This window comes from Micromonospora sp. NPDC049201 (assembly GCF_055586805.1).
Genome location: NZ_JBVJHM010000005.1, coordinates 399,305 through 454,068, shown reverse-complemented (window position 1 = coordinate 454,068; position 54,764 = coordinate 399,305). Strand labels below are relative to the sequence as shown.

58 protein-coding genes, 1 tRNA gene, 1 pseudogene and 2 riboswitches (2 of these 62 running past the window's edge) are annotated in these 54,764 nt (G+C 73.3%); of the genes and pseudogenes, 38 read left to right on the top strand and 22 right to left on the bottom strand.

The features are described from left to right. From ACZ6O5_RS14090 to ACZ6O5_RS14080, 3 genes are all read left to right on the top strand, one after another. On the top strand, window positions 1-884 hold the 3' portion of the coding sequence (locus ACZ6O5_RS14090; RefSeq protein WP_465977194.1) for a DUF3626 domain-containing protein. Its footprint begins 202 nt before the window's first position; 884 of the gene's 1,086 nt are visible here — the last part of the coding sequence; its start codon lies off the left edge, out of view; its stop codon occupies window positions 882-884. A 182-nt stretch (window positions 885-1,066) separates the two neighbouring features. Continuing rightward, window positions 1,067-1,792, top strand: coding sequence for a hypothetical protein (locus ACZ6O5_RS14085; RefSeq protein ID WP_465977192.1), 726 nt, complete (start codon window positions 1,067-1,069; stop codon window positions 1,790-1,792). Between the two features lie 439 nt (window positions 1,793-2,231). Next, window positions 2,232-2,789: a hypothetical protein gene (locus ACZ6O5_RS14080; RefSeq protein WP_465977190.1), complete on the top strand. Its 558-nt coding sequence runs from the start codon at window positions 2,232-2,234 to the stop codon at window positions 2,787-2,789. 87 nt (window positions 2,790-2,876) lie between these two features. Here ACZ6O5_RS14080 and ACZ6O5_RS14075 read toward each other — a convergent pair whose 3' ends face one another. Both ACZ6O5_RS14075 and ACZ6O5_RS14070 read right to left on the bottom strand, forming a co-directional pair. Beyond that, window positions 2,877-4,334 (bottom strand): MFS transporter, encoded by a 1,458-nt coding sequence (locus ACZ6O5_RS14075; RefSeq protein ID WP_465977188.1) that lies wholly within the window; start codon window positions 4,332-4,334, stop codon window positions 2,877-2,879. A 71-nt stretch (window positions 4,335-4,405) separates the two neighbouring features. Next, on the bottom strand, window positions 4,406-4,642 hold the full coding sequence (locus ACZ6O5_RS14070) for a hypothetical protein (RefSeq protein WP_465977186.1): 237 nt from the start codon (window positions 4,640-4,642) through the stop codon (window positions 4,406-4,408). A gap of 137 nt (window positions 4,643-4,779) precedes the next feature. Between ACZ6O5_RS14070 and ACZ6O5_RS14065 the strand changes: the two genes are divergently transcribed. After that, window positions 4,780-5,916, top strand: a complete 1,137-nt coding sequence (locus tag ACZ6O5_RS14065) for a geranylgeranyl reductase family protein (protein ID WP_465977184.1) — start codon at window positions 4,780-4,782, stop codon at window positions 5,914-5,916. On the opposite strand, the gene ACZ6O5_RS14060 is transcribed toward ACZ6O5_RS14065, so the two are convergent. Next, entirely contained in the window at window positions 5,903-6,937 is a 1,035-nt protein-coding gene (locus ACZ6O5_RS14060; protein WP_465977182.1) for an NAD(P)-dependent alcohol dehydrogenase, read from the bottom strand. The genes ACZ6O5_RS14065 and ACZ6O5_RS14060 overlap by 14 nt on opposite strands. A gap of 99 nt (window positions 6,938-7,036) precedes the next feature. On the opposite strand from ACZ6O5_RS14060, the gene ACZ6O5_RS14055 reads away from it, so the two are divergent. Continuing rightward, the gene (locus ACZ6O5_RS14055) at window positions 7,037-7,222 is read left to right on the top strand and encodes a hypothetical protein (RefSeq protein WP_465977180.1); all 186 of its coding nucleotides are present in this window, start codon (window positions 7,037-7,039) and stop codon (window positions 7,220-7,222) included. A gap of 31 nt (window positions 7,223-7,253) precedes the next feature. On the opposite strand, the gene ACZ6O5_RS14050 is transcribed toward ACZ6O5_RS14055, so the two are convergent. The 3 genes from ACZ6O5_RS14050 to ACZ6O5_RS14040 form a co-directional block, all read right to left on the bottom strand. Further along, the gene (locus tag ACZ6O5_RS14050) at window positions 7,254-9,044 is read right to left on the bottom strand and encodes a bifunctional metallophosphatase/5'-nucleotidase (RefSeq protein ID WP_465977178.1); all 1,791 of its coding nucleotides are present in this window, start codon (window positions 9,042-9,044) and stop codon (window positions 7,254-7,256) included. Window positions 9,045-9,432: 388 nt separating this feature from the next. Next, window positions 9,433-10,083 (bottom strand): nucleotidyl transferase AbiEii/AbiGii toxin family protein, encoded by a 651-nt coding sequence (locus ACZ6O5_RS14045; RefSeq protein WP_465977176.1) that lies wholly within the window; start codon window positions 10,081-10,083, stop codon window positions 9,433-9,435. Beyond that, window positions 10,080-10,406, bottom strand: coding sequence for a hypothetical protein (locus tag ACZ6O5_RS14040; protein WP_281941358.1), 327 nt, complete (start codon window positions 10,404-10,406; stop codon window positions 10,080-10,082). The genes ACZ6O5_RS14045 and ACZ6O5_RS14040 overlap by 4 nt, the downstream gene beginning before the upstream one ends. A gap of 332 nt (window positions 10,407-10,738) precedes the next feature. Between ACZ6O5_RS14040 and fdh the strand changes: the two genes are divergently transcribed. The 9 genes from fdh to ACZ6O5_RS13995 all read left to right on the top strand — a co-directional run bounded on the left by fdh (window position 10,739) and on the right by ACZ6O5_RS13995 (window position 20,818). After that, window positions 10,739-14,065, top strand: coding sequence for a formate dehydrogenase (fdh, locus tag ACZ6O5_RS14035; protein WP_465977174.1), 3,327 nt, complete (start codon window positions 10,739-10,741; stop codon window positions 14,063-14,065). Continuing rightward, window positions 14,058-15,104 (top strand): 4Fe-4S dicluster domain-containing protein, encoded by a 1,047-nt coding sequence (locus ACZ6O5_RS14030; protein WP_465977172.1) that lies wholly within the window; start codon window positions 14,058-14,060, stop codon window positions 15,102-15,104. The genes fdh and ACZ6O5_RS14030 overlap by 8 nt, the downstream gene beginning before the upstream one ends. Further along, entirely contained in the window at window positions 15,101-16,219 is a 1,119-nt protein-coding gene (gene nrfD, locus ACZ6O5_RS14025; protein WP_465977170.1) for an NrfD/PsrC family molybdoenzyme membrane anchor subunit, read from the top strand. Before ACZ6O5_RS14030 ends, nrfD begins: the two co-directional genes overlap by 4 nt. A 45-nt stretch (window positions 16,220-16,264) precedes the next feature. Beyond that, window positions 16,265-16,360, top strand: a tRNA-Sec gene (locus ACZ6O5_RS14020). Between the two features lie 23 nt (window positions 16,361-16,383). After that, window positions 16,384-17,676 carry an L-seryl-tRNA(Sec) selenium transferase gene (gene selA / locus ACZ6O5_RS14015; RefSeq protein WP_465977168.1) on the top strand — a complete coding sequence of 431 codons (1,293 nt, stop codon included), beginning with the start codon at window positions 16,384-16,386 and terminating at the stop codon, window positions 17,674-17,676. A 4-nt stretch (window positions 17,677-17,680) separates the two neighbouring features. Beyond that, a complete protein-coding gene (gene selB, locus ACZ6O5_RS14010; RefSeq protein WP_465977166.1) occupies window positions 17,681-19,444 on the top strand; it encodes a selenocysteine-specific translation elongation factor in 1,764 nt (587 codons plus the stop codon). 30 nt (window positions 19,445-19,474) lie between these two features. After that, complete coding sequence (locus ACZ6O5_RS14005) at window positions 19,475-20,323, top strand: serine/threonine-protein kinase (RefSeq protein WP_465977164.1); 849 nt, start codon at window positions 19,475-19,477, stop codon at window positions 20,321-20,323. A 45-nt stretch (window positions 20,324-20,368) separates the two neighbouring features. Further along, complete coding sequence (locus tag ACZ6O5_RS14000; RefSeq protein WP_107157830.1) at window positions 20,369-20,566, top strand: hypothetical protein; 198 nt, start codon at window positions 20,369-20,371, stop codon at window positions 20,564-20,566. 66 nt (window positions 20,567-20,632) lie between these two features. Continuing rightward, window positions 20,633-20,818, top strand: a complete 186-nt coding sequence (locus ACZ6O5_RS13995; protein ID WP_405089497.1) for a hypothetical protein — start codon at window positions 20,633-20,635, stop codon at window positions 20,816-20,818. 9 nt (window positions 20,819-20,827) lie between these two features. On the opposite strand, the gene ACZ6O5_RS13990 is transcribed toward ACZ6O5_RS13995, so the two are convergent. After that, the gene (locus ACZ6O5_RS13990; protein WP_281941341.1) at window positions 20,828-21,484 is read right to left on the bottom strand and encodes a hypothetical protein; all 657 of its coding nucleotides are present in this window, start codon (window positions 21,482-21,484) and stop codon (window positions 20,828-20,830) included. A gap of 129 nt (window positions 21,485-21,613) precedes the next feature. Here ACZ6O5_RS13990 and ACZ6O5_RS13985 point away from each other — a divergent pair, with 129 nt between their 5' ends. Further along, window positions 21,614-21,820: a hypothetical protein gene (locus tag ACZ6O5_RS13985; RefSeq protein ID WP_465977161.1), complete on the top strand. Its 207-nt coding sequence runs from the start codon at window positions 21,614-21,616 to the stop codon at window positions 21,818-21,820. Here ACZ6O5_RS13985 and ACZ6O5_RS13980 read toward each other — a convergent pair. The 3 genes from ACZ6O5_RS13980 to ACZ6O5_RS13970 all read right to left on the bottom strand — a co-directional run bounded on the left by ACZ6O5_RS13980 (window position 21,817) and on the right by ACZ6O5_RS13970 (window position 23,480). After that, complete coding sequence (locus ACZ6O5_RS13980; protein WP_465977159.1) at window positions 21,817-22,290, bottom strand: hypothetical protein; 474 nt, start codon at window positions 22,288-22,290, stop codon at window positions 21,817-21,819. The two genes, ACZ6O5_RS13985 and ACZ6O5_RS13980, sit on opposite strands and share 4 nt — an antisense overlap. After that, entirely contained in the window at window positions 22,287-22,496 is a 210-nt protein-coding gene (locus tag ACZ6O5_RS13975) for a phosphatidylethanolamine-binding protein (RefSeq protein WP_091056824.1), read from the bottom strand. The genes ACZ6O5_RS13980 and ACZ6O5_RS13975 overlap by 4 nt, the downstream gene beginning before the upstream one ends. 102 nt (window positions 22,497-22,598) lie before the next feature. Next, window positions 22,599-23,480 (bottom strand): universal stress protein, encoded by an 882-nt coding sequence (locus tag ACZ6O5_RS13970; RefSeq protein WP_465977157.1) that lies wholly within the window; start codon window positions 23,478-23,480, stop codon window positions 22,599-22,601. Window positions 23,481-23,617: 137 nt separating this feature from the next. Between ACZ6O5_RS13970 and ACZ6O5_RS13965 the strand changes: the two genes are divergently transcribed. The 15 genes from ACZ6O5_RS13965 (at window position 23,618) to ACZ6O5_RS13895 (ending at window position 35,091) form a co-directional block, all read left to right on the top strand. Further along, window positions 23,618-24,148 carry an SAM-dependent methyltransferase gene (locus ACZ6O5_RS13965; protein WP_465977155.1) on the top strand — a complete coding sequence of 177 codons (531 nt, stop codon included), beginning with the start codon at window positions 23,618-23,620 and terminating at the stop codon, window positions 24,146-24,148. An 87-nt stretch (window positions 24,149-24,235) separates the two neighbouring features. Further along, window positions 24,236-25,423, top strand: coding sequence for a PP2C family protein-serine/threonine phosphatase (locus ACZ6O5_RS13960; protein ID WP_465977153.1), 1,188 nt, complete (start codon window positions 24,236-24,238; stop codon window positions 25,421-25,423). 48 nt (window positions 25,424-25,471) lie between these two features. After that, a complete protein-coding gene (locus ACZ6O5_RS13955) occupies window positions 25,472-25,942 on the top strand; it encodes a MarR family transcriptional regulator (protein ID WP_281941327.1) in 471 nt (156 codons plus the stop codon). A gap of 298 nt (window positions 25,943-26,240) precedes the next feature. Beyond that, window positions 26,241-26,876 carry a CDP-alcohol phosphatidyltransferase family protein gene (locus ACZ6O5_RS13950; RefSeq protein ID WP_405089491.1) on the top strand — a complete coding sequence of 212 codons (636 nt, stop codon included), beginning with the start codon at window positions 26,241-26,243 and terminating at the stop codon, window positions 26,874-26,876. Beyond that, a complete protein-coding gene (locus ACZ6O5_RS13945; RefSeq protein ID WP_465977150.1) occupies window positions 26,873-27,823 on the top strand; it encodes a DUF881 domain-containing protein in 951 nt (316 codons plus the stop codon). The genes ACZ6O5_RS13950 and ACZ6O5_RS13945 overlap by 4 nt, the downstream gene beginning before the upstream one ends. Continuing rightward, entirely contained in the window at window positions 27,820-28,152 is a 333-nt protein-coding gene (locus tag ACZ6O5_RS13940; protein ID WP_007071104.1) for a small basic family protein, read from the top strand. Before ACZ6O5_RS13945 ends, ACZ6O5_RS13940 begins: the two co-directional genes overlap by 4 nt. 10 nt (window positions 28,153-28,162) lie before the next feature. After that, on the top strand, window positions 28,163-29,092 hold the full coding sequence (locus ACZ6O5_RS13935) for a DUF881 domain-containing protein (protein WP_465977148.1): 930 nt from the start codon (window positions 28,163-28,165) through the stop codon (window positions 29,090-29,092). A 55-nt stretch (window positions 29,093-29,147) separates the two neighbouring features. Continuing rightward, window positions 29,148-29,528 carry a glycine cleavage system protein GcvH gene (gcvH, locus tag ACZ6O5_RS13930; protein ID WP_107157839.1) on the top strand — a complete coding sequence of 127 codons (381 nt, stop codon included), beginning with the start codon at window positions 29,148-29,150 and terminating at the stop codon, window positions 29,526-29,528. Window positions 29,529-29,746: 218 nt separating this feature from the next. Further along, complete coding sequence (odhI, locus tag ACZ6O5_RS13925; RefSeq protein WP_007071101.1) at window positions 29,747-30,199, top strand: oxoglutarate dehydrogenase inhibitor Odhl; 453 nt, start codon at window positions 29,747-29,749, stop codon at window positions 30,197-30,199. A 50-nt stretch (window positions 30,200-30,249) separates the two neighbouring features. Next, window positions 30,250-30,954 carry a transcriptional regulator FtsR gene (ftsR, locus tag ACZ6O5_RS13920; protein WP_405089488.1) on the top strand — a complete coding sequence of 235 codons (705 nt, stop codon included), beginning with the start codon at window positions 30,250-30,252 and terminating at the stop codon, window positions 30,952-30,954. A gap of 215 nt (window positions 30,955-31,169) precedes the next feature. Beyond that, entirely contained in the window at window positions 31,170-31,634 is a 465-nt protein-coding gene (locus tag ACZ6O5_RS13915) for a bifunctional nuclease family protein (RefSeq protein ID WP_343447212.1), read from the top strand. A gap of 210 nt (window positions 31,635-31,844) precedes the next feature. Further along, entirely contained in the window at window positions 31,845-32,435 is a 591-nt protein-coding gene (locus ACZ6O5_RS13910) for a MerR family transcriptional regulator (RefSeq protein ID WP_465977145.1), read from the top strand. Window positions 32,436-32,814: 379 nt separating this feature from the next. Continuing rightward, window positions 32,815-33,204: a group I truncated hemoglobin gene (locus ACZ6O5_RS13905; RefSeq protein ID WP_465977143.1), complete on the top strand. Its 390-nt coding sequence runs from the start codon at window positions 32,815-32,817 to the stop codon at window positions 33,202-33,204. A 2-nt stretch (window positions 33,205-33,206) separates the two neighbouring features. Further along, window positions 33,207-34,376, top strand: a complete 1,170-nt coding sequence (locus tag ACZ6O5_RS13900; protein WP_465977141.1) for a globin domain-containing protein — start codon at window positions 33,207-33,209, stop codon at window positions 34,374-34,376. 55 nt (window positions 34,377-34,431) lie between these two features. Then, window positions 34,432-35,091 carry a DivIVA domain-containing protein gene (locus ACZ6O5_RS13895; protein WP_465977139.1) on the top strand — a complete coding sequence of 220 codons (660 nt, stop codon included), beginning with the start codon at window positions 34,432-34,434 and terminating at the stop codon, window positions 35,089-35,091. Between the two features lie 69 nt (window positions 35,092-35,160). Here ACZ6O5_RS13895 and ACZ6O5_RS13890 read toward each other — a convergent pair whose 3' ends face one another. Then, window positions 35,161-35,817, bottom strand: a complete 657-nt coding sequence (locus tag ACZ6O5_RS13890; protein ID WP_465977137.1) for an NAD(P)H-binding protein — start codon at window positions 35,815-35,817, stop codon at window positions 35,161-35,163. A gap of 90 nt (window positions 35,818-35,907) precedes the next feature. Between ACZ6O5_RS13890 and ACZ6O5_RS13885 the strand changes: the two genes are divergently transcribed. Then, window positions 35,908-36,801: an NAD-dependent protein deacetylase gene (locus ACZ6O5_RS13885; RefSeq protein ID WP_465977135.1), complete on the top strand. Its 894-nt coding sequence runs from the start codon at window positions 35,908-35,910 to the stop codon at window positions 36,799-36,801. A 57-nt stretch (window positions 36,802-36,858) separates the two neighbouring features. Next, a riboswitch (glycine riboswitch) is annotated at window positions 36,859-36,949 on the top strand. A gap of 73 nt (window positions 36,950-37,022) precedes the next feature. After that, window positions 37,023-39,845, top strand: a complete 2,823-nt coding sequence (gcvP, locus tag ACZ6O5_RS13880) for an aminomethyl-transferring glycine dehydrogenase (RefSeq protein WP_465977133.1) — start codon at window positions 37,023-37,025, stop codon at window positions 39,843-39,845. A 94-nt stretch (window positions 39,846-39,939) separates the two neighbouring features. On the opposite strand, the gene ACZ6O5_RS13875 is transcribed toward gcvP, so the two are convergent. Continuing rightward, a complete protein-coding gene (locus ACZ6O5_RS13875) occupies window positions 39,940-40,140 on the bottom strand; it encodes a DUF5999 family protein (protein ID WP_107157847.1) in 201 nt (66 codons plus the stop codon). A gap of 123 nt (window positions 40,141-40,263) precedes the next feature. On the opposite strand from ACZ6O5_RS13875, the gene ACZ6O5_RS13870 reads away from it, so the two are divergent. Beyond that, window positions 40,264-41,451, top strand: coding sequence for a chorismate-binding protein (locus ACZ6O5_RS13870; RefSeq protein ID WP_465977131.1), 1,188 nt, complete (start codon window positions 40,264-40,266; stop codon window positions 41,449-41,451). Between the two features lie 20 nt (window positions 41,452-41,471). On the opposite strand, the gene pip is transcribed toward ACZ6O5_RS13870, so the two are convergent. Next, entirely contained in the window at window positions 41,472-42,419 is a 948-nt protein-coding gene (gene pip, locus ACZ6O5_RS13865) for a prolyl aminopeptidase (protein WP_465977130.1), read from the bottom strand. Between the two features lie 51 nt (window positions 42,420-42,470). Between pip and ACZ6O5_RS13860 the strand changes: the two genes are divergently transcribed. After that, window positions 42,471-42,980: a MarR family winged helix-turn-helix transcriptional regulator gene (locus ACZ6O5_RS13860; RefSeq protein WP_465977128.1), complete on the top strand. Its 510-nt coding sequence runs from the start codon at window positions 42,471-42,473 to the stop codon at window positions 42,978-42,980. Window positions 42,981-42,990: 10 nt separating this feature from the next. After that, entirely contained in the window at window positions 42,991-43,500 is a 510-nt protein-coding gene (def, locus tag ACZ6O5_RS13855; protein WP_465977126.1) for a peptide deformylase, read from the top strand. Between the two features lie 15 nt (window positions 43,501-43,515). Here the strand turns inward: def and ACZ6O5_RS13850 are convergent, their stop codons facing one another. After that, complete coding sequence (locus ACZ6O5_RS13850; protein ID WP_465977124.1) at window positions 43,516-44,292, bottom strand: GNAT family N-acetyltransferase; 777 nt, start codon at window positions 44,290-44,292, stop codon at window positions 43,516-43,518. Further along, window positions 44,292-45,068 (bottom strand): sulfite exporter TauE/SafE family protein, encoded by a 777-nt coding sequence (locus tag ACZ6O5_RS13845; RefSeq protein WP_465977123.1) that lies wholly within the window; start codon window positions 45,066-45,068, stop codon window positions 44,292-44,294. Before ACZ6O5_RS13845 ends, ACZ6O5_RS13850 begins: the two co-directional genes overlap by 1 nt. A 174-nt stretch (window positions 45,069-45,242) precedes the next feature. Here ACZ6O5_RS13845 and ACZ6O5_RS13840 point away from each other — a divergent pair, with 174 nt between their 5' ends. Beyond that, a complete protein-coding gene (locus ACZ6O5_RS13840) occupies window positions 45,243-46,022 on the top strand; it encodes an endonuclease/exonuclease/phosphatase family protein (protein WP_465977121.1) in 780 nt (259 codons plus the stop codon). A gap of 3 nt (window positions 46,023-46,025) precedes the next feature. On the opposite strand, the pseudogene ACZ6O5_RS13835 reads toward ACZ6O5_RS13840, so the two are convergent. Further along, window positions 46,026-46,917: pseudogene (locus ACZ6O5_RS13835) on the bottom strand (bifunctional 5,10-methylenetetrahydrofolate dehydrogenase/5,10-methenyltetrahydrofolate cyclohydrolase). A gap of 13 nt (window positions 46,918-46,930) precedes the next feature. Continuing rightward, window positions 46,931-47,012, bottom strand: a riboswitch (ZMP/ZTP riboswitch). After that, entirely contained in the window at window positions 46,977-48,035 is a 1,059-nt protein-coding gene (locus ACZ6O5_RS13830; RefSeq protein WP_465977119.1) for a hypothetical protein, read from the bottom strand. Its footprint overlaps the riboswitch before it by 36 nt. Before the next feature lie 118 nt (window positions 48,036-48,153). Here ACZ6O5_RS13830 and ACZ6O5_RS13825 point away from each other — a divergent pair, with 118 nt between their 5' ends. Further along, the gene (locus tag ACZ6O5_RS13825) at window positions 48,154-49,176 is read left to right on the top strand and encodes a beta family protein (RefSeq protein ID WP_465977118.1); all 1,023 of its coding nucleotides are present in this window, start codon (window positions 48,154-48,156) and stop codon (window positions 49,174-49,176) included. Here the strand turns inward: ACZ6O5_RS13825 and ACZ6O5_RS13820 are convergent. Next, window positions 49,173-50,165 carry a tyrosine-type recombinase/integrase gene (locus tag ACZ6O5_RS13820; RefSeq protein ID WP_357301934.1) on the bottom strand — a complete coding sequence of 331 codons (993 nt, stop codon included), beginning with the start codon at window positions 50,163-50,165 and terminating at the stop codon, window positions 49,173-49,175. The genes ACZ6O5_RS13825 and ACZ6O5_RS13820 overlap by 4 nt on opposite strands. A 97-nt stretch (window positions 50,166-50,262) precedes the next feature. Between ACZ6O5_RS13820 and ACZ6O5_RS13815 the strand changes: the two genes are divergently transcribed. After that, window positions 50,263-51,126: an aminoglycoside phosphotransferase family protein gene (locus tag ACZ6O5_RS13815; protein WP_465977116.1), complete on the top strand. Its 864-nt coding sequence runs from the start codon at window positions 50,263-50,265 to the stop codon at window positions 51,124-51,126. 105 nt (window positions 51,127-51,231) lie between these two features. On the opposite strand, the gene ACZ6O5_RS13810 is transcribed toward ACZ6O5_RS13815, so the two are convergent. From ACZ6O5_RS13810 to pdxY, 4 genes are all read right to left on the bottom strand, one after another. After that, a complete protein-coding gene (locus tag ACZ6O5_RS13810) occupies window positions 51,232-53,592 on the bottom strand; it encodes an excinuclease ABC subunit UvrA (RefSeq protein WP_465977114.1) in 2,361 nt (786 codons plus the stop codon). Window positions 53,593-53,679: 87 nt separating this feature from the next. Further along, complete coding sequence (locus tag ACZ6O5_RS13805) at window positions 53,680-54,093, bottom strand: VOC family protein (RefSeq protein WP_465977112.1); 414 nt, start codon at window positions 54,091-54,093, stop codon at window positions 53,680-53,682. 19 nt (window positions 54,094-54,112) lie between these two features. Next, window positions 54,113-54,574, bottom strand: coding sequence for a helix-turn-helix transcriptional regulator (locus tag ACZ6O5_RS13800; RefSeq protein WP_465977110.1), 462 nt, complete (start codon window positions 54,572-54,574; stop codon window positions 54,113-54,115). Between the two features lie 32 nt (window positions 54,575-54,606). Beyond that, window positions 54,607-54,764 carry the 3' end of a pyridoxal kinase PdxY gene (gene pdxY, locus ACZ6O5_RS13795; RefSeq protein ID WP_465977108.1) on the bottom strand. 694 nt of this gene lie beyond the right edge of the window, so only the last 158 of its 852 coding nucleotides appear in the window; the start codon falls outside the window, past its right edge; it ends in the stop codon at window positions 54,607-54,609.

The window sequence follows — 54,764 nt, the reverse complement described above, 5'->3', positions numbered from 1 at the left end:
TGCGCGACGGCCGTACGGTGGTCGAGGCGCTCGACGACGAGGGCGTGTACCGCAGCCAGTTCGAGACCGGCATCGGCAACGGCGGGCTCACCGCGTTCCCCGGTGGTGACCGGGACCGCTGGGAGGAGGCGATGTTCGGCGGCGCGTACCAGCGTCCGGGCGTACCCGCCGCGGAGCGCCCGAAGTACGGCGGCCTCAACCTGCTCGACCATCCCGACGGCGCCTGCCCCCGGTTCGGCTCCTGCCACCTGCGGCTGCGTCCGGAGGTGGTGGCCCGGACCACGTTCACCTTCGGGGACAGTCATCTCGGGCCGACCGAGGTCGGCACCGCCACCGTCTTCGAGTCGGTCCTCGCCGCGCTGCTGGTCGCCACCGCCGGCACCGGCGTCAGCCTCGGCGTATCCGGGATGGACACCGGCACGCTGCTGCGGACGCTGCTGTCCCGCCGGGAACGGGCCTCCGAGCGGGCCGGTCGCGCGCTCGACGACTACATCGAGGCCCAGGTGCACGGCGAGCTGAGCCTCGCCCGCGACGTCGAGGCTCTCGTGGCCGACCCGTCGTTCCGCGACACCGGAACCGGCCGTCGCCTCGCCGGGCTCGCCCGCCGGCACGGTGTCCCGCTGCGCTGGCACTGCGGCTTCCAGCTGCCCGTCGACGATGTCGACGCCGACTTCCGTGGCCCGGACATCCCGCCGCTTGCCGTCCGCGTGCACGCCGAGTTCGGCCGGCCGGGGGAACCGCTGCACGCCGCCCTGATCGGCCGGGCCGCCGCGTCGCTGGTACGCGAGCCGCACCGCTGGGCCGACCGCGGGCCGGCGGAGCTGACCTGGCAGCACCTCAAGCAGCTCTGGCACGTCCTGGTCCGTTTCGGCGGGCCGGCCTGATCGTCCCGTTTCCCCGTGTTCGTGGCGTGACCTGGACCGCAGCCCCCGCACCTATCCGACATCTCCGGAATGACCGACCGGCCGGCCTGGTTGTGCCCCGGTACGCCGGCACCCGACCGGTGCCGGACCCCCGAGGGGCGCTCACCCCGGAGCGCGTCGTAACGATCGAAAGGGCAACCATCGTGCAGCAGCACCTCACTCGATGGCTCCCCGCCATCGCGAAGACCGCCGTCGCGAGGACCACCGCCGTCGCCCAGAACCGTCGCGCCGCACTCGCCGTCGCGGGCGTGGCCGCCCTGAGTGGACTGGCCTTCGCGCCCACCGCCGTCGCCGCGCCGGTGACCAGCGGACCCCACGCCGGCGCCAAGGCCGCCATCGACCTGGCCACCGGCAAGAAGACCGCCACCGAGGCGGTCACGTCCGGCCTGACCACCGGTAGCGACAAGGTGCCCACCAAGGCCGACCGGACCGCGCGGGAGAAGCTCATGCCGCACGGCGTCGAGGGCGCGCAGTCGCGTATCCCCCTCGACGACACGCAGCTCGACAACGCCAAGGCCATCGTCCAGGCGGCCAAGGAGACAGGCGTGGGGGAGCGGGGCGCCGTGATCGGCGTCGCCACGTCCCTGCAGGAGTCCAAGCTGTACAACCTGGGTCACCTCGGCGCGTACAACGACCACGACTCGGAGGGCCTGTTCCAGCAGCGTCCGTCGTCCGGTTGGGGCACGTCCGAGCAGATCACCGACCCGGAGTACGCCAGCAAGGCGTTCTTCGGCGCGCTGAAGAACGTCGGCGGCTGGCAGAACCTGCCGCTGACCAGCGCGGCGCAGACCGTCCAGGTGTCCGCCTACCCGTACGCGTACGCGCAGTGGGAGGAGCAGGCGGCGGACATCGTCCAGCAGCTCTGGTGAGACGTCACCCGTGCCCGGCCGGCCCCGATTCGGGGCCGGCCGGTCCGTCTGTCCGACGGCCGGTCGACGCCCGCACGGTGCTCGGACGCCCGTGGTGTTCCCTTCGCGGCGTTCGGTGGAACGCTACGTGTGTGTCTCGGGCGCTCCGATGCGCCGGTGGTGCGCCTCCGAAGCGCGGTTTGTCCGGTTTCGGGGTGGTGGGCGGCACGCTGGCGGTGGAATGGGTCGGGGGGTCGCGGCGTTGTATCCCGGTGCACGGCCGAGGAAGGCAAGCGCCCCCGCGCCGCCCCCCGCCCGGGAATGACGGTGGACCCCCGGTCGTTGCACACGGTTCCGGCGCCGCGTCGAGGCCCCCGCCCCGCGAGCAGCCAAGGCTTTTCTTGTGCGCCTGACGGTGCCCGCACCCCCGGTGCGTTGACCCCTGAATGGAGCCCTCGCCATGAACACGATGCTGCGTAAGAGTGTGCTGGGTATTGCTGGTCTGGCTTTCACCGGTGGTGTGTTTGCCGGTCCGATCGCCGGTCACGTCGAGTCCGCGCACGCCGCCACCGCCAGCAAGCCGGTCACGGCCGTGGCGGGTGTGCAGGGTGAGCAGTCGACGATCAGCCTGAACGGCGAGCAGACGGCCAACGTGAAGGCGATCATCGCGGCGACGAAGAAGGCTGGGCTGCCGGAGCGGGCGGCGGTGGTCTCGATCGCGACGGCGTTGCAGGAGTCGAAGCTGGAGAACCTGGGCCACCTCGGCGACCGTAACGACCACGACTCGCTGGGTCTGTTCCAGCAGCGTCCGTCCTCGGGTTGGGGCACGCCGGAGCAGATCACCGACCCGGAGTACTCGACGCTTGCGTTCCTGAAGGGGTTGAAGCAGGTCGACGGCTGGCAGGACATGCCGGTGACCCAGGCCGCGCAGACGGTGCAGGTGTCGGCCTACCCGGACGCGTACGCCCAGTGGGAGAAGCAGGCCACCGACCTGGTCAACAAGCACTGGAACAGCTAAGACGCCGAAGGCCGGCACCCCGCCGAGGGTGCCGGCCTTCGTGTGCGCCGTGGGTGTCAGGCGGGGCGCGTTCCTCTACCGGAGGCGTTAACGGGGGGCCCCGCCTTTCACCCGGCGGCCGGCGACGATGTCGACCACGGCGGCGACCAGCGCCAGCACGATGATGCCGGCGGCGAGCAGCAGCGAGTGCCGGAACGCCACCGACCAGTCGCCCCGGTTGTCGGCCAGCGTGGAGAAGAACAGCGCGCCCACCGCCGCGATGCCGGCGGCCGAGCCGATCCGCTGTCCGGTCTGGAGCATGCCGGCGCCGCTGCCCGCCATCGGCACCGGCACCTCCGACAGCGTGAGCGTCTGGTTGGGCGCGATCACCAGGCCGCTGCCCAGCCCGGCGACGAGCAGCGGCAGCGCGGTACGCAGCGGCACGTGCTGGTGTGGTCCGCCGGTCAGCACCAGGTCGGTGGCGACCAGCCCGACCACCACGGCGAGCAGCCCGATCGCGACCAGCGGCCGGCCGTACCGGGTCACCACCCGCCCGCCCAGCGCGGAGGCGACCGCCGAACCGAGCGCGAACGGGGTGATGGCCAGGCCGGCCACAAGCGCGCTGTAGCCCAACCCGATCTGGAGGTACAGCGTGAAGATGAAGAAGATCGCGGTGAAGCCGGCGAAGTAGATCAGCCCGATCAGCGAACCCAGCGTGTACGAGCGCAGCCCGAACAGTCGCAGGTCGAACAGGGGTGTGGTGTGCCGGGCGTACCGGCGTTCCCAGAACGCGAAGCCGGCGAGCAGCAGCAGGCCGAGCGGGATGAGCAGCCACTTGGTCGACCCCCGCCACTGCTCCCGCTGCACCAGCGGCAGCAGGATCACGGTGACCCCGACGCCGAGCAGCAGCACGCCGACCGGGTCGAGCCGGTGCCGGTCGGGCTGCCCGGCGGGCCGGGCGGGCATCAGCCGCCAGCCGAGCACCATCGCGACGATGCCGACCGGGATGTTGACGAAGAACACCCACCGCCAGCCGTGCTCGGCGCCGCCGAGCTGGATGAGCAGCCCGCCCAGCAGCGGCCCGACCGCGGTGGAGATGCCGATGGTGGCGCCGAGCAGCCCGAACGCGCGTCCCCGGTCGGCGCCCCGGAAGAGCTGCTGGATCATGCCGCTGACCTGTGGGTTGACGATGCCGGCGGCGGCGCCCTGGACGAGCCGGGCGACGATCAGCCAGGTCGCCGACGTGGCCAGCCCGGCGAGCGCGCTGGTCAGCGTGAACAGTCCCACCCCGACCACGAACGCGGTCCGCCGGCCGCGCGCGTCGCCGAACCGCCCGGCCGGCACCAGCACCAGGCCGAACGTCAACGCGTACCCGGACAGCACCCACTGCAGGTCGCTCGGCGTGGCGTGCAGCGCCCGGTCGATCGACGGGACGGCGACGTTGACGATGCTGACGTCCAGCAGCGTCATGAACGCCGCGACCAGGCCGACGCTCAGTGCCCGCCAGCGACGCCGCTCGTCGTACCCGGTGTCCGCCGCCGGCGTCGACGGCCGGTCCCCACTCATCGTGCCCCCCACAGACCGTCGATCACGCATCCCCGATCGCTACCCGGACCCCGGTGGGGCAAACGAGGCGGTCAGGCCGTTTGGCGCGCGCACCAGCGGGGCCCGAAGTCCAGGCCCGTCATCGGTGAGTCCTCGCGGTGCAGCAGTCCCCGCTCGGTGAGCGTGTGCAGCGGCTCGCGCAGCTCCTCCTCGGTCATCTGGGTCTCCTCGGCGATCAGGTCCGGGTAGGGGACGTGTCCCCGCGCCTCCAGCGCGGACACCGCCTGGTACACCCGTTCCTCGACCGCGGACAACTGGACCTGAGGCATCGCTTCCCTCCTCGGCGTGGACCGTCCGACCGCCGGACGGTCGGCGACCGGCGCTTACCCGGGCGACCGGCGATGATGCCCACCCGATCGAGGGTCGTGTCGGGCCACCCGGCCCGCCGGTGCCCTAGGCTGCACCGGTGATCATCTGGGATCTCGTCGTGGTCGGTGGCGGGCCCGCCGGCCTCTCCGCCGCGCGTGCCGCGGCCCGGGCCGGCGTGCGGACGTTGGTGGTCGAGCGGGCCACCCACCCCCGGTACAAGACGTGCGGCGGCGGCCTGATCGGCACCTCGTTGGCCGAGGCCGGCGACGTGATCGAGGTGCCCGCGCAGGACCGGGTCGACCGGGTCACGTTCACCCGGGACGGGCGACGCGCGTTCACCCGCCGCCACGGCGCGCCGGTGATCACGATGATCCGCCGCGAGGAGTTCGACGACCGGCTGCGCGCCGCCGCGGTGTCCGCCGGCGCCGAGGTCCGCGAGGGCGTCGCGGTCCGCGCCGTGGAACAGGACCCCGACGAGGTACGCCTGCGGCTGGCCGACGGCGAGGTGGTGCGCGCCCGTGCGGTGGTCGGCGCGGACGGCTCCTCCGGGGTGACCGCCCGACACGTCGGGGTGCGCTTCCGTCAGGTCGATCTGGGGCTGGAGCTGGAGCTGCCGGTGCCCGCCGTCGAGCGGGACCGCTGGCGGGGCCGGGTGCTGCTCGACTGGGGCCGGGTCCCCGGCTCGTACGCCTGGGTCTTCCCGAAGGGCGACCGGCTCACCGTGGGTGTCATCTCCGCCCGCGGCGACGGCGAGCGGACCCGCGCCTACCTGCGCGACTTCGTGGCCCGGCTGGGGCTGTCCGGGATCGCGCCCGAGCACGACTCCGGTCACCTGACCCGCTGCCGCGCCGACGACTCCCCGCTGCGCCACGGCCGGGTGCTCGTCGTCGGTGACGCGGCCGGCCTGCTGGAGCCGTGGAGCCGGGAGGGCATCAGCTACGCGTTGCGGTCCGGCCGGCTGGCCGGCGCGGCGGTCGCCGGCGGTGACCTGGACGCGTACCCCCGGGAGGTGGCGCGGCTGCTGACGCCGGAGATGCGGGCCGGGCACCGGCTGCTGGACGCGTTCGAACGGCGACCGGACGTGTTCCACGCGATGCTGGCCAGCCCGCTCGGCTGGCGGATGTTCGTCCGGTTCTGTCAGGGGCGGATCGGCTTCGCCGAGGCGCTCGACCGGCGGCCGGTACGGGCCGGGCTGGCGCTGATCGACCGCCTGCCCCCGGTCAGGGGACGATGACCGCCCGCCCGTGGATGTCCCCCCGGCGCAGCGCCTCGTACGCCTCGGGCGCCTCGTCCAGCGGGAACGTCCGCACGTCGGCGTGCAGCCGGCCGTCCCGGGCCAGCGCGATGACCTCCTGGAGTTCGGCGCGGGTGCCCCAGAACGGCGCCACCACCGCGGTCTCCAGCGGCACCGGGGGCGGCGCGTCGGCGACCGGCCGGACCGGCAACGTGCCCCCGGCCAGGCCGACCAGCAGCAGTTGACCGCCGGTGGCGACGACCTGCCGGGCGGTGTCCAGGGTGGGCTGCGCGCCGACGAAGTCGAGCACCACGTCCGCGCCGTCCGGCGGCGGTCCGACCAGTTCGCGGATCTTCTCCACCGCGTCCGCGCCGGCCCGCACCACGTGGTGGGCGCCGAGCCGGTCGGCGAGGTCCAGCGCGGCGACGTTGGTGTCCACCGCGACGATCCGCACCGCGGTGGTGGCGACCAGGATCTGGAGCGCCATGTGCCCCAGCCCGCCGATGCCGATCACCACGCAGGTGGTGCCGGGGAGCAGCCGGGGCCGGGCCAGCTCCACCGCGTGGTACGGGGTCAGCCCGGCGTCGGTCAGCGGCGCGGCCTGGGTCAGGTCCATCTCGCCGACGTGCAGGAGCCGGGACGCCGGCACCACGACGTGCTCGGCCAGCCCGCCGTCGCGGCTGAGCCCGATGCCACCGACCGGGGTGACCCGGCAGCGGTTCTCCTCGCCGCGCAGGCAGGCCCGGCACCGGCCGCAGCCGATGATCCCGTAGACCGCCGCCCGGTCCCCGGGCGACCAGCCGTCCACGCCGGAACCGGCGGCCTCCACCGTGCCGGCGATCTCGTGGCCCAGGGTCATCGGGGTGGGGAACAGCCCCGCCTCGGCGTCGAGGATGTGCAGGTCGGAGTGGCAGGCGCCGACCGCGCCGACGCGCAGCAGCACCTCACCGGGGCCGGGCTCCGGGGTGGGCACCTCGGTCAGCTCCAGCACCCCCGGAGCGGTCATCCGTACCGCGCGCATCGTCGCCCTCCCGCCTTGTCGTCGACGACCGTCGCGGCGGCATACCCGCACCGTCTCGGTTGATACCGCCGCCGGTCGGGCGTGGCGCACAATGCGGGCATGAGCGAACCGGTCACGTCGTTCACCGACGACGAGTACGCGTTCCTGCGGCATGTCCGCTTCGGCGAGCTGCCCGCCCCGGTGCGTCCGGAGGAGCGAATGGAGTCCGCCGAGACCGAGGTCCCACCGGGCCGGCCCGACCCGGCCGGCGGCGAGTCGGAGTGGCACCTGAGAGCCGGCGGCTGACGGAGCGGACTCCGCCAGCCGCCGGGGCGACTCAGAAGACCGGCACGCCCTCGCGGACCAGCTTCCAGTTCGGCACGAAGAAGTCGGCCGGGTCGATGGTGCCCTTGGCCTGCGCCCAGTCAATCAACAGCTGGCGGATCTCCTGCTGCGCGTTGTAGACCTGCGTCTTCACGATGCCGGGGAAGTTGCCGCCGCCGCTGCGCCGGTAGTTGTTCACCGCCACCACGAACTGCGCGTCCGCCGCGACCGGCGTGTCGGTGCCGGCCAGCACCAGGCGGGTGATCCGCTGGCCGACCGGCTTGGAGATGTCGATGTCGTAGTCGACGCCGGAGAACACGTCGTAGTTGTAGTCCGGCACGGCCGGGTCGCTGATCGTCTCCGGGTCGACCGCGGCGCCCACCGGCACCGTGACGAAGTACTTCGCCGAGTACTCCAGGTACGCCTTCACCTCGGCGCCGGTCAGCACGACCGCCTCGAGCGTGTTGTCGTAGACGTAGAGGCCGGCCACGTCGCGGATCCGCACGTCGCCCTGCGGGAAGACCGCGGTGCGGCTGAACGGCGCGGCGATCGACAGCACCGGCAGGCCGGCGTACGCGCCGCCGGCCAGCGCCTCGGTGACCACCTCGGTCTGGACGTGGTTGATGAAGTCCAGGATCGGGGTGTCCTTGTAACGGGACTCGGCGGCGGACAGCTCCACGCTCGACCGCGCGACCACCCGGTTGACGTACTCGACCGTCTTGGCGTGCTGGCCGCGCACGGCCGCGAGCACCGCCGGGTCCTCGACCACGGTGTTGGTGTTCAGCGTGGTGGCCGACGAGTCGACGACCTTCCAGCAGCCCTTCTCCCGGGTCAGCGTGAAGTCCATCCGGGTGAGGCGCTGGCCCCACTTCGACGGCTCGGAGGTGAGCACCGCCTTGCCGGTCTTCAGGTTGGTGACGAACTTCTCCGGCACCTCGTTGTGGGCGTGACCGAAGAGGATCGCGTCGATGCCGGGCACCTGCTCGGCGATCAGCGCGGTCGGGTTCTCGTTCGGCAGCTCGGGGCCGTAGCTGGAGGTGCCGCTGTCCCCGCCGTGGGCGGAGATGATGACCACGTCGGCGCCGCGCCGGCGCATCACCGGCACCCACTTCGCCGCGGTGGCGACCATGTCGGCGAAGACCAGCCGGCCCTCGACGTTGGCCTTGTCCCAGATGGCCACGCCCGGGTTGGTCAGGCCGAGGATGCCGACGCGCAGCTTCGGCGCGCCGTGCCCGCCGAGCCGGACCTCCTTGATCACGTACGGCAGGAAGGCCGGCTTGCCGGTCTTCTCGTTGATCGCGTTCGCGGCGAGCGCCGGGAAGCCGAGCTGCTTGATCCAGGTGGCCAGCAGCGGCAGGCCGTAGTTGAACTCGTGGTTGCCGAGCGTGACGGCGTCGTACCGCAGCACGTTCATCGCGTTGGCCATCGGGTGCGTCTCACCGGTGCTGGTGATCGGCTCCTGCTTGGCGTAGTAGGTGGCCAGCGGCGTGCCCTGGATGGTGTCGCCGGCGTCCAGGACCAGCGTCGCCCTGCCCGTGCGCTCCGCCCGAATCTGGTTGACCAGGGTGGCCAGCTTCGCGACGCCGACGTCGTTGTGCTTGCTGTCGTCGAACTCGGCGTCCTTGTAGTAGTCCCAGTTGTAGACGTTGCCGTGGGTGTCCGAGGTGCCGAGGACGGTCAGGTCCCAGGTCTTCGGCTGCTTCGGCTTCGCCTCGGCGGGCGCGCCGGCGAGCAGCGGAGCGGTCGCCGCGGCGGCGGCGACGGCCAGCACCTGGCGGCGCGAGGCGCCGGAGGAGGAGGTCATGAGGTGCCTTTCCATGGGGGTGGGCGCCTCGTGGGCGCCGTTGCGCACCATAACCACCGCCTGTCACGTACGCCACCACACCCCCAAGTGTTTCCGATCCCGTCACCCACCGCTGTTTTTCGGGGACCCGCCGGGGTTGGGGCGCTGATATGACCGAGGACCAGTACACCCAGCAGGACCCCACCGGGCAGTACGGTCAGCAGCAGGGGCAGGCCGCGCAGCAGCAGTCCACCCCCGGCTCGACGCAGGAGATGGGCCCGAAGCCGGATCATGGCGCGGAGTCTTCTTCGCCTCCCAGGAGTCCAGCTACGTCACCGGCGAGATCCTCGGCGTCACCGGCGGCAAACCGACGAGGTGACCCGTCGGTGCGCCGTCCGGTCCCGCCGCGTCAGCGGGGCCAGACGGACAGCCGGCGGCGCACCTCGGCGATCCGGGCCGCGTCCAGGCCGTAGCGGCGGAACCGGCGGTCGGCCAGCCCGTCGAGGTAGCGGCCGGCCGCCCGGACGTCCACGTCCTCCAGCGCCGGATCCACCTGGCGGGCCAGCTCCAGCATCTCGGCCACCGGGTACCGGTCCAGCGCGGCGGCGACGTCGATGTAGTCGCGTACCTCCCGGCGGTTGACCAGCGCGGCGGTCTTGTTGGCCAGCAGGTCCCGCACGTCCATCACCGGGCCGAAGTCCATCACCACCGGGCTGCGGTGCCGGTCCAGCCGGGCCAGGCTGAGCCGGATCTGCCGCTCGCCGCGGCTCACCACGAAGTCCCGCAGGTCCCGGTCGAAGCCGTCGAACACCTCGCCCAGGCCGTCCGGATCCGCCTCGTCCACCCGGTAGCCGGCCCGTTCCAGCGCGGCGCGCACGTCGGCCGCCGCCGCGGCGGCGGCGCCCTCCACGTCGGCGAACAGGTCCACGTCTTCGGTCGGGCGGGTGACCAGGCCGTGCGCGGCCCAGGCCACCCCGCCGCCGAGCACGAACCGGTGCGGGCCGGCGGCGGCGAGCGCCACCCGGGCCACCTCCCGGTAGAAGTCGTGCGGATGTGTCACGCGGTACGCAGGCTCCGGTGCCGGCCCTCCCAGGCCAGGCGTACGCCGCGGGGCAGGTTGAGCAGCGGCCACACCCGGCGCAGCGTCGGAGCGTGGATCAGCTCCCGAAGGTCCGTCACCCGGGTGGTCTCGCGCAGCACGTTCTCGTACATCCAGAGCAGCTCGTCGGGGTCGGCGAGATCGAAGGCGCGTTCGCTGTTCCACATCAGGCGCACCGGCAGCTCGACGATGCCCCCGGTGGGGCCGGCCAGCTCGTCGAGCGTGCGCGGGACCACGGCGGGACGCCCGGGCCGGGCGAGGTACGCGCTGGCGGTGGCCGACATGCCATGAGGGTAACCCCTGACCGGCGTGTCGAGTGCCAAGGTCGGTGACCGGCGTCACGACGACCGGCGGAAGAACGGTCGCCCCGGTACCGTTGTGCAGAGCGTCGGTGTGACCAGTGTCCCCGGGCCTCACCTAAATTGCCTTCGCGGAATACCGTTCGGCTGGAGCCGCGTCGCGCCACTCGCCGAGAGGCGACCTGCACACCGACGCCCAGCGCCGCCCCGGCCCACCCGGCCGGGGCGGCGCTGTTTCCCGCTCGACTCGCGGGCGCCGGACGGCTGGCCTAGTGTGCAAAGGGTCAGCCGATCTTCGAACGGGGAGGGGCGCCCGGGTGGGTCTGAAGACGTTCATCCAGGGGTGGCCGGTCTACCGGCAACTCACCGGCACCGACCCGCTGGGGCGTGGCGCCGCCGCCCAGTCGGCGCGTTCCGCCGAGCTGACCGCCCGCACCGAGACCGCCGACGGCGTGGCCCGCTCGGTCTGCCCCTACTGCGCGGTGGGCTGCGGGCAGCGCGTCTTCCACTCCGAGGGCCGGGTCACCCAGATCGAGGGCGACCCGGACAGCCCGATCTCCCGGGGCCGGCTCTGCCCGAAGGGTTCCGCCAGCAAGAGCCTGGTGACCAGCCCGCTGCGCCAGACCAAGGTCCGCTACCGCCGGCCGTACGCGACCGACTGGGAGGATCTGGACCTCGACGTCGCGCTCGACATGATCGCCGACCGGATCCTCGCCGCCCGCGCGGAGACCTGGGAGGACGTGGACGACGAGGGGCGCCCGCTGAACCGGACGCTCGGCATCTCGAGCCTGGGCGGCGCGACGCTGGACAACGAGGAGAACTACCTCATCAAGAAGCTGTTCACGGCGATGGGGGCGCTCCAGATCGAGAACCAGGCGCGGATTTGACACTCCGCCACCGTCCCCGGTCTGGGGACCAGCTTCGGTCGCGGCGGCGCGACGGACTTCCAGCAGGACCTCGCCAACGCTGACGTCATCGTCATCCAGGGCTCGAACATGGCCGAGGCCCACCCGGTGGGCTTCCAGTGGGTGATGGAGGCGAAGAAGCGCGGCGCGAAGGTCTTCCACGTGGACCCGCGGTTCACCCGCACCAGTGCGCTCGCCGACACGTACCTGCCGATCCGGGCGGGCACCGACATCGCGCTGCTCGGCGGCGTGGTGCGGTACATCCTGGACAACGAGCTGGACTTCCGGGAGTACGTGCTGGCGTACACCAACGCGGCGACCATCGTCAGCGAGCAGTTCGCCGACACCGAGGACCTGGACGGGCTCTTCTCCGGCTACAACCCGGAGACCGGCTCCTACGACCACGCGAGCTGGCAGTACGAGGGGCACGAGGGCAGCACGAAGATCCGGGGCACCGGCAAGGAACGTGACTCGGCCTCCGGGCTGGAGCACGAGTCGCACGGCGAGCCGGTGTCGGCGCAGACCCGGCGGGACGAGACGTTGCGGCACCCGCGCTGCGTCTACCAGATCCTCAAGCGGCACTTCGCCCGCTACACGCCGGAGATGGTGGCCCGGGTCTGCGGCATTCCGGAGGAGAAGTTCCTGGAGCTGGCCCGCGCCTGGACGGAGAACTCCGGCCGGGAGCGCACCGGCGCCCTGGTCTACTCGGTCGGCTGGACGCAGCACAGCATCGGCGTGCAGTACATCCGCACCGGGTCGATCATCCAGACGCTGCTGGGCAACATGGGCCGGCCGGGCGGCGGCATCCTGGCGCTGCGCGGGCACGCCAGCATCCAGGGCTCCACCGACATCCCGACGTTGTTCAACCTGCTGCCCGGCTACCTGCCGATGCCGCACCACGCCGACCACCCGACGTTCGACAAGTGGGTGGACAGCATCCGGCACCCCGGCCAGAAGGGTTTCTGGGGCAACTCGGGCGCGTTCGCGGCCAGCCTGCTCAAGGCGTACTGGGGTGACGCGGCCACGCCGGAAAATGACTTCTGCTACGGCTACCTGCCCCGGATGACCGGCGACCACGGGACGTACCAGCAGGTCCTCAACATGATCGACGGGCACGTGAAGGGCTACTTCCTGCTCGGCCAGAACCCGGCGGTCGGCTCCGCGCACGGCCGGGCCCAGCGCCTCGGCATGGCCAACCTCGACTGGCTGGTGGTCCGCGACCTGTTCCTGATCGAGAGCGCCACGTTCTGGAAGAACAGCCCGGAGATCGCCACCGGGGAGATCGTGCCGGAGGAGTGCCGCACCGAGGTGTTCTTCCTGCCGGCGGCCTCGCACGTGGAGAAGGAGGGCACCTTCACCCAGACCCAGCGGCTGTTGCAGTGGCGGGAGAAGGCCGTCAACCCGCCCGGCGACGCCCGCTCCGAGCTGTGGTTCTTCTACCACCTCGGCCGGGTGCTGCGGGAGAAGCTGGCCGGCTCCACCACGCCCCGGGACCGCGCGCTGCTGGATCTGACCTGGGACTATCCGACGCACGGCGGGCACGCCGAGCCGAGCGCCGAGGCGGTGCTCAAGGAGATCAACGGCTACGACGTCGCGACCGGCCGTCCGCTGAACGCGTTCGCCGAGGCGAAGGACGACGGCTCCACCGCGATCGGCTGCTGGATCTACACCGGCGTCTACGCCGACGGGGTGAACCAGGCGGCCCGCCGCAGGTCCCGGCACGAGCAGGACTGGGTGGCCGCCGAGTGGGGCTGGGCCTGGCCGGCGAACCGGCGCACGCTCTACAACCGCGCGTCCGCCGACCCGGAGGGCCGGCCGTGGAGCGACCGCAAGAAGTACGTCTGGTGGGATCCGGACGCCGGCGAGTGGACCGGCTACGACGTGCCGGACTTCGAGAAGACCAAGCCGCCGTCGTACCGGCCGCCGGACGACGCCTCCGGCCCGGAGGCGCTCGCCGGTGACGACCCGTTCGTCATGCAGGGCGACGGCAAGGCCTGGCTGTACGCGCCGAGCGGCGTCCTCGACGGCCCGCTGCCGACGCACTACGAGCCGGCCGAGTCGCCGATGCGCAACCCGCTCTACGGGCAGCAGGCCAACCCGACCCGCAAGATCTACGAGCACCCGGTGAACCGGATCAACCCGAGCCCGCCGGAGCCGCACAGCGAGGTCTTCCCGTACGTGTTCACGGTCAGCCGGCTCACCGAGCACCACACGGCCGGCGGGATGAGCCGGACGGTGCCGCGCCTGGCCGAACTGCAACCGGAGATGTTCGTGGAGGTGTCCCCGGAGCTGGCCGCCGAGGTCGGGCTGACGCATCTCGGCTGGGCCCACCTGATCAGCGGGCGGGCCGCCATCGAGGCGCGGGTGCTGGTCACCGACCGGCTCACCCCGCTGCGGGTGGACGGGCGGATCATCCACCAGGTGTGGCTGCCCTACCACTTCGGCAGCGAGGGCCTGGTCACCGGCGACTCGGCGAACGACCTGTTCGGCATCACGCTGGACCCGAACGTGCTCATCCAGGAGAGCAAGATCGGCACGTGCGACATCCGGCCGGGCCGGCGGCCCACCGGGCCGGCGTTGCTCGACCTGGTCGGCGACTACCAGCGGCGGGCCGGGATGACCGCGGACCGGAAGGTGCCGATCGTGACCACCGACGTGTTGGGCGGCGAGAACGCGGCCGGCAGCACCGACGAGCAGACGCCCGAGGCCGCGGCGCGCGACGGAGAAGACCATGCCTGACGCCAACAGCCTGTACGGACCGCTCGACCCGGCCCCGGACGCCGGGTGGACGCAGGCGCCGCCCCGGATGGGCTTCTTCACCGACACCAGCGTCTGCATCGGCTGCAAGGCGTGCGAGGTCGCCTGCAAGGAGTGGAACGGCGTCCCGGACGGGGGCTTCGACCTGCTCGGCATGTCGTACGACAACACCGGCGCGTTGACCGCGAACTCGTGGCGGCACGTGGCGTTCATCGAGCAGCCCCGCCCGGCCGGGCACCGGACGCCGCCGTTCGCGGGCGACCCGACGGGCCCGACGACCGGCAGCCCGACGTCGGCGGCGGTGGGCGCCGGCACCGCCACCGACACCGGCACGAACCCGGGCCTGCCGGCGGGGCGCGGCGAGCCGGCGGCGCGGATGGCGGCCGGCCCGGAGTTCCTCGGCATGCCCGGCGCGCAGCCACCGGGGCGGGGCACCGGCGCGGAGAGCCGCACCGACTTCCGCTGGCTGATGATGTCCGACGTCTGCAAGCACTGCACGCACGCGGCCTGCCTGGACGTCTGCCCGACCGGTTCGCTGTTCCGCACCGAGTTCGGCACCGTCGTGGTGCAGGAGGACATCTGCAACGGCTGCGGGTACTGCATCTCCGCCTGCCCGTACGGCGTGATCGACCAGCGCAGGGACGACGGCCGGGCGTGGAAGTGCACGCTCTGCTACGACCGGCTGGGCGCCGGCATGACGCCGGCCTGCGCGCAGGCGTGCCCCACCGAGTCCATCCAGTACGGCCCGCTCGACGAGTTGCGGGACCGGGCCGCCCAGCGGGTCGCCACGCTGCACGAGCGCGGCGTGCCGGAGGCCCGGCTCTACGGCCACGACCCGACCGACGGGGTGGGCGGCGACGGCGCGTTCTTCCTGCTGCTCGACGAGCCCGAGGTGTACGGGCTGCCGCCGGACCCGGTGGTCACCACCCGGGACCTGCCGAAGATGTGGAAGCGTGCCGGCCTGGCCGCGTTGGCCATGGCGGCGGCCACCGTCGCCGCGTTCGTCGGAGGATCGTCGTGAGCCCGGACCGCCCGGTGGGTGCCCTGTTCCGCCGCTTCCGCGACCGCCTGGCCGCCGACCGGACCGCCGTGGGCCGCACCGACGCCGGCGCCCGCGACGCGGGGCTGACCCCGCCCCGCGACACCGCGCCCACCGCCCGTCGCCGAGGCGGCGGCAAGGGCGGCGGCCGGGGCGGCGAGCAGCTCACCGTGCCCCCGGCGGAGTTCACCTCCTACTACGGCCGGCCGGTGCTCAAACCGCCGGTGTGGCGGTGGGACATCGCCGCGTACCTCTTCACCGGTGGGCTCGCCGCCGGCTCCTCGATGCTGGCCGCCGGCGGGCAGCTCACCGGCCGGCCGGCGCTGCGTCGCGCCGGCCGGGTCACGTCGCTGGCGGCGGTGAGCGCCAGCGCGTACTTCCTCATCAACGACCTGGGCCGGCCCAGCCGCTTCCACCACATGCTGCGGGTGGCGAAGGTGACCTCGCCGATGTCGGTGGGCACCTGGATCCTCAGCGCGTTCGGCCCGGCCGCCGGGCTGGCCGCGATCGCCGAGGTCGCGCCCCGCCTGCCGGAGCGCGGGCTGCTCGGGCTGGGTCGTCGGCTGCTGCCCCCGACCGGGCACGCGGCCGGTCTGGTCGCCGCCGTCACCGCGCCGGCGCTGGCCACGTACACCGGGGTGCTGCTGGCCGACACGGCGGTGCCGTCGTGGCACGAGGCGTACCCGGAACTGCCGGTCATCTTCGCGGGCAGCGCGCTGGCCAGCGGCGCCGGCGTCGGGCTGCTGGCCGCGCCGCCCGGGCAGGCCGGCCCGGCGCGGCGGATGGCGGTCGCCGGCGCGGCGCTGGAGCTGTGGGGCGCGCACCGGGTGGAGAACCGGCTGGGCCTGCTCAGCGAGCCCTACGCCGACGGCACGCCCGGGAGGCTGCTGCGCGCCGGCCGCGCGCTCACCGCCGCCGGGGTGGCCGGCGCGCTGGTCGGCCGCCGCAGCCGGCTGCTCTCCGCCGCCTCCGGCGGCGCGTTGCTCGCCGCCGCCGTCTGCACCCGCTTCGGCATCTTCCACGGCGGCGTCGCCTCGGCGCGGGACCCGAAGTACACGGTGGTGCCGCAACGCGAGCGCGCCGACCGGCGGGCCTGACGCCTCCCCGGGCGGCCGGCGGGCCGCTGTGGTTGACTGCTGCGTGGAGGCGTTCAGGCGGCTGGTGCCCCTCCCGGTCTTCAAAACCGGTGTGGTCCGGGACCCGGGCCAGGCGGGTTCGATTCCCGTCCGTCTCCGCCACACCGTCCCCGGGGGAGCGTGCGATGCGTGAGGTGGACCCGCGTCGGCGGGTGCCGCGCACCGACGCGTTGCTCGCCGACCCGGCGCTGGCCGCCGCCGCCGGCACTATCGGCCGCGACCGGGTCAAGGCCGCGATCGTCGCCGCCCAGCACCGCGCCCGCCGCGGCGAGATCACCCCCGATCAGGTACGCGACGCCGCGCTGGCCGACCTGCCCGGGCGGACGCCCCGGCCGGTGCTGAACGCCACCGGCGTGGTGCTGCACACCAACCTGGGTCGGGCCCCGCTCGCCCCGGCCGCCGTGGACGCGCTGGTCGCCGCCGCCGGGCACACCGACGTGGAACTCGACCTGGCCACCGGCCGGCGGGCCCGGCGCGGCCGGGAGGCGCTGGACGCGCTCGCCGCCGCCGTGCCCGACGCCGCCGCCGTGCACGTGGTCAACAACGGCGCCGCCGCGCTGGTGCTGGCCGCCACCGCGCTCGCCGCCGACCGGGAGATCGTGGTCAGCCGCGGTGAGCTGGTCGAGATCGGCGACGGGTTCCGCCTGCCCGACCTGCTGGCCAGCACCGGGGCCAGGCTGCGCGAGGTGGGCACCACCAACCGCACCGGCCGGGCCGACTACGCCGCCGCGATCGGCCCGCGCACCGGCTTCGTGCTCAAGGTCCACCCGTCGAACTTCGTGGTCACCGGCTTCACCGCGGCGGTGCCGGTGGGGGAGCTGGCCACCCTCGGGGTGCCGGTGGTCGCCGACATCGGCTCCGGTCTGCTCCGGCCGGACCCGCTGCTGCCCGACGAGCCGGACGCCGCGACCACGCTGCGCGCCGGCGCGCACCTGGTCACCGCCAGCGGCGACAAGCTGCTCGGTGGGCCGCAGGCCGGCCTGCTGCTCGGCGCCGCGGATCTGGTGGAGCGGCTGCGCCGGCACCCCCTCGCCCGGGCGTTGCGGGTGGACAAGCTCACCCTCGCCGCGCTCGCCGCCACGCTGCACGCGCCGGCCACCCCCACCGGGGAGGCGCTGCACGCCGACGCGGGCCGGCTGCGTGCCCGCACCGAACGGCTGTGTGACCGGCTCGGCGCCGACGGGTGCAAGGCGGAGGTGGTGCCGGTCGCCGCGGTCGTCGGCGGGGGCGGCGCGCCCGGGGTGGAGCTGGACTCGTGGGCGCTGAGCCTGCCCGAGCGCTACGCCGTGCCGCTGCGCACCGGCGACCCGGCGGTCCTCGGCCGGGTGCTGCACGGCCGGCTCCTGCTGGACCTGCGCGCCGTGCCGGTCGGCGACGACGACCGCGTGCACGCCGCGATCCTGCGCGTGGCGGGCTGAGCACATGTGGGTGGTGGCCACCGCCGGTCACGTCGACCACGGCAAGTCCACGCTGGTGCGGGCGCTGACCGGGATGGAACCGGACCGCTGGGCGGAGGAACGCCGCCGGGGCATGACCATCGACCTCGGCTTCGCCTGGACCACCTTGCCCTCCGGCGGCACGCTGGCGTTCGTCGACGTGCCCGGGCACGAACGGTTCGTGCCGAACATGCTGGCCGGCGTCGGCCCGGTGCCGGCCGCGCTGATCGTGGTCGGCGCCGACGAGGGCTGGATGCCGCAGTCCGCCGAGCACCTGGCCGCGCTGGACGCGCTGGGTGTGTCGTACGGTCTGCTGGCGGTGACCCGCGCGGACCTGGCCGATCCGGGGCCGGCGACGGCGCGGGCGCTCGCGGAGATCGCCGCGACCTCGCTCGGCGAGGTGGAGGCGGTGGCCGTCTCGGCGGTCACCGGCGCGGGCCTGCCCGAGCTGCGCGCCGCGCTGGACCGGCTGGTCGCCCGGCTGCCCGACCCGGCCCACGACGCCCCGGTGCGGCTCTGGGTGGACCGGTCCTTCACGGTGCGCGGCAGCGGCACGGTGGTCACCGGCACGCTCGGCGGCGGTCGGCTGCGCGTCGGCGACGAACTCGAACTCGCCGCCACCGGCGAGCCGGTGCGGGTACGCGGCCTGCACTCGCTGGGTGTCGCGCGGTCGGACGTCGACGCGGTGGCGCGGGTGGCGGTGAATCTGCGCGGCCTGCCCCGGGAGCGGGTGGGGCGCGGCGACGCGCTGCTGCGTCCCGGCCGGTTCGGTCGCACCGACCTGCTCGACGTGCGGCTGGCCGGCGACCCGGCCGCCGACCTGCCGGCCACCCTCACGCTGCACGTCGGTTCCGCCGCGGTGCCCGCGCGGGTCCGGCCGCTGGGCCCGGACACGGTCCGGCTGCGCCTGGCCCGCCCGCTGCCGCTGCTGATCGGTGACCGGGCGCTGCTGCGCGACCCGGGCCGGCACCACGTGGCCGGCGGCGTGACGGTGCTGGACGTGGATCCGCCGCCGCTGCGTCGCCGGGGCGCGGCGGCGGCCCGCGCCGCCGTGCTGGCCGGGCTGGACGGGCGACCCGACCCGGTCGGTGAGCTGCGCCGGCGGCGGCTGGTCCGGGCCGGGCAGCTCACCCGGATGGGCGTGCCGCCGGCCGCCACGCCGGTGGCCGGCGACTGGCTGGCCGACCCCGACCACTGGCGCGACCTGGGCCGCCGGCTCACCGACGAGGTCGCCCGGTACGCCGCCGCGCACCCGCTCGCCGCCGGCGTGCCGCTCGACGCGCTGCGCCACCGCCTCGGCCTGCCCGACCGGGCGCTGGTGACCGCGCTGCTGCGCCCGCCGCTGCGGCTGCACGCCGGCCTGGTCACCGCCGCCCCGGCCGGGACGCTGCCCGACCCGGTCGCCCGCGCGGTGGCGACGGTCCGCGCCGAGTACGGTGACCGGCCGTTCCAGGCGCCCGAGGCGCACCAGCTCGCCGGCCTCGGCCTGGGCCCGAAGGAGATCGGCGCGGCCGTACGGGCCGGGGCGCTGGTGCGACTGGCCGAGAACGTGGTGCTGCTGCCCGGCGCGCCGGACGACGCGGCGCGGGTCCTGGCCGGCCTGCCGCAGCCGTTCACGCTCAGCGCGGCCCGGCGGGCGCTGGGCACCACCCGTCGGGTGGCGGTGCCGCTGCTGGAACTGCTGGACCGGCGCGGTCTCACCCGCCGGCTGCCCGACGACGCCCGCGAGGTGGTCCGCCCGCCGGGCTGAGCGGTTGCGCGTCGGTGGCAGGCTGGCCGCATGACCGACGTGCGTCGCGCCACGTGGGCCGACCGGGCGTGGCCGAACCGGGTGGTTCCGCCGGCGGTGCTGGTCTGCTGGCTGGTCTGGGCGGCGCTCGCCTGGTGGTCGGCCCCGCGCTCGGTCGACGCCGCTGAGCTGGAACGGGACCTCGCCGCCGGCCGGGTGCTGACGATCGCCCGCGCCGACGGGTGGGACGACTCCGGCCCGTGGGCCCGCCGCCCCGAGCCCCGGTACGCCCAGGGCGGCTCGACCGTGGTCTGGGCCCGTCCCGACGGCCAGTTCCGCTACACCTACGCGCCCGCGTCGGTCCCGGACGGCGGCTCCGTCGCGGACGACCCGGACGCCGGCCCGGCCACCGGCGCCGCCGATCCCGGCCCGGCCACCGGCGAATCAGGCCCCACGACCGGCGACGCCACCCCGGCGAGCGGCGACCCGACCGGCGAGGCCGGCGCCCGGTGGCCCGACCCGGGCCCCGACCCGCTCGCCGACCCGAGGGCCCGGGACGCCACCACCCACGGCGGCGACACCCGCGCCGACACGATCGCGAACACGGCCGCGCTGTTCGCCCTGGCGATCGGCGTCGGCTGGCTGCTCACGCTGGTCGCCGGGCCGCCACCGGTGCTCGGGACACGCTGGTACTGGTTCTGGATCGGGTTGCTGCCGTTCGGCCTCGGCGTGCTCGCCTGGGCGTACCGGGAACGGTGGCGCGCGGATGTGCCGGCCGCCCGGGCCCGCCGCACCGGCTGGGCCGGGCTGGGCTGGTGGCTGGTCGGCGGCATCGCGGTGTCGATCGCGGTGGCGGCGCTGCGCATGCCGCTCGGCGGATACGTGGTGCCGGGCGGGTGAGCCAACCGGCGACGACGGCCCGGCCCGGTCACCTACCGTGACGCCATGGACCCTTCCGCGGTCTGGCGGGACAAGAACCACAGGTGGCGGATCGAGGCGTACCGGGCCCCGGACCTGCGGTTCGCCATCTTCGCCACGAACGGCACCACCGAGTCGGCGCCGCTGTGGCTGTTCGGGATGGCCGCGTTGGCCCGCTGGCTGATGACCCACGCCGTCTCCCTCGACGACCTGGAGACGGACTGACCCGGAGGGGGGACAACCGGGGCGAACCGGCACTCCGTGCCGGTCGGCGTCCGTACCGTCCGGGACGTGAAGGACCGAGGCATGCGGACGTTCGTCGCCGTCCTCGCCGGGCTGGCCGTGATCTACTTCGGCGCCACCGGGCACCGCGCGAGCGGCGGGGAGGGCGGTGGCATCTCCGGCGGCGTGGTGCTGCTCGCCCTGCTCGCCTCGCTGCTGGCCTGGCACCTGACCCGGCCCGGCCCGGCCAAGTAGCCCGCCGGCTCAGCGGGCCGCCGCGGCGGAGCGGCTCACCTCACCGGCCGACTCCTCGCCGAGCGCCACCCGCACCAGCGCCGACGCCAGCCGCCCGAAGTCGGCCTCCCCGACCAACCCGACCAGGCTGCCCGGATTCGCCGGCAGACCCAGCCGCCGCGCCCCGGCCAGGGTGCGGCGGTCCGCGTACGGGCGCACGTCGGGCCAGACCGCCTGCGCCTCCCGCAGGAAGATGTCCGCCCCGGTCGGGCCGATGCCGGGGAACTCGGTGAGGAACCGGCGCAGCACCGTGCGGTCCGCGCCGGCCTCCCGGTGCAGCCGCCGCAGGTCACCGTGCCACCGGTCCAGGCACAGCCGGGCCCCGGTGCCGAGCATGGTCGCGGTCCGCTCGTCGTAGCGCCGGTAGTGTCCCCGGCCCAACGCGTCGACCCGGTCCTGCCAGCTCGCCGCCTCCATCGCCTGCGGGGTCCGCCAGCCGGCGGAGAACAGCTCCCGGGCCGCGGCGACCGCCACGCTCGCCCGGATCCGGGTGCTCAGCAGCGTGGTGAGCACCAGCAACTGGTAGAGCGGACCGGGCCGGTCCGCGAGCGTGATCCCGGCCTCTTCCGCGTACGTGCGGGACTGCCGGTCCAGCAGGGCCCGCGCCACGTTCCGATCGTCAGGCATTCGACCGGGTTACCCGCCCGGGGCCGGCCCAGACCCGTCGGCGGCATCGGAATGCGCCGGTCGGCGGCGGGTACCCGGACGACGTGCGTGGTCGACGGCCGCGCGCTCCCACCGGGAAGGGAGAGACCTGTGGTCAAGCCCCAGCAGGAGGAGCTGCGCCGGAACGATCTCGGCGCGACCAGCCAGGACAGCCGGAAGTCCGCCGTCACGGGCGGTGACCGCTCGCGGGGCGGGGGCACGTCGAACGCCGACGCCGGCCGGCGGGTGCCGAAGGGACAGGTGTCGCCGTACGGCCCGGCCGGCGAGCCGGTGGCCGAGGACGCCAGCGACCACTAACCGCGCGGCGACGACGGCCGCAGCCTCCGCCAGGTGGCTGCGGCCGCCAGCCCGTACGCCAGGTGCGGCACCAGGTCGGACACCCAGTCGACGCGCCGCCAGGTGCGCGGGTCGGTCACGCCGAGCAGCGTCATCGAGCTGTCGGAGGTGGCCATCACGCCGCCACCGAGCAGCGTCACGGCCACCGGCAGCGGCACCCGTCGGCGCGCGGCGAGCAGGCCGAACACCGCTCCGGCGGCGATGCCGGTGGCGTACCCGAGCACCGGCCCGAGGCCGGCGCGGCGGTTCGCCGCCTCCTCTGCGGGCCCGAGGTCGACGTGCGTCACGTCGGCGAGGCGGCCGGCGGTGGTCTCCGGCGTGGTGCTGGCCGGACGGGCCCGCAGCGTCATGTCGAGGTAGCTGACCACGTTGAGCACGGCGCTGCCGACGGCGCCCGCGATGGCGCCGTCGACCAGGGGCGCCGCTCTCACTTCGGGTCGCCCGGTTCGCGTTCGCCCTTGGGCCCGTAGGTGCGTTCGCCCCGCACGACGCCGCGCTGACCCCGGTCGTCCTGCAGGATCCGGTTGGCCACCTGGTTCGCCTCCTGGTCGGCGGCCCGCCCGGACTGCTCGACGCGGTCGCGCAACCGCGCCCGCTGCTTGTCGTACGCGTTGCTGCCCGGCCGTGGTCCTGGCATCGCTGCCTCCTCCGGTCGCTGTCGCTGTCGGCCCCGTCTACCCGCCCCGGCCGGCGCCAACCGTGGGCCGGACACCGCCGCGTCCGCCGCCTGGCCCGGCGCTCACTCCGGGGCGCGGACCACCGCCACCGGGCAGTCGGCGCGGTGCAGCAGGGCCTGGCTCACCGAGCCGAGCAGCAGTCCGGTCAGCTCGCCGCGGCCCCGCCGGCCCACCACCACCAGCTGGGCGTCGCGTGTGGCCGCGACCAGCGCCGCGACCGGCCGGGCGTGCGTCACCTCGCGGGTCACCGGCACGTCCGGCCAGCGTTCCGCGATGCCGGCCAGCGACTCGGTCAGCACCCGGTCCTCCTCGCCGCGGAGTTGGTCCTCGTCGTGCACCAGGGGCTGCATGTCGCCGGGCCCGGTCGAGGCCGGGTGGGTGTAGGCGTGCACCGCGTGCAGCCGGGCCCCGCGCGAGGACGCGGTGCCGGCGGCGAACTCGACGGCGGCGCGCGACAGCGTGGAGCCGTCCACGCCGACCACCACCGGGCCGGCGTCGCGGGCCGTCCCACGGGCGACCAGCACCGGGCAGTCGGCGTACGAGGCGACCTGCACCGCGACGGAGCCGACCACCAGCGCGGCGAAACCGCCGAGGCCCCGGTCGCCGAGCACCACCAGGGCGGCGCTGGGGGACTCACCGAGCAGCACGGCGGCCGCCTCGCCGTCGATGATCTCGCCGGTGATCCGCAGCCCGGGGCACTCCGCCTCGGCCGTCGCGACCGCGTCGCCGACCAGTTGTTCGGCCTGGTGGCGCAGGCCGGCGCCGGGTGGCGCCTGCGCGGGCGCCGACACCGGCACCCGCAGCAGCGGCCAGATGAAGCCGTGCACCACGCGCAGCGGACGGTTGCGGCGAGCGGCCTCCCGGGCGGCCAGCCGCACGGCCCGCGTCGCCGACTCGGAGCCGTCCACGCCGACCACCACCGCCGCGCCGTTCGCCGAGTTCACCGGTACCTCCTCGCTGCCGGCCGCCCCGCCGGCCCGCGCCGCCAGTATCGCGGCCGGCGTGGCCCCACCGGGGCGATACCGCGTGAGTCGGCCGCTCGGTACGCTGACGCCAGCGCGCACGGGAGGGAGCCCCGTCGATGGTCGAGCCGGACCTGCCCAGCACCGCCCGCATGATCGACAGCGTGCTCTACACCGACGCCGACCCGGAGACGGTCCGGCTCGGCCAACGCCTGCTGGCCGGCAGCGACCGGGCCGGCTACGGCCACGGTGACGCCACGGACATCGGTACGCTCGATCCGGCCCTGCTGAGTCGCTTCGTGCCGGGCTGGGGGAGCGGACCGGTCGGGGTGGTCTTCCTGGGCCTGGCCGCGTTCCTGGACGACGACACGCTCGCCCGGACGCTCGACGAGCTGTACCGGGCGGCGGCGCCGGGCAGTTGGCTGGCAATCGACTTCGACGGCACGGAACTCGCCGCCTACCCGGAGGCGCTGGCCATGATGGGGCCGGCGTTCCGGATGCGCGAACCCGGGCGGTTCCCGCCGCTGCTCGGCCGGTGGCGTCCGACGGCCGAGGGGGTGGTGCCGGTCGCGCGGTGGCGGCCGGTGGGCGAACCGGAGCCGGTGCCGGACGCGTTTCACGGCGCGCTGGCGTGGCGACCGGCCGACTGAGCCGCCGGTCGAGGTGGCGCGTCCGGTGTCGGTCCTCCTCCGTATGATGTTTGCCCTGTAGCAATAGTCGTCATCGGAGGATGAAGCATGCCGGAGGCGTCCGGATCGGTGTCGCGTGCCCTGCGCACGGCGCCCCCCGACCAGTTGGCGGAGACCGCGGACGCGGTGTTGCGCCACACGCTCGGCGCCGCGCGTGCGGAGGTGTTCGTCGCCGACTACCGGTCCAGCGGCCTGTGGCCGGTGCTGGACCCGGAGCGCCCCGACGGCGGCCCGCTCCGCTCCCACGGGGTGGCCCAGCGCTGCTTCAGCAGCCAGGAGCCGGTGCTGGACACCGCCGACGACGGCCGGTGCCGGGCCTACCTGCCGCTGTCGGTGTGGGGCGAACGGCTCGGGGTGCTGATGGTCGAGCTGCCGGCCGTTCCGGACGCGGCGACGGTGGCGGCGGCCCGGGACGCCGCCGGTGACCTGGCGGTGGCGATCCGCGCGGCCGACCGGGAGACCGACCGCTACCGCCGGGCGCGTCGCCGGGAGCGGCTCAGCATGGCCGCCGAGATGCAGTGGGACCTGTTGCCCGGGCGCAGCGTCCGGCACGGCGACGTGCTGCTGGCCGGGCAACTCGAGCCGGCGTACACGGTGGGGGGTGACCACTTCGACTGGTCCGTCGACGGGGACCGGCTCACCGTCACGGTGCTCAACGGCGCCGGCAACGGGTTGTCCGCGTCGCTGCTCACCGCCGTGACCGTCAACGCGATGCGGAACGCGCGCCGCTCCGGCGGCAGCCTGGTGGAGCAGGCGGAGCTGGCCTCCGACACGATCTTCTACCAGCACCGGGGGAGCCGGCACGTGGCCACGCTGCTGCTGGAGCTGGACGGCCGGCGGGGCGTGGTCCGGGCGGTGGACGCCGGTTCCCCGCACGTGCTGCGACTGCGCGGCGGCCGGGTCACCCCGGTCACACTGGACCAGCAGTTGCCGCTGGGCATGTTCGCCGAGTCCCGGTACGACGTGCAGGAGTTCGGTCTGGAGCCGGGTGACCGGCTCTTTGTGGTCAGTGACGGGGTGTACGCGGCGGAGCCGGACGAGCAGGAGCCCTACGGCGCGCGGGCGATGGCGCGGGCGATGCGGTCCACTCGGCTGCAGCCGGCCACCGAGGCAGTTGGTACGGTGATGCGCGAACTGCACGCGTACCATGCCGACGCGGATCTCCGCGACGACGCGGTCGTCGTCTGCCTGGACTGGCGCGGTTCCAGCCGGCCGGACGACGCCTCGCGGCGGTGACCGGGGCGGCGGGGCGAACACGAGCGGGACGATCGCAGGGGACAGCGAGTGGAGCGACCTCCGAATCTTGCCGCGGCCGTCGAGGCGGCTGCCGAGGCGCTCATCGGTGTGCTCGACTCGGCCACCTCACGGCACAACCTCAGCGTCTCGCCCACCCAGTTGCGGGTGCTGTCGCTGATCATGTCCCACCCGGATACCAACGTGAACCGCCTGGCCGAGCTGCTGGACGTGGTGCCGTCGTCGGCGAGCCGGCTCTGCGACCGGCTGGAGGCGGTCGGGTTGCTGCGCCGGGTGGCCGACCCGAGGGACCGGCGCGAGGTGCGGCTGCTGCCCACGAACGCGGCGGAGTCGCTGCTGCGCGAGTTGCAGGAGCGGCGGCACCGGGCGGTGCAGGCGGTGCTCGACCGGATGCCCAACCGGGTGCAGCACGAGTTGTTGCTGGCGTTGCTGGCGTTCGGTCAGGCGGCCACCATGACCGCGCCGCAGTCGGGTTCCGACTCCACGGCCCGCTCGGCGTGACCGTGGGTGCGCAGGAGGCAGCCGCTCCACTAGTATCCTAGGATGGCTCACACAATGTGACGCTGCCCACCGCCGCCACGCTGAGCAGCCACGCAGCACGACGACCGGAAGAACGCGGGAAGCCCGATATAGTGGCAGCGCAACTGGCCGGCCCGGGTCGCTGTGACCGCGGGCCGCATCGGGGAGGTCCCAGCCCGGGATCGCAGAGGCTGCCGGCGTCTGACCGGCCGACAACGCGCACGTTCCTCCGGCGGCCGTCGAACGGCCGCCGGACCGTGCTGCGGAGGGAGGGTGAGGGGTGTCGCGTCGGCCGGCTCCAGCGGAGCACCCGGGGGACACGGCGACGGTCGCGGCGGACCGCGTCCTCACACTGCCGAACCTGATCAGCTTCGTCCGGCTGCTGGGCGTGCCGCTGTTCCTCTACCTCTTCCTCGTGGTCCGCGCCGACGTGGTCGCCATCGTGGTGCTGGCGGTGGGCGGCACCAGCGACTGGGTGGACGGCTGGATCGCCCGGCGCCTGCAGCAGGTGAGCCGGTTGGGTGAGCTGCTGGACCCGCTTGCCGACCGGCTCTACATTCTCGCCACGCTGCTCGCGTTCACCGCCCGCGAGGTGGTTCCCTGGCAGTTCACCGCGGCGCTGTTGGCCCGGGAGCTGCTGCTGCTCGGCTCGCTGGGGGTGCTGCGCCGGTACGGCTACGGCCCGCCGCCGGTGCACTACGTGGGCAAGACCGCGACGTTCCTGCTGTTGGCGGCGTTCCCGATCCTGCTGCTGGCCGACGCCGCGCCGGGCGCGGCCACCGTCGCCGGGGCGATCGGCTGGGGGCTGGCCTGGTGGGGGCTGGTCCTCTACTGGGCCGCGGGGGCGATGTACGTGGTCCAGGCGCGCCGGCTGGTCCGGGCGATGCGGGCCCGGCGCGCGGGGGTGTCGGCGTGACGGCGGCACCGCCGCGGGACGGGGAACGCGACCCGTCGGCGCGGGTGTACGCGCCGGACTTCCTGACCGAGCTGTTCCGCAATCCGTTGGATCCGGGGTACGGGGACGCCGCGGCGCGGCGTGCGGTCGGTCCGGTGTCGCGGGTGCGGCAGGTGCTGGCCCGGCCGGTGAGTCTGGTGGTCCTGGCGGTGATCGGGTTCCTGTTCGCGGTGGCGTACCGGGAGACGATGGCGGAGGAGCCGAGCCGGGCGACGGCGCGGGCCGGGTTGATCGCGGAGATCAAGCAGCGGGAGGCGGAGACCGACCGGTTGACCCAGCGGGCGGAGCAGTTGCGCGTGGAGGTCGGTCGGCAGCGGGACGCGGCGTTGAGCGGCTCGCAGGCGTCCCGGTTGCGCAATCTTGAGGCGGGGACGGGCCTGGGGCGGGTGCGGGGCGACGGTGTGGTGGTGCGGTTGGTGGACGCGCCGCGGGACAAGGACGCGGTGACGGGTGCCGAGGCGGGTCCTTCGCAGGTGTTGTACTCGGACCTGCAGAAGGTCGCGAACGGTCTGTGGGCGGCGGGCGCGGAGGCGGTGTCGATCAACGGGCAGCGGCTGACGGCGACGTCGACGATCCGGCAGGCCGGGGAGGCGATCCTGGTGGACTACCGGCCGGTGACGAGTCCGTACGAGGTGCAGGCGATCGGGCCGGGGGCGATGCGGGACCGGTTCGACGACGGTCGGGCGGCGGCGTTGATGCGTGAGGTGGCGAAGACGACGGGGTTGTCGTTCGGGGTGAAGGAGGTCGACGACCTCACCCTGCCGGCGGCTCCTGAGCCACGGCTACGCTACGCCGAGTCGCCGGCGAGTCCGAGCCCGGTGCCGTCGGGCTCGGGTGTCGGGGGCTCGTCCAGTCCCGGGCCGTCCGGCTCGGGTGTTTCTCCCAGTCCCTCCGGAGGTGGCCGATGATCGCGGTGCTGGCGTTGCTCGCCGGGGTGGTGCTGGGGGTGTATCTGGATCCCACGGTGCCGGCGGCGTTGCAGCCGTATCTGCCGATCGCGGTGGTGGCCGCGTTGGACGCGGTGTTCGGTGGGGTGCGGGCGAAGCTGGACCGGATCTTCGACGACAAGCAGTTCGTGGTGTCGTTCATCTCGAACGTGCTGGTGGCGGGCCTGATCGTGTACCTGGGTGACCAGTTGGGGGTGGGCGGCCAGTTGTCCACCGGTGTGGTGGTCGTGCTCGGGGTGCGCATCTTCGGGAACGTGGCGGCGATCCGCCGGCACCTGTTCCGGGCGTAGGTTGGTGGGGATGAGCGAGGAACACAGGGAGACGGGTACGGGCTGGCCGTCGCCGGTGGGGCCGGGGCGGCCGTCGGGTCCGGCGGGTGAGCCGGATCCGCGTCCGGACGCGCCGGATCCGGATGAGTTGAGCCCGTTGGCTCCGGTGGAGCCCGTGGAGCCGGTATCGCCCGCGGCGCCGGTGGAGCGGGAGGACGTGCCGGCGCCGGCGGAGGAGCCGGGGGCCGTGGCGGCGCCGGTGTCGCGGCGGTTGACGTCGGCGGGCGCGATGATCGCGGTGTTGCTGGCGTTGTTGGGCTTCACGCTGGTGGTGCAGTTGAAGACGACGTCGACGGATCCGACGCTCGCGGCGACGCGGGAGGAGGACCTGGTGCGGATCTCGTCGGATCTGGATTCGCGGGAGCGGCGGCTGCGGCAGGACATCGAGGCGTTGGAGGAGAGCCAGCGTCAGTTGCGCTCCGGTGAGCTGGGTCGGCAGGCGGCGTTGGAGGAGGCGACGCGGCGGGCGGACGAGCTGGGCATTCTGGCGGGGACGCTGCCGGCGGTGGGGCCGGGTCTTGAGGTGCGGTTCTCGGGGCCGGAGAAGGCGATGTCGTCGACGCGGATCCTGGACGCGGTGCAGGAGTTGCGGGGTGCGGGCGCGGAGGCGATGCAGATCCAGGGCGCGGACGGCACCGCGGTGCGGATCATCGCGTCGACGTATTTCGTGGACGCGTCGGGTGGGGGTCTGGTGGTGGACGGGCGGCGGTTGAGTGGCCCGTACACGATCCTGGTGATCGGTGACCCGGCGACGATGCGTACGGCGTTGAACATTCCGGGCGGGGTGGTCTCATCGGTGCGGGACGCCGCCGGTAACGTGACGTCCGAGGATCGTGAGGTTGTGGAGGTTTCGCAGCTGCACGCGCCGATCAAGCTGGACCACGCCCGGCCGGTCTCCTGACCGGTCGCGGCCCGCGCCGGTTCGTCCGGTGCACCGATGACGAAGGACGCAGCTGGTGATTCCTGAGGATCTGCGGTACACCGCCGAGCACGAGTGGGTGGTCGGTGGTGACGGTGGTGTCGTCCGCGTCGGTATCACGCACTTCGCGCAGGATGCCCTGGGTGACATCGTGTTCGTGCAGCTGCCGGACTCCGGTGCGGTGGTGGCGGCCGGTGAGTCGCTGGGGGAGATCGAGTCGACGAAGAGCGTGTCGGAGATCTACGCGCCGTTGAGTGGCACGGTGTCGGCGCGCAACGAGGCGTTGACCGACACGCCGGAGGTGATCAACACGGATCCGTACGGTGCGGGTTGGTTGGTGGAGATCACTCCGGATGATCCGGCGGCGGTCGAGGGTCTGTTGACCGCTGACGCGTACCGCGAGCTCACCGAGAGCTGAGTTCGTGTCGTGCCGGGCGGGCGGGGTTGGTTCCGCGCGTCCGGTTGCCCTGCATTTCGGCGCTGGCTAGGCTCGCCCAGTCGACCGAGAATCAATTGTTTGAGCGTTGCGGAATGCGCCTTCCCGGGCATGGGGAGCCAGCCGCCGGGTGTGGGTTCGCCCGGCGGCCAGACCCGCCATTCCCCGACGCCGACCGAACAGATCCGTGAGGTGGTCCCATGACGCGGCCCGACGACGAGTTCCCCCCGCTCGACGTCACTTCGACGCTCAATCTCGGTTCGCTCGACGAAGTGCTGGAGGGGCCGGACACCGATGTGGTGCCGAGCCGCATGTCCGGTTCGTTGCCGCCGGGAATGGCGTTGCTGGTGGTTCGGCGGGGCCCGAATGCGGGTGCCCGGTTCCTGTTGGATCACGATGTGACGACGAGTGGTCGGCACCCGGACAGTGACATCTTCCTCGATGATGTGACGGTGTCGCGGCGGCACGCGGAGTTCCATCGGGACGGCGGCACGTTCACGGTGCGGGATGTGGGCAGCCTGAACGGCACGTATGTGAACCGTGAGCGGGTCGAGGCGGCGACGTTGAGCAATGGTGACGAGGTGCAGATCGGCAAGTTCCGGGTCGTGTTCATCGCTGGCCCGCGCCCGGAGGAGGAGGCCGGCCGGGGGTGAACGAGCCTGCGGCTTCGACGCCGTCCGGGGCGGGGCGGGCGCCTGCGCTGATGAGTATCGGCGAGGTGCTGGCGCAGTTGCGGGCGGAGTTTCCGGACGTGACGATCTCGAAGTTGCGGTTCCTGGAGGCCGAGGGCCTGGTGGAGCCGCAGCGGACGCCGGCGGGTTACCGGAAGTACGGCTGGGATGACGTGGCGCGGTTGCGGTTCGTGTTGTCCGCGCAGCGGGATCAGTATCTGCCGTTGCGGGTGATCCGGGATCAGTTGGCGCAGTGGGACGGCTCGGATGCGTCGCCGTCGGGGCGGGCGCGGCCGAATCTGGTGGCGGTCGGTCCGGGTGGTGTGGTGCCGGGTCGGGAGCCGCCGGAGCCGGTGGAGTCGCCGGAGGTGCGGCTGGGTCGGGCGGAGTTGATTGCCCGTAGCGGGGTCGACGAGTCGACGTTGGTCGAGTTGGAGCGGCTCGGTGTGCTGGTGTCGGATCCGCCGGGTTGGTACGACGGGGATGCGTTGATCATCGCGAGTGCGGTGGCGGGGTTGGCGGCGTACGGGTTCCAGCCGCGGCATCTGCGGGCGTACCGGTCGGCGGCGGATCGGGAGGTCGGTCTGTTCGCGCAGTTGGTGGCGCCGTTGGCGCGGCAGAGTGATCCGGCGGCGCGGGCGCGGGCGGCGGAGACGGCGCGGGAGTTGATGGCGTTGTCGCAGCAGTTGCACGCGGCGTTGGTGCGGGTGGGGCTGCGGTCGACGTTGGGTCGGTGAGGTTGTCGGTGGGGGTCGGGTGCCGGTGGGTGCCCGGCCCCTTTCGTCGTGGGTGGGCGCGGAAAGATCGCCCCGGATGGGCGTGTCGTAGGCTTGCCGGGGTAAGCCCGTCTGTCGAGGCGTGGTGCACGTAGCGCGTGGGACTCTCGTGTCCTGGTCCGTGTACCGTGCAGGGAAGGGCGCGGTGCGCAGGTGACGACGACACGGAGGCGGCGGTGCGCGAGCTGAGCGTGGTCGGAGTTCGGGTGGAGTTGCCGAGCAACCAGCCGATCGTCCTGCTGCGGGAGGTCGAGGGGGACCGCTATCTGCCGATCTGGATCGGTGCGGTCGAGGCGACGGCCATTGCTTACGAGCAGCAGGGGGTCAAGCCGGCGCGGCCGTTGACGCATGATCTTCTGCGGGATGTGTTGGCGGCGTTGCAGGCGCCGTTGCAGGCGGTGGAGATCACCGAGCTGAAGGAGAACGTCTTCTACGCGGATCTGCTGCTGGGTGACGGGGTGCGGGTGTCGGCGCGGCCGAGTGACTCCATCGCGTTGGCGTTGCGGGTGGGTGCGCCGATTCGTTGTGCGGAGCAGGTCCTGAGTGAGGCGGGGATCGTGATTCCGGACGAGCAGGAGGACGAGGTGGAGAAGTTCCGGGAGTTCCTGGAGCAGGTGCGGCCGGAGGATTTCGCGGGCTGAGTGGTGGCCGGCCGGGTGGTCGGGGTGCGCGGCGGTGGTTGTCACGGTGGTGGCGGCTGACCGCCGTGTGTGCTGTCGTGGGTTGGTGGCGCGGCGTGTCGGGGTTCTTCTGCCGGTGTTGTCGGCGCTCCGGCGTTAGGGTTGCCGTGTCGAGGGGTGCGCGTACGGGGAAGTCGACGTGGCGCCGCACGGGCGGGGAGGTTGGTCCGGATGCACGAGCCGCGGGATCCTGGTCCGAGTTCGGAGCAGCAGGCGGGTGTGGGGCCCGAGTCGTTCGGTGACGGCGAGGTGGGTTATCGGGGTGTGACCGCGTGTTCGGCGGTGGGCATCAGTTACCGGCAGTTGGACTACTGGGCGCGGACGTCGCTGGTGGTGCCGAGTGTTCGGGACGCGTCGGGTTCGGGGACGTCCCGGTTGTATTCGTTCCGCGATCTGGTGGTGTTGAAGGTCGTGAAGCGGTTGTTGGACGCGGGGGTGTCGTTGCAGAACATCCGTCGGGCGATCGAGGCGTTGCGGTCGCGTGGGGTGGAGGATCTGGCGGGCATCACGTTGATCTCCGATGGGACGACGGTGTACGAGTGCCGGTCGCCGGAGGAGGTGGTCGACCTGTTGCAGGGTGGCCAGGGCGTGTTCGGCATCGCGATCGGTGGGGCGTTCAAGGAGATCCAGGGTTCGTTGTCGCATCTGCCGGCGGAGCCTGCGGGTGGGTCGGGTCGGGAGGTTCCGGTGGAGCCGGAGCCGGAGGCGGGTTCGGTGGGGGACGAGTTGGCGGCGCGTCGTGCGCGGCGTCGTGCCGGGTGATTCGTCGGCGTTTCGGTTTTGGGATCGCGTCGTGGCTTTTCGGCCCGACGCGATCTTTTGTTTGGTGACGGTGGGTGAGTCGGTGGGGGTGGGTGGGGCGGGTTCGGTGGTGGGTGGGGTGTGCGCAGGTCGCGATGGGTAGCGGTGCGGTGTCCGAAAGAGACCGTGGGTTGCTCGGTGGGGTCCCGGGGGCGATTTGTTGACTGTCCGTGGTTGAGGGTTGTCGGGATGGGGTTGGGGCAGGCGTGAACGGTGGCGGCGGGCGCGCTATGGTCCGTCACTGTCGTCGACGCGTCGATGTCACGGTGCGTGTTGTCGCGTCGACTGGCGTTGTCCGTGCCGCGGCGTCGCCGCGGGCCCCTTGGTGGAAGGACCGAGCATGACGGTGACGAATGAGGCCACCCCGATCTCCCACTACGACCGCATCGGTGGTGCGGCGGCGGTGAAGGCGGCGGTGGAGCTGTTCTACGACCGGGTGTTGGCGGATCGGGAGTTGGTCGGCTACTTCGCCGACGTGGACATGGTGGCGCAGCGGCGGCATCTGGCGTTGATGTTGACGGTGGTGCTGGGTGGGCCGAACGAGTACGCGGGTCGGGGGTTGGCGGAGGCGCATCAGCCGTTGGGCATTCCGGGGGCGCACTACGCGAGGGTTGGTGAGCACCTGAGCGCGACGTTGGTGGAGTTGGGTGTGCCGGCGGAGGTGATCGCCGACGTGCAAGTGGTGTTGGGGCAGGTGCGGGATCAGATCGTGTCGGCGGGGAACGCCTGAGCGTGGACGTGGATCGGCTCAGGCAGAGCTGGTCGGTGGTCGCCGGGCACGGTGACCAGGTGCCGCTCTACTTCTATTCGACGTTGTTCCTGACGCATCCGGAGACCCGGCAGATGTTCCCGACGAACATGGCGGGGCAGCGGGACCGGTTGGTGTCGGCGTTGGGGCACATCGTGTCGCACGTGGACCAGGTGGATCGGCTGGTCGGTTTCCTGCGGCAGCTGGGCGCGGATCACCGTAAGTTCGCGGTGCGTGCCGAGCATTACCCGGCGGTCGGTGAGGCGCTGGTGGAGACGTTGCGGCATTTCTGCGGTGACGGGTGGTCCGAGGAGCTGGCGGCCGACTGGGTGGCGGCGTACGGGTTGGTGTCGCGGGTGATGACGGAGGCCGCGCAGGCCGCGGAGGCGCATTCGCCGCCGTGGTGGGTGGCGGAGGTGTTGACCCATGAGCAGCGCACGTTCGACGTGGCGGTGTTGACGGTGCGGCCGCAGTATCTGTTGCCGTTCGTGCCGGGGCAGTCGATCGGGGTGTCGCATCCGGCGGTGCGGTCGTGGCGGTACTACTCGCCGGCGAACGCGCCGCGCGCGGACGGCACGGTGGAGTTGCACGTGCGGGCGGCGCCGGGTGGCGCGGTGTCGTCGCGGCTGGTGTACGGGTGCGCGGTGGGTGATCAGATCCATCTGGCGGCGCCGGTGGGGGACGGGTTGACGTTGCGGTTGGCCGGGTCGTCGGATCTGCTGCTGTTGGCCGGTGGGACCGGCTGGGCGCCGGTGAAGGCGTTGGTGGAGCAGGTCGCGGCGGAGGGGTCGGGCCGGCGGGTGGATCTGTATGTGGGGGCGCGGTCGAGGTTGGAGTTCTACGACAGCGAGGCGATCGACAAGGTGGCCGCGTCGTGTCCGTGGTTGCGGGTGTCGTACGTGGCGGGGTCGGATCCGGTGCGGCCGGGTGAGCCGGCGCGGGTGGTGGACCGGGTGTTGGCCGACGGGGACTGGCGGTCGCGGCACGTGTACGTGTGCGGGTCCGACGAGATGGTGGGCCAGTCGGTGGCGGCGTTGACGGGGGCCGGTTACCGGTCGGGTCAGGTGCACCACGAGGGTTTCGGCAAGCAGTGGTACGGGCCGGCGTGGCGTGCCGCCACGGCCGCCGACGAGTCCACGGAGATGGTCCGGTGAGCGCGAGGAGTGAGCCGGTCCTGCGAGCCCCGCAGTCGCGAACGGAGATGGTCCGATGAGTGCGACCCCGATCAGTGGTTACGACGCGCAGCAGGTGTCCGGGTCGGTGCAGGTGCGGTTGACCTCGGACCGGGTGCGGCGGTGGGAGTTCGGGTCGGCGGCGTTCACCAGGCGTGGCTATGAGCAGGCCGATGTGGACCGGTTCCGGGTGCAGGTGGCCGACGAGTTGGATCTGCTGGCTGCCCAGGTGGCGAATCTGCGGGCGGAGAACGAGCGGCTCAACGACCATCTGGAGTTGCACCGGCACGGGGTGATTCCGAGCGCCGACACGCCGGTGCGGCCGGCGGCGAAGGAGGTGAATCTGCTGTCGGCGGCGCAGCGGGAGGCGGAGCAGATCATCGCGCAGGCGCACGACTATGCCCGTCGGGTCGCCGAGTACGCCCGGACGCAGTATGAGAGTTATCTGCGGGCGGCGGCGGAGGAGGCGAAGCAGGAGGCTGAGCGGGCGGTGATGGAGTACCGCCGGGCGGCCGGTGGTGACGTGGACGATTCGGTGGCGACGCGGGAGGCGTTGCGGATCTTCGGCGAGATGATGATGTCGCACATGCGGGCGGCGGCCCGGCATCTCGACGACGGCAGTGAGCAGTTGGCGCGGACGATGGAGCGTCTCACGCGGGAGGCGCCGCAGCCGGCGTTGCCGCGTCACCAGCGGTGAGCGCCGGTCCGGTCCGCCGTGTGGGTGGGCCGGATCGGCGAGGCCGGCCGTGGTGTGCGGGTGGTGGGTTCAGCGGGTGAGCGCGTCGACGGCGTCGGCGACGGGGGTGTCGCCGGCGACGAGTTCGACGGTGTGCCCGGCGGTGTTGGGGGTCTTCAGCAGCGCCAGGAGGACGCGGGCGACGTCGGCGCGGCTGATCGCGCCGGGTGGGACGTGTCGGGCGAGGGTGATCCGGCCGCCGGGGTCGTCGTCGGTGAGCCGGCCGGGCCGTAGCACGGTGACGTCGAGGTCGCGGCCGGTGACGTCGTCCTCGGCGGCTTTCTTGGCCCGCAGGTAGGCGGCCCACACGTCGTCGGTGTCGGGGGCGGGTGGGTCGTCGACGCCTATCGAGGAGACGAGCAGGTAGCGGCGGACGCCGGCGCGGACGGCGGCGTCGGCGAGCAGCACGGCGGCGCCGCGGTCGACGGTGTCCTTGCGGTCGGCGCCGCTGCCGGGGCCGGCGCCGGCGGCGAACACCACGGCGTCGGCGTCGGCGAGGTGCCGGGCGAGTGTGTCGGCGTCGGTGTGTTCCAGGTCGCAGACGACCGGTTCGGCGCCGGCGGCGCGTAGCGCGGCGGCGTGGTCGGGGTTGCGGATCAGCCCGACGGGGGTGTCGCCGCGTCCGGCGAGGTCTCGTTCGAGCAGCTTGGCGATCTTTCCGTGGCCTCCGGCGATGACGACGCGCATGTGCTCAACCTAGCCCGCCGGTGGTCGCGGTGCCGGGCGACCAGCGTCGTTGATCATGAGGTTGGCGCGCCGGATCGTGCCGCCGACCTCATGATCAGCCCGGGTGGGGTGGGCGGGTGGGGGTGCGCGAGGCAGCATGGTGGGGTGAGTGATGCGTTCGAGGGGTTGGCGCGGCTGCTGGCCGGCGGGGGTGTGGTGGTGCTCAGCGGCGCCGGCCTGTCCACCGAGTCGGGCATTCCGGACTATCGGGGGCCCAGCGGCGCGGCGCGGCGGCACACCCCGATGACCTACCAGGCGTTCACCCGTGACCCGCAGGCGCGGCGACGCTACTGGGCGCGCAGCCACCTCGGGTGGCGGACGATCGCGCGGGCGGCGCCCAACGACGGGCACCGGGCGGTGGCCCGGTTGCAGCGGGCGGGGCTGCTCGACGGCATCATCACGCAGAACGTCGACGGGTTGCACACCGCCGCCGGCGCGACCGGTGTGATCGAGTTGCACGGCCGGCTCGACGAGGTGACGTGCCTGGACTGCGGCAACCTGACCGGCCGTGACGAGTTGCACCGGCGGTTGACCGAGGCGAACCCGGGGTTCGACGCGCGGGTGGCGTACGTGAACCCCGACGGTGACGTGGAGCTGCCGGACGAGGCGGTGGCCGGGTTCCGGGTCGTCGACTGCGGGGTGTGCGGCGGGGGCATGCTGAAACCGGATGTGGTGTTCTTCGGCGAGACGGTGCCGGCGCCGCGGGTGGCGGACTGTTTCGCGCTGGTGGAGGGGGCCCGGGCGGTGCTGGTGCTGGGGTCGTCGTTGACGGTGATGTCGGGGCGGCGGTTCGTGTTGCGGGCGGCGAAGCGGGGCATTCCGGTGGCGATCGTCAACCAGGGTGTCACCCGCGGCGACGGATGTGCGGCGGTGCGGCTGGACGCGCCGTTGGGTGCCACGTTGACCGCGTTGGCCGCCGGGTTCGCCGAGCCGGCGCCGGTGTGATCACACCCTGGGACATGAGCCGGAAACACGGCCGCTGGTAGCGTGGGGGGTGCCGGTACCACCCACGTGGGAGAGACCGTCGACCCGACGGCGCCGAAGGGGCAGATTCTCCCCGGAACCTCTCAGGCAAAAGGACCACGTGGGCAGGCGCTGTGGAGCGCGTCAGCGTGACTCAGGGGGAGGCCGACCCGTCGACCTCGCCCCCGCAAGGAGCGCCGCGCATGACCGCTGAGCAGTTCGCCGACCGGCACATCGGCCCCGGCCCGGACGACGAGCGCCGCATGTTGGAGGCCGTCGGCTACGGCTCCGTGGATGAGCTGATGGACGCCGCGATTCCCGAGGTGATCCGCTGGCACGGGACGCTGGATTTGCCGGCGCCGGCCTCGGAGCGGGAGGCCCTGGCCGAGTTGCGGGCGCTCGCGGCCCGTAACACGGTGGCCGTGTCGATGATCGGTCTGGGTTACCACGGCACGCACACCCCGGCGGTGATCCGCCGTAACGTGCTGGAGAATCCGGCCTGGTACACCGCGTACACGCCGTATCAGCCGGAGATCAGCCAGGGTCGACTGGAGGCGTTGCTGAATTTCCAGACCATGGTCACCGATCTGACCGGGCTGGCCACCGCGAACGCGTCGATGCTCGACGAGGGCACCGCCGCGGCGGAGGCGATGACGCTCGCGCGCCGCGCGTCGAAGAGCAGGAGCCCGGTGTACGTGGTGGACGCCGACGCGTTGCCGCAGACCATCGCGGTGATCGCCAGTCGCGCCGAGCCGCTCGGTATCGAGGTGCGGGTCGTCGACGTGGACGTCGAGGAGTTGCCGGCGGAGTTCTTCGGCCTGCACCTGCAGTACCCGGGCGCCTCGGGGGCGGTCCGGGACCACGCCCCGCTGGTCGAGGCGGCGCACGCGGTGGGCGCGTTGGTGACCGTCGCGGCGGACCTGTTGGCGTTGATGGTGCTGCGCCCGCCGGGGGAGATCGGCGTGGACATCGCCGCCGGCACCACCCAGCGGTTCGGGGTGCCGATGGGGTTCGGTGGGCCGCACGCCGGCTACCTGGCGGTGCGCGCCGGTCTGGAGCGGATGTTGCCGGGCCGTCTCGTCGGGGTGTCGCGCGACGCCGACGGCAATGCCGCCTACCGGTTGGCGTTGCAGACCCGTGAGCAGCACATCCGGCGGGAGAAGGCGACCAGCAACATCTGTACCGCGCAGGTGCTGCTGGCGGTGATGGCCGGCATGTACGCGGTCTATCACGGCCCGGACGGGTTGCGGGCGATCGCCCGGCGTACTCGTGGGGCGGCGGCGCGGTTGGCGGCCGGGCTGCGCGCGGGCGGTGTCGACGTCGCGGACGTGGCGTTCTTCGACACCGTCACCGCGACGGTGCCGGGTCGGGCCGCGCAGGTGGTGGCCGCGGCGGCGGCGCGCAACGTGAACCTGCGGCTGGTGGACGCCGACCGGGTCGGGGTGTCCTGCGACGAGACGACCACCGACGCGCATCTGCGGGCGGTGTGGGCGGCGTTCGGCGTGGACGGTGTCGAGGGTGACGTGGAGGTGGCGTTGCCCGACGGGTTGGCCCGCTCCGGTGACGTGCTCACCCATCCGGTGTTCCGCAGTCACCACTCGGAGACGGCGATGCTGCGGTACCTGCGGCGGCTGGCTGATTTCGACTACGCCCTGGACCGGGGCATGATCCCGTTGGGGTCGTGCACGATGAAGCTCAACGCCACCACGGAGATGGAGCCGGTCACCTGGCCGGAGTTCGCGCACCTGCACCCGTTCGCGCCGGACGCGCAGACCGCCGGCTACCGGGAGTTGATCGCCCAGTTGGAGGGTTGGCTGGCGGAGGTGACCGGCTACGACGCGGTCAGCGTGCAGCCCAACGCCGGGTCGCAGGGGGAGCTGGCCGGGTTGCTGGCGATCCGCGCGTACCACCGGGACCGGGGTGAGGGGCATCGGGACGTGTGTCTGATCCCGTCGTCGGCGCACGGCACGAACGCGGCGTCGGCGGTGATGGCCGGCATGCGGGTGGTCGTGGTGGGCTGCGACGGCGACGGCAACGTCGACCTCGTGGACCTCGACGCGAAGATCGACAAGCATCGGGACGCCCTGGCGGCGATCATGGTGACGTACCCGTCGACGCACGGCGTGTACGAGACGGGCATCGCGCAGTTGTGCGCGAAGGTCCACGACGCCGGTGGTCAGGTGTACGTCGACGGGGCGAACCTCAACGCGCTTGTCGGGTTCGCGAAGCCGGGGCGCTTCGGCGCGGACGTGTCGCACCTGAACCTGCACAAGACGTTCTGCATTCCGCACGGTGGCGGCGGGCCGGGGGTGGGTCCGGTGGCGGTGCGGGCGCATCTGGCGCCGTTCCTGCCGGGTGATCCGGTGGGCGCGTCCGTCGACGGCCGGCCGGTGATCTCCGCGGCCCGGTACGGGTCGGCGGGGATCCTGCCGATCCCGTGGGCGTATCTGCGGATGATGGGCGCCGGCGGGTTGGCGCGGGCCACCGCGGTGGCGGTGCTCGCGGCGAACTACGTGGCGGTGCGGCTGCGGGAGCACTTCCCGGTGCTGTACGCCGGCAACAAGGGCCTGGTGGCGCACGAGTGCATCCTGGACCTGCGGCCGTTGACGAAGGCGACCGGGGTGAGCGTCGACGACGTCGCGAAGCGGCTGATCGACTACGGTTTCCACGCGCCGACGATGTCGTTCCCGGTGGCGGGCACGTTGATGGTGGAGCCGACGGAGAGTGAGGACCTGGCCGAGTTGGACCGGTTCTGCGACGCGATGATCGCCATCCGGGCCGAGATCGACCAGGTGGGGTCCGGGCAGTGGCCGGCGGGCGACAGTCCGCTGTCGAACGCGCCGCACACCGCGGCGATGGTTTCCGGCGACGAGTGGCCGCACCCGTACCCGCGGTCGGTGGGCGCCTATCCGGGGGCGGTGGACCGGGCGGGGAAGTACTGGCCGCCGGTGCGGCGCGTGGACGGCGCGTACGGGGACCGGAACCTGGTCTGCTCGTGTCCCGCGCCGGAGGCGTTCGAGGAGTGAGGGCGTGCACGCCGGGGCGGTGGTGGATCGCCGCCCCGGCCGGCGCGCCGACGGGCCTCGTCGGCGCGTACGCTCACTGACGCTGCGTGATTGCTCAGGCGACGAGGGCGTGGCGGGCCGGTCCCCGGTGCGGGGCGATGGTCCGCCCGTCGGGGAGCAGCTCACCGGTGTCCTCGAAGATGATGACGCCGTTGCAGAGCAGGCTCCAGCCCTGCTCAGGAAAGCAGGCGAGGACGCGGGCGGCCTCGCGGTCGGTCGCGTCGGCGGAGGGGCAGGTGGGCTGGTGCTGACACATCGGGTTCTCCGGACTGTGGGGGCACTGTGTCATGGTTCACATGACCAGTGACGCACAGTACCAAGCTCAACCGTGCAACACCGAGCAAGGTCGCGGCTTGTTCACCCAGAATCGGCTGAACGGATGAGGCGGAACGGTCCAGACGGCGTGGAAGCGCTCCCACACGTGCCGGTCGTGGTGCCCGGCGCGCCACCCGGCTGCCGGTCCCGGCTGGTCGAGACCGCCCGGTTGCAGTGGCGCCTCGGCGACGGCGGCGACCCCACCGACCTGGCGCAACGCTTCCTCACCGCGCACGGCGTCGACGTCGACGACCTGTCGCGGCCCGGCCGGCACACCGCCGACGGGCCGTGCGGGGCGGCACTGTTCCTGTCCGCCGCCGCCGGCGCGCACGCCGTCGGCGCGCCGACCGGCGCGCCCACCCCCGTGCCGGCGCTGCCCGACCTGGTCGTGGTCGTCTACCACCACGGCGACCGCCCGCACCGGCCACCGTCGCCGGCCGGCTGGCGGCTGGGGGACTGGCGCGACAGCTGGACCCCGGACGCGCACGCCGCCGCCGTCGAGTCGGTCCGCGCCGCCATCGCCCGCGGCGACGTCTACCAGGTCAACCTCGTCGGACACGCCGCCGCCGACTACACCGGCGACCCGCGCCCGGCGCTGCACCGCCTCGCCGCGCTGCCCGGCGCCCGCTACGGCGGCGCCCTGACCGGGCCCGGCTGGGCGCTGGGCTGCGCCTCCCCGGAGACGCTCGTCGCGACCGAACACGGCCGGCTGGTCACCCGCCCGATCAAGGGCACCCGCGCGGCCACCGCCGCCGGCCGCCGCGACCTGCTCGCCTCCGCCAAGGAACGCGCCGAACACATCATGATCGTCGACCTGGAACGCAACGACCTGGCCCGGGTGGCCCGCACCGGCTCCGTCCGGGTCGACGAGCTGTTCGCCGTACGCCGCTGGTGCGACCTGTGGCAGGCCGAGTCGACGGTCTCCGCGGCGCCCGCCGACGGCCTGGGCCTGGCCGACCTGCTGCGCGCGGTCTGCCCCGGCGGGTCGGTCACCGGCGCGCCGAAGCACGCCGCGCTCGCCCAGGTGGCGGCGCGGGAGCCGGTCGGGCGCGGCGCCGGCATGGGCGCGTTGGGCTGGGTCGGGCCGGACCGGCTCGACCTGGGCCTGACCATCCGCACCGCCGCCGCCGACGCCCACCGGCTGCACCTGTGGGCCGGCGGCGGCATCACCTGGGACAGCGACCCCGCCGCCGAGGTCGCCGAGGCCGCCGCGAAGGCCGCCCCGATCCGCGCGCTGCTGGCCGCCGGCTGACCGCCCGGCCCCAGGGCCTCTCAGGCCGCGGCGAACGCGTCCAGGGCGGCCACCACCCGCTCACCGACGCCGTGGCCGCGGCCGTGCCCGCCGGACTCGACGATCTCCATCCGGGCGTCCGGCCAGTCCCGCGTCAACCGCCACGCGATGTCCGGCGGGCCGCTGACGTCCAGGCGGCCCTGCACGAGCACCCCCGGGATGCCGGCGAGCCGGCCGGCGTCGCGCAGCAACTGACCGTCCGGCACGAACCCCAGGTTCGCGAAGTGGTGGGTGACCAGCCGGGCGAACCCGTACCGGAACACCGGGTCGGCGTAGCGCAGGCTGGGCGCGTACCCGCCGGCGAGGGAGACGTGCACGTCCTCCCAGTCACACCAGTCGCGCGCCGCCCGCTCCCGCACTGCCGGGTCGGGGTCGTTGACCAGTCGGGCGTACGTGGCGGCCAGGTCGCCGTCCCGCTCGGCCTCGGGCACCCCGTCGCGGAACCGCGCCCACTCCTGCGGGAACACCCGACCCATGTCCCGGGTCACCCACTCGATCTCGCGGCGGGTGTTGGCCACCACGCTGAACAGCACCAGCGCGGTTACCCGCCCCGGGTGCGCCTGCGCGTACGCCAACGACAGCGCCGAGCCCCACGACGCGCCGCACAGCAGCCACCGGTCCACGCCCAGGTGCACGCGCAGCGCCTCCATGTCGGCCACCAGGTGGCCGGTGGTGTTCACCGACAGGTCGGTCGCCGGGTCGGCGGCCGACGGGGTGCTGCGCCCGCAGCCGCGCTGGTCGAACAGCACGACCCGGTAGGCGGCCGGGTCGAACAACCGCCGCCACGACGCGTCGGCGCCCGAGCCGGGACCGCCGTGCACCACCAACGCCGGCCGGCCGGCCGGATTGCCGCAGGTCTCCCAGTAGACGCGCTGGCCGTCGCCGACGTCCAGGTGCCCCGACGCGTACGGCTCGATCGGTGGATACATGCCCCAGGTCCTCCCCACACCAGAAACAACAGCGCTGTTACATTAACGGATGTGACCGCCCCCCACCGCGACGCCCTCGGCACCCTGCTACGCCACGTCCTGGAACTGCTCGACGGCGACGTCGCCGCCGTCCACGACCGACTCGGCCTCACCGACTACCGGCCCCGCTACTCACCCCTGGTCCGCGCCCTGGTCACCGACGGACCACTACCCATCCGCGACCTCGCCGCCCGCGTCGGCGTCACCCACTCCGCCGCCAGCCAGACCGTCGCCGGCATGCGCCGCGCCGGCCTGGTCACCCTCACCCCCGGCACCGACGCCCGCCACCGCATCGTCACCCTCACCGACCGCGCCCGCACGCTGCTGCCCGCCGTCGAAGCCGAATGGGCCGCCACCACCGCCGCCATGCGCCACCTCGACACCGAACTGCCCGTACCCCTCGCCGACGAGCTGTACGCCGTACTCACCGCCCTGCGCCACCGCCCACTACGCGACCGCATCGCCGACACCGGCCTGCTCCCACCGGCGGGTGGAACCCCCGCACCGGTAAGCAACGGATAGCCTTCCGGGCATGACTATGCGCCCGATCCGGATCATCGGCGACCCCGTCCTGCGCACCCCCAGCGAACCCGTCACCACCTTCGACACCGAACTACGCGCCCTCGTCGCCGACCTGATGGACACCCTGCTCGGCGCCCCCGGCCGCGCCGGCGTCGCCGCCCCCCAGATCGGCGTCAACACCCAGGTCTTCGTCTACGACGCCGACGGCCACCGCGGCCACCTCGTCAACCCCACCCTGGAACTGTCCGAAGACCTCCAGGACGACGACGAGGGCTGCCTGTCCATCCCCGGCCTCTACTTCCCGACCCCCCGCGCGCTGCACGCCACCGCCCACGGCTACGACCAGCACGGCGAACCCCTCACCATCACCGGCAGCGGCTTCCTCGCCCGCGCCCTGCAACACGAAACCGACCACCTACGCGGTCGCCTCTACGTCGACACCCTGCGCGGCGACACCCGCCGCCGCGCACTCCGGGAGATCCGCGCCGGCCGCTTCGACTCACCCAGCCGAGACCGCTGACACCCCAGCCCCTGCTCAGCCAGGCAACCGGGTCAACGCACACTCGGTGAACCCGGCCACCGGAGTGAAACCCAACCGCTCGTACAACCGCACCGCCGCGACGTTGTCCACCCGCACGTTCAACGTCACATGATCCACCGACGCCCGCAGCCGCGCGCACAACGCCGCCACCACACCCGCCCCCAGACCACGCCCCCGCACCGCCGGATGCGTCGTCACGTTCCCCACCGCCGCCACCCGCCACCGCGGCGAGAACACGTGCACCCCCGCCACCGCCACCAACCGACTACCCGCACGCACCCCCACGTACTGACCGGTGTCCACCATCCGCGCGTCGAACCAGTTCCCCGGATACGCCACCGCGTACAACTCCCGCAACAACGGCAGATCCGCCCGCCCCAACGGCTCACCCACCGCCGGCACCGCCGCCAACCGCCCCGGATCCGTCAACGCCATCCGCACATGCGCCGCCGCGTCCGACACCGCGTACCACCGCGCCACCGTCGCCTCCAGACCAGGGGACAGGTGCGCCCACAACCGCGCCGGCAACACCGGCGCCGCCGCCACCAGCAACCCCGACAACGCCGCCACCCGATCCGGCGCCCCGAACGCCAACAACGTCGGCAACTCCACCCCGTGGTACAGCAACACCACCTCGTCACCCGACCGGAACCACGACGTGTACGGCCAGAAGAAATCGTCCAGATCACCCAACTGGTAGGCGTGCAACACCGGATCCCGACCCAACAACCCGGCCAGCACCGCCCGGTCGTGCTCCGCCCGCACCACCATCACCGCACCGCCACCCACTGGTCGTAACCCAACCGCGCCACCAACGCCACCACCACCACCAACAACACCACCCGCACGAACCCCGCACCCCGCCGCAACGCCATCCGCGCGCCCACCACCGCCCCGGCCACGTTGCACACCGCCATCGCCGCCCCCAACAACCACCACACATGCCCCGTCACCCCGAACACCACCAGCGCCCCCAGATTCGTGCCCGCGTTCACCACCTTCGCCATCGCCGACGCGTGCACGAAATCCGCACCCACCAACGCCGTGAACGCCAACACCAGGAACGTGCCCGTACCCGGACCGATCAACCCGTCGTACAACGCCACCCCCAACCCCGCCACCGCCACCGCCACCACCACCCGCCGCCGGGTCCGCCGCGACGGCGACGCCACCACCCCCAACCGCGGCCGGGTCAGCACGAACACCGCCACCGCCACCAACACCACCAACACCACCGGCCGGTACGCCCCCGCCGGCACCGCCCCCGCCAACGCCGCACCCAACCCCGCCGTCACCACCGCCAACCCCGCCGCCGGACCCGCCACCGCCCAGTCCAGCCTCGTCCGCCGCGCATACGTCACCGCCGCCGTCGACGTACCGAAGATCGCCGCCAACTTGTTCGTCCCCAACGCCGTCGCCACCGGCACCCCCGGCGCCGCCAGCAACAACGCCGGCAACAACAGCAACCCGCCACCACCCACCACCGCGTCCACCCACCCGGCCAACGCGGCAGCGGCCAGCAACGTCACCAACGACCCGGCATCCACGGCCGCATTCTGCCCACCCCGCCACCACCCGCGAGCACCCCTGTGGCCAGCCTCACCGCCCCCGACGACGCCGCACCCACAACCCGACCGACGCCACCGCCACGAACACCAGCACCGAACAACACAACAGCTTCACCATCCGACCAGCCTGCCACCACCACGTAGGGTGTGCAGGTGCGCCTGGCCACCTTCAACCTGCTGCACGGCCGCTCCCTCACCGACGGGCTCGTCGACCCCGACCGACTCGCCGCCGCCGTCACCGCCCTCGACGCCGACGTGCTCGCCCTCCAGGAAGTCGACCGCGACCAGACCCGCAGCGGCAAACTCGACCTCACCGCCCTCGCCGCCCGCGCCCTGCACGCCGACCACCACCGCTTCGCCGCCGCCGTCGTCGGCACCCCCGGCGAACACTTCCGCCCCCTCACCCACGACGACGACGGCCACGGCGAACCCCTCTACGGCGTCGGCCTCATCAGCCGCCACCCCGTCCGCTCCTGGCAGGTCACCCGCCTACCCGCCGCACCCGTCCGCTCACCCATCCACATCCCCGGCCACCGCGGCGGACTCGTCCTGCTCCGCGACGAACCCCGCGTCGTCCTCGCCGCCGTCCTCGACACCCCCCACGGCCCACTCACCGTCGCCGCCACCCACCTGTCCTTCGTCCCCGGCTGGAACATGTGGCAACTACGCCGCGTCGTGCGCGCCCTGCGCGCGCTGCCCGCCCCGCGCATCCTGCTCGGCGACCTCAACCTCCCCGCCGGCGCCGCCGCCGCGCTGTCACGCTGGCGCCCCCTGGGCCGACTCCCCACCTACCCGGCCGGACAACCCCGCGTCCAACTCGACCACATCCTCGCCGACCCCCACCACCTCGACCGGCTCCCACCCGTCACCGCCGTCGACACCCCAGCCTCCACCGTCTCCGACCACCGACCCCTCATCGTCGACCTCGGCTGACCCTCACCCCACGCCGGTCTGCCGCTGGGCCGCGCGCACCGCGTTGCGGAACAACATCGCCACCGTCGTCGGACCCACCCCACCCACCCGCGGCGTGATCGCACCCGCCACCCGCGCACACGACTCGTCCACATCCGGCAACAACCGCCGCCCCTCATACCGCACCCCACCCCCGACCACCACCGCGCCCGGGCGCACATGCTCCGGCCGCACGATCCCCGGCACCCCCGCCGCCGCCACCAGGATCTCCGCCCGCCGCGTGTACCGAGGCCAGTCCGCCACCCCCGTGTGCACCACCGTCACCGCCGCGTTCGCCGTCGGCCGCTTCTGCGCCAACAACATCGCCAACGGCCGACCCAACGTCGCACCCCGACCCAACACCACCACCTCCCGGCCCGACACCGGCACCTGGTGGAACGCCAACAACGCCTCGATCCCCGCCGGCGTACACGGCAACGGCCCCGGCAACCCCAACGCCAACCGACCCATGTTCACCGGATGCATGCCGTCGACGTCCTTGTCCGGATCCACCTCGGCGAGGGCCCGGTCGTAGTCCAGACCCCCCCGGAATCGGATGCTGCACCAGCACCCCGTGCACCGCCGAGTCGGCGTTGAAATCCGCCACCACCGCATGCAGATCCGCCTGCGACGCCGACGCCGGCAGGTGCACGTGCGGCGACGCGAACCCCAACGCCGCCGCCTGCCGCTGTTTGATCCGGATATAACCCGCGCTCGCGTCGTCGTCACCCACCAACACCGTCGCCAACGCCGGCGTCACCCCCACCGCACGCAGCTCCGCCACCGACGCGGCCACCTCGTCCAACACCCGCTCCGCCACCGGCCCACCCGGCAACAACCGCGCCGACGAACCCGCAACCACCGAAGAAGAAGACATGCGGCACCTCGCCCGCGGAGGCCCAGGCGGTCGACCCCCACGACGAGCTCCCCGATGGTTCACCCATCCCCGTGCCGCCAGTCGCGTCCCCCACACCCTGCCACAGCGCGCGCCACGATCGCATCCACCACCGACTGCCACCCCGGCAACGACGCCAACACCGCGTCCGCGCGCCGCCGCCGATCCGCCGCCGACACCACCTGAAGATCCGCCAACACCGCCACCAACCCCGGCCGCAACGCCCGCTCCCGCTCCGGCGCCACCACCCCCAACACCGCCAGACACCGCGCGTACGTCACCACCACCCAGAACATCGCCTCCCGGTGCCGCCCCGCCGCCACCAACGCCGCCCCACCGTCGAACACCACCGGCCGCCCCGCCACCGCCAGATCCGCCCCGAACGCGAACCCCTCCCGCGGCATCCGCGCCACCTCGTCGAACACCACCGCCAACCCGGCCAGATGCTCCCGCACCCGCGCCGCGCCCACCCCGCCCCCGTCCACCGCCGCCAGCAGCCGCGGATACCGCACGCCGAACCCGAACCGCGTCAACACCTCCGACGCCCGCACGAACCGCCGTCGCACCGTCGGATCCACCAACCCCGCCACCGCCGGCCACACCGCCAACAGCGACGTCGGGAACACCCACGCCAACACCTGCTCCGCCAGCGGCGCCCCGGCGTCCAACCCCCGCAACCCGTCCTCGATCCGCCGCCGCACCCCCGCGCACCGCCGCCGCACCCACACCGGATCCGCGTACCCCACCGCCACCCGCCGCCGCACCGCCGCCAACCGCCCCGACGGATCCGCGATCACCGCATCGGTACGGAACATCGGCGCGAACACCCACGACCCCAGCACGTCCTCCGGCTCACCCACCTCCGCCCAGGTGACCGAACTGACCTCCAACAACACCCCCCGATGCACGAACTTGCCCACCTTCACGCCGGGGGAGTCCCGCACCAGCAGCACGTCCACGTCCGACCACACCGGCAACTCCGCGTCGCCCGGCAACCCCACCGTCGAGCCACTGAACCACGCCCCCTCGACCGACGGATCCGCCCGCATCCGGTCCCGCACCCAGTCGACCGCCACCGCCCGCGCCGCATCCACCCGCATCCGACCGATCCTGCCACCACCACAACCACCGGCCGCACACCCACAGTTGCCGATCGGACACGAAGCGTGGACCATCGACGACAGTAACTGTCGGTCGGATCGTGTGGGGCGATGCGCAATGGCGGACTACTTCCCGATACTCCACGGCCGCGCCGGCGAGTTCGACGCCCTCGACCACGTCCCCGACGACCTGGCGCCCCACCTCCTCCCCATCTTCGACGTCGCCGCCACCACGCACGGGCCCATCCACGACGCCCACACCTTCAGCCAGCACGCCCGACGCACCGTCCCCCGCGACATGACCATCGCCGTCGACGCCCACCGCCTACCGGACCCCGCCACCGGACTCCGACGACCACTGCCCGACATCGCCGAAGACCTGCACCAGTGGGGCAACCCGATGCTGCCCGTCGCCCACCCCCACGACAGCCCCGCCCGACTGGCCGACATCCGCGACGCCGCCGCCCTGCACGGCCACGGCGCCGTCCTGCGACTCGACCACACCGACGACGACGCCGAAAACCGCGCCAACCGCCTCCTGTCCGCCACCGACCTGCGCGCCGAACACGCCGTCCTGCTCCTCGACGCCGCCCACCTGCGCTCCGAACACGACCTCACCCGAGCCGAACCACTGGTCCGCAAACACCTCTCCTGGACCCAGCGGCACCCCTGGAAAGCCGTCGTCGTCGCCGCCGGAGCAATGCCCCGCAGCATCGCCCACCTACCCCCCAACACCGCCACCCCACTCCGCCGCCTCGACCTCGACCTCTGGCAACGCCTCCACGACCACGACATCCGATTCGCCGACTACGGCATCGCCCACCCCCGACCCGCCACCGGCGGCTGGGGACCACCCCCGAACCTCCGCTACACCGACCACGACGTCTGGTGGACCTACCGGGCCGCCCGCGACGACAACGGCAACAGCGCCATCCACGACCTGTGCCGAACCCTCGTCACCGCCGACCACTGGCCCACCCTCGGACGACACTTCTCCTGGGGCGACGAACAGATCGCCCTGCGCGCCGCCCGCCACGCCACCCCCGGCACCGCCCGACACTGGCTCGCCTGGGGCACCTCCCACCACCTGGCCCACGTCGCGAACCACCTCGGCCTGCCCGGCGCGCCCCCCGCCCGCTAGAGACCCAACCCCGACAACGCCCGGTTCGTCCGGTTGGCCGCCACCGCCGCCCGCTGCTGACCCGCCGTCACCTCGATGTACGTCTGCGACGACGCCAACGACGCATGCCCCAGCAACCGCATGATCTCCGCCGCGCTCGCCCCGTCCTCGGCCAACCGCGTCGCGAACGTGTGCCGCAACGCGTGCAACCGCGCCCCACGCGGCACCCGGTCACCGATGCCCGCCCGCCGGAAACACGACTCCACCAGATACTGCAGGCCACCGCGACGCAACGGCTCACCCTGCCGGTCCACCAGCAACGACCCGTCCGGACGCACACTGCGCGCCCCGAACCGCCGCCGCCGGCTGTCCAGGTAACCACCCACCACCCGGTCCACGCCCACCTCGATCGGCACCGTACGCGGCCGACCGCCCTTGCCGGCCACGTCCACCCGCCGCTCACCCTCGCGACCGGCAAGCGACGACACCCGCAGCGCCAGCAGCTCCGACAGTCGCAACCCGGCGCACAGCGCCAACGCCAGCACCGCCACGTCCCGCTCCGGCCACGGGTCGCGCTGCCGGCCCTCGGCCCGCGCCACCGCCGCCAGCAGCTCCTCCGGGGTGTCCTCGCCCCGCAACGGCTTGGGCCGGGGGAGCGGCGTGCGGGGCCGCCCGACCGCGGGCATCGGGTTCCCGGCCACCACCCCGTCCGCCACCAGGAACGTGAAGAAACTGTTCCAGGTGGACCAGGCACGGTGGACCGACGCGGCGGCGCGGGGAGCGGCGAACCGGGCGAACGCCGCGCGCATCAGCCGGGGGGACAGGCGCCCGACCGGCAGCCGGCCCAGGGGGAGGGGAGTGTCGTCACCGTCCGCCACCTCCAGCGCGGCGACGCCGGTGAGGTCCCGCCGGTACGCGGCCAGGGTGTGCGGGGAGGGCTTGCGGGTGGCCCGGGCGGTCAGGAACTCCTCGATCAACGCCCCTACCGTTTCGTCCGCTTTGTCATGCATAAGGGATATTATGCATGATTCTCGCGTTCCCGCCAGGCCGCCACTCCGGGGGAGCGCACCGACGAAAACGATTGCCGCGCCCCGCAGACTGGACCGCATGGTGCAGATCGACGCCGCACTCGTCCGCGCCCTGGTCGCCGCGCAGTTCCCGCAGTGGGCGCACCTGCCGGTCACCGCCGTCGCGCGCCAGGGGTGGGACAACCGGACGTTCCGCCTCGGCGAGCACCTGCTGGCCCGACTGCCGAGCGCCGAGGGCTACGTGCCCGGCGTCGCCAAGGAGGACCGCTGGCTGCCCGTCCTGGCCCGCCACCTGCCGCTGCCCGTACCCGAACCGGTCGCCACCGGGGCGCCCGGCGCCGGGTACCCGTACCCCTGGTCGGTGCGGCGGTGGCTGCCCGGCGACACGCTGGAGGCCGCCGACGGCCTGGACCGCGTTGCCGTGGCCCGGAACCTCGGCGGCCTGCTGGCCGCGCTGCGCGAGGCGCCGACGGCGGGCGGACCGGTCGCCGGCCGGCACTCGGCGTTCCGGGGCTGCCACCCGAGCGTCTACGGCGACGAGGTGGAGCAGGCCCTGGTGGCGCTGGACGGCCGGGTGGACGCGGCCGCCGCGCGGACGGTGTGGGCAGGCGCGGTGACGTCCGTCTGGCCGACGGCGCCGGTGTGGTTCCACGGTGACGTCTCGGCCGGGAACCTGCTGGTCGCGCGCGGCCGGCTCGCCGCGATGATCGACTTCGGGCAGTGCGGGGTGGGTGATCCGGCCTGCGATCTGGTGCCGGCCTGGACGTGGTGCGTCGGTGCCGAGCGCGCGGCGTTCCGGGATGCGGTGGGGTTGCCGGGCGACGCGTGGCGTCGGGCCCGGGGCTGGGCGTTGTGGAAGGCGCTCGTCACGATCGGGTCGGGGCCGGTCGCGGAGCCGTCGCGGGTGTTGGCGGCGGTGCTGGCGGACCCGGTGGCGGAGTGACGGGGGACCCCGACTCCGCCTTACTTGACATAATGTGGATTATCGAATCGCTTGGTCGGGGCGGCGGTGTCGGTGCCGGACCCCGCCGCCCCGGGTTTCGTGGGGTCAGGCCCCGACGTAGGCGGCGAGGTGTTCGCCGGTGCGGGTGGACCGCGTGGTCACCAGGTCGGCCGGGGTGCCCTCGAAGACGATGCGACCGCCGTCGTGGCCGGCGCCCGGGCCGAGGTCGATGATCCAGTCGGCGTGCGCCATGACCGCCTGGTGGTGTTCGATGACGATGACCGACTTGCCGGATTCGACCAGCCGGTCGAGCAGGCCGAGCAGTTGGGCGACGTCGGCCAGGTGCAGGCCGGTGGTCGGTTCGTCGAGGACGTAGACGCCGCCCCTGTCCCCCATCCGGGTGGCCAGCTTGATCCGCTGCCGCTCCCCTCCGGACAGCGTGGTCAGTGGTTGACCGAGCGTGAGGTAGCCGAGCCCGACGTCGGCGAGCCGGTCGAGGATGGCGTGGGCGGCCGGGAGGCGGGCGTCGCCGGCGCCGAAGAACTTCTCGGCCTCGTTGACCGGCATGGCGAGGACCTCGCTGATGTCGCGACCGCCGAGGTGGTAGTCGAGCACGGCGGCCTGGAAGCGTTTGCCTTCGCAGTCCTCGCAGGTGCTGGCGACGCCGGCCATCATGCCGAGGTCGGTGTAGATGACGCCGGCGCCGTTACAGGCGGGGCAGGCGCCTTCGGAGTTGGCGCTGAACAGGGCGGGTTTGACGCCGTTGGCCTTGGCGAAGGCCTTGCGGATGGGGTCGAGCAGGCCGGTGTAGGTGGCCGGGTTGCTGCGGCGGGAGCCGCGGATGGCGGTCTGGTCGATGCTGACGACGTCGTCGCGTCCGGCCAGGGAGCCGTGGATGAGGCTGCTCTTGCCGGAGCCGGCGACGCCGGTGACGACGACCAGGACGCCGAGGGGGATGTCGACGTCGACGTCGCGCAGGTTGTGGGTGGCGGCGCCGCGGATGGGCAGGGTGCCGGTGGGGGTGCGGGTGGCGTTCTTGAGGGTGGCCCGGTCGTCGAGGTGGCGGCCGGTGACGGTGTCGCTGGCGCGCAGGCCGGCGACGGTGCCTTCGTAGCAGATGGTGCCGCCGTCGGTGCCGGCGCCGGGGCCGAGGTCGACGATGTGGTCGGCGATGGCGATGGTTTCCGGTTTGTGCTCGACGACCAGGACGGTGTTGCCCTTGTCGCGCAGGCGGAGCAGGAGGTTGTTCATCCGGGCGATGTCGTGCGGGTGCAGGCCGATGGTGGGTTCGTCGAAGACGTAGGTGACGTCGGTGAGGGATGAGCCGAGGTGGCGGATCATCTTGGTGCGTTGGGCCTCGCCGCCGGAGAGGGTGCCGGCGGGGCGGTTGAGGCTGAGGTAGCCGAGACCGATCTCGACGAAGGAGTCGAGGGTGTCCCCCAGTGCGGTGAGCAGCGGGGCGACGGAGGGTTCGGGCAGGTCGCGGACCCAGGTGGCGAGGTCGCTGATCTGCATGGCGCAGGCGTCGGCGATGGAGATGCCGTTGATCTTCGAGGAGCGGGCCTCGGGGGCCAGGCGGGTGCCGTCGCAGTCGGGGCAGGTGGTGAACGTGACGGCGCGTTCGACGAAGGCGCGGATGTGGGGCTGCATGGCGTCGACGTCCTTGGCGAGCATCGACTTCTGAATGGCGGGGATGAGGCCGGTGTAGGTGACGTTGATGCCCTCGACCTTGATTTTGGTGGGCTCCTTGTGGAGCAGGTCGTGGCGTTCGCGGTCGGTGTAGTCGCGCAGGGGTTTGTCGGGGTCGAACATGCCGCTGGCGCGGAAGATGCGGCCGTACCAGCCGTCCATGCTGTAGCCGGGGATGGTGATGGCGCCCTCGTTGAGGGTGCGGTCGGCGTCGTAGAGGACGGTGAGGTCGAAGTCGGTGACGCTGCCGCGGCCTTCGCAGCGGGGGCACATGCCGCCGAGGCGGTGGAAGGTGCCCTTCTTGGTCTGGGTCTTGTCGGGGCCGCGGTCGACGGTGATGGCGCCGGTGGCGCGGACGGAGGGGACGTTGAAGGAGTAGGCGTTGGGTGGGCCGATGTGGGGTTGGCCGAGGCGGCTGAAGAGGATGCGGAGCATGGCGTTGGCGTCGGTGGCGGTGCCGACGGTGGAGCGGGGGTCGGTGCCCATGCGTTCCTGGTCGACGATGATGGCGGTGGTGAGGCCTTCGAGGATGTCGACGTCGGGGCGGGACAGGGTGGGCATGAAGCCTTGGACGAAGGCGCTGTAGGTCTCGTTGATGAGGCGTTGGGATTCGGCGGCGATGGTGCCGAAGACCAGGCTGCTCTTGCCGGAGCCGGAGACGCCGGTGAAGACGGTGAGGCGGCGTTTGGGCAAGTCGACGTCGACGTTGCGGAGGTTGTTCTCGCGGGCGCCGTGGACGCGGATGACGTCGTGGCTGTCGGCGTGGGCCTGGGGCATGGGTCTCCGTCCGGTTGGTGCGGTGTCGGGGCCGGCCGGCGTGCGGCGCGCCGGCCGGCGTACATTGTACGGTACGTCGCGTCGGGGTCAGCGTCGTTGGTTGATGCGGATGAGGTTGCCGGTGGGGTCGCGGAAGGCGCAGTCGCGGACGCCGTAGGGCTGTTCGGTGGGCTCCTGGACGACGTCGGCGCCGCTGGCCTGGAGGCGGTCGAAGAGCGTGTCGAGGTCGTCGGTGGCGAGGGTGAGCGCGCCGTAGGTGCCCTTGGCGATGAGTTCGTGGATGGTGCGGCGTTCGTCGTCGGTGATGCCGGGGTCGACGGCCGGGGGGTGCAGGACGATGCCGGTCTCGGGCTGTCCGGGTGGGCCGACGGTGAGCCAGCGCATGGTGTTGCCCTGGCCGACGTCGTTGCGCAGGTCGAAGCCGAGGGTGTCGCGGTAGAAGGTGACGGCGGCGTCGGCGTCGGTGTGGGGCAGGAAGGCGTAGTGGATCGTGATGGTCATGGTGGTCACGCTAGTTCGGTCAGGTGGCGGGGGCTTCTCGATTCCTGATCGGTCGGGTGGCGTGTTTGGTGAGGCACGGGGGTGGTTCGGCGGTGCCGGGCGCGTGGCGGGCGCGGTAGGCGCTGGGGGGTTCGCCGACGAGTTCGGTGAAGCGGGTGCTGAAGGTGCCGAGGGACTGGCAGCCGACGGCGAAGCAGACGTCGGTGACGCTGAGGTCGCCGCGGCGCAGCAGGGCCATGGCGCGTTCGATGCGGCGGGTCATGAGGTAGGAGTACGGGGTTTCGCCGTAGGTCTGGCGGAACTGGCGGCTGAGGTGGCCGGCGGACATGTGTTCGCCGCGGGCGAGGGCTTCGACGTCGAGGGGTTGGGCGTGTTCGCGGTCGATGCGGTCGCGGATGCGGCGTAGGCGGGCGAGGTCGCGCAGGCGGTGGGCGAAGGCGGGGTCGTCGGTGGCCGGGTGGTGGGTTGGCACGTGTGGCATTTTCGCTGGCCGGGGCGGGGGCGTCCAGGTGTTCAGCGCAGTCGGCGGGCGGTGAACCGGGTGGGTGGTTCGGCGATGGCGTCCTGGGCGGCGACGAGTTGGAGTTCGCGGGTGCCGGCGGCGAGGGTGGCGTCGAGGACCGCGTAGATGGAGTTGGTGGTGCGTTCCAGCGCGGTCGCGGGTGATCCGG

Excerpts from the sequence above, each read along its gene's own strand:
- ACZ6O5_RS14080 (WP_465977190.1), top strand. The coding sequence starts at position 2,232 with ATGAACACGATGCTGCGTAAGAGTGTGCTGGGTATTGCTGGTCTGGCT.
- ACZ6O5_RS14075 (WP_465977188.1), bottom strand. The coding sequence starts at position 4,334 with ATGAGTGGGGACCGGCCGTCGACGCCGGCGGCGGACACCGGGTACGAC.
- ACZ6O5_RS14070 (WP_465977186.1), bottom strand. The coding sequence starts at position 4,642 with ATGCCTCAGGTCCAGTTGTCCGCGGTCGAGGAACGGGTGTACCAGGCG.
- ACZ6O5_RS14060 (WP_465977182.1), bottom strand. The coding sequence starts at position 6,937 with ATGCGCGCGGTACGGATGACCGCTCCGGGGGTGCTGGAGCTGACCGAG.
- ACZ6O5_RS14055 (WP_465977180.1), top strand. The coding sequence starts at position 7,037 with ATGAGCGAACCGGTCACGTCGTTCACCGACGACGAGTACGCGTTCCTG.
- ACZ6O5_RS14050 (WP_465977178.1), bottom strand. The coding sequence starts at position 9,044 with ATGACCTCCTCCTCCGGCGCCTCGCGCCGCCAGGTGCTGGCCGTCGCC.
- ACZ6O5_RS14040 (WP_281941358.1), bottom strand. The coding sequence starts at position 10,406 with ATGTCGGCCACCGCCAGCGCGTACCTCGCCCGGCCCGGGCGTCCCGCC.
- ACZ6O5_RS14030 (WP_465977172.1), top strand. The coding sequence starts at position 14,058 with ATGCCTGACGCCAACAGCCTGTACGGACCGCTCGACCCGGCCCCGGAC.
- selA (WP_465977168.1), top strand. The coding sequence starts at position 16,384 with ATGCGTGAGGTGGACCCGCGTCGGCGGGTGCCGCGCACCGACGCGTTG.
- selB (WP_465977166.1), top strand. The coding sequence starts at position 17,681 with ATGTGGGTGGTGGCCACCGCCGGTCACGTCGACCACGGCAAGTCCACG.
- ACZ6O5_RS14005 (WP_465977164.1), top strand. The coding sequence starts at position 19,475 with ATGACCGACGTGCGTCGCGCCACGTGGGCCGACCGGGCGTGGCCGAAC.
- ACZ6O5_RS14000 (WP_107157830.1), top strand. The coding sequence starts at position 20,369 with ATGGACCCTTCCGCGGTCTGGCGGGACAAGAACCACAGGTGGCGGATC.
- ACZ6O5_RS13990 (WP_281941341.1), bottom strand. The coding sequence starts at position 21,484 with ATGCCTGACGATCGGAACGTGGCGCGGGCCCTGCTGGACCGGCAGTCC.
- ACZ6O5_RS13975 (WP_091056824.1), bottom strand. The coding sequence starts at position 22,496 with ATGCCAGGACCACGGCCGGGCAGCAACGCGTACGACAAGCAGCGGGCG.
- ACZ6O5_RS13965 (WP_465977155.1), top strand. The coding sequence starts at position 23,618 with ATGGTCGAGCCGGACCTGCCCAGCACCGCCCGCATGATCGACAGCGTG.
- ACZ6O5_RS13960 (WP_465977153.1), top strand. The coding sequence starts at position 24,236 with ATGCCGGAGGCGTCCGGATCGGTGTCGCGTGCCCTGCGCACGGCGCCC.
- ACZ6O5_RS13940 (WP_007071104.1), top strand. The coding sequence starts at position 27,820 with ATGATCGCGGTGCTGGCGTTGCTCGCCGGGGTGGTGCTGGGGGTGTAT.
- ACZ6O5_RS13935 (WP_465977148.1), top strand. The coding sequence starts at position 28,163 with ATGAGCGAGGAACACAGGGAGACGGGTACGGGCTGGCCGTCGCCGGTG.
- odhI (WP_007071101.1), top strand. The coding sequence starts at position 29,747 with ATGACGCGGCCCGACGACGAGTTCCCCCCGCTCGACGTCACTTCGACG.
- ftsR (WP_405089488.1), top strand. The coding sequence starts at position 30,250 with ATGAGTATCGGCGAGGTGCTGGCGCAGTTGCGGGCGGAGTTTCCGGAC.
- ACZ6O5_RS13910 (WP_465977145.1), top strand. The coding sequence starts at position 31,845 with ATGCACGAGCCGCGGGATCCTGGTCCGAGTTCGGAGCAGCAGGCGGGT.
- ACZ6O5_RS13905 (WP_465977143.1), top strand. The coding sequence starts at position 32,815 with ATGACGGTGACGAATGAGGCCACCCCGATCTCCCACTACGACCGCATC.
- ACZ6O5_RS13895 (WP_465977139.1), top strand. The coding sequence starts at position 34,432 with ATGAGTGCGACCCCGATCAGTGGTTACGACGCGCAGCAGGTGTCCGGG.
- ACZ6O5_RS13890 (WP_465977137.1), bottom strand. The coding sequence starts at position 35,817 with ATGCGCGTCGTCATCGCCGGAGGCCACGGAAAGATCGCCAAGCTGCTC.
- ACZ6O5_RS13885 (WP_465977135.1), top strand. The coding sequence starts at position 35,908 with ATGATCAGCCCGGGTGGGGTGGGCGGGTGGGGGTGCGCGAGGCAGCAT.
- gcvP (WP_465977133.1), top strand. The coding sequence starts at position 37,023 with ATGACCGCTGAGCAGTTCGCCGACCGGCACATCGGCCCCGGCCCGGAC.
- ACZ6O5_RS13875 (WP_107157847.1), bottom strand. The coding sequence starts at position 40,140 with ATGTGTCAGCACCAGCCCACCTGCCCCTCCGCCGACGCGACCGACCGC.
- ACZ6O5_RS13870 (WP_465977131.1), top strand. The coding sequence starts at position 40,264 with ATGAGGCGGAACGGTCCAGACGGCGTGGAAGCGCTCCCACACGTGCCG.
- pip (WP_465977130.1), bottom strand. The coding sequence starts at position 42,419 with ATGTATCCACCGATCGAGCCGTACGCGTCGGGGCACCTGGACGTCGGC.
- def (WP_465977126.1), top strand. The coding sequence starts at position 42,991 with ATGACTATGCGCCCGATCCGGATCATCGGCGACCCCGTCCTGCGCACC.
- ACZ6O5_RS13850 (WP_465977124.1), bottom strand. The coding sequence starts at position 44,292 with ATGGTGGTGCGGGCGGAGCACGACCGGGCGGTGCTGGCCGGGTTGTTG.
- ACZ6O5_RS13830 (WP_465977119.1), bottom strand. The coding sequence starts at position 48,035 with ATGCGGGTGGATGCGGCGCGGGCGGTGGCGGTCGACTGGGTGCGGGAC.
- ACZ6O5_RS13825 (WP_465977118.1), top strand. The coding sequence starts at position 48,154 with ATGGCGGACTACTTCCCGATACTCCACGGCCGCGCCGGCGAGTTCGAC.
- ACZ6O5_RS13820 (WP_357301934.1), bottom strand. The coding sequence starts at position 50,165 with ATGCATGACAAAGCGGACGAAACGGTAGGGGCGTTGATCGAGGAGTTC.
- ACZ6O5_RS13815 (WP_465977116.1), top strand. The coding sequence starts at position 50,263 with ATGGTGCAGATCGACGCCGCACTCGTCCGCGCCCTGGTCGCCGCGCAG.
- ACZ6O5_RS13810 (WP_465977114.1), bottom strand. The coding sequence starts at position 53,592 with ATGCCCCAGGCCCACGCCGACAGCCACGACGTCATCCGCGTCCACGGC.
- ACZ6O5_RS13805 (WP_465977112.1), bottom strand. The coding sequence starts at position 54,093 with ATGACCATCACGATCCACTACGCCTTCCTGCCCCACACCGACGCCGAC.
- ACZ6O5_RS13800 (WP_465977110.1), bottom strand. The coding sequence starts at position 54,574 with ATGCCACACGTGCCAACCCACCACCCGGCCACCGACGACCCCGCCTTC.